Below are 57,671 nucleotides of genomic sequence, written 5' to 3'. Positions count from 1 at the left end.
AACTGGCAGACCTATGAATATAGTATATCATGAATCCCCCCCCCCCCCCCTGCGATGGGTAGGGTGTGGATAACTTTAGGTTGAGGATGGCGCGCAGGACGGACCGACCCTCCTGCGAGAAACTTAAATACATCAAAAACACGCGCACGCCAGCTAAAGCCGGCGATTTCTGACTCTATAACAAAACCAGTCCCGCCTAGGCGGGACTGGTTTTAATCAATGCGAGACTTTATTATCTAAAATCTCTTCGTGGAGGACGATGGTTGCGATAGCATTCTCTGCAATATACAGAGCTACCGTCGCGTGGCTCAAATGGGAGTTCCGTGATCTCAGTTCCGCAATCAGAACATTTCCAATTGCCCTGGATCATTCTCCTTTCAAAGCCATTGCCACCATTGCCCCCGTTGTTTCGATCAAACATTATACGAGGAGTAAAGACATTCCTAGATCAAATTAAAATTTGCCTAATCGGACTGTACTTTGACTCAATGGAATTTTTATAATACGACCTATCCGCTCGCGTTATTAACTACGATTGGACAATAAAACTATGATAGTATTTTTGAGAGAATAAGTCAAACGCAGCAACGCCGCAATGAAACAATTGAACAATGGAGCAATGAACTATACAACTAAATTGTTTCATAGTTTCATTGCTCTTTTGCTTCTTGTTAATTATATTGTTCAATAGGTTGATCTTAAAGAATTAACTATCACCACAACATCAATCACCTCTTGCAAAATAGCGCCTGTTACTGGTGGTATATATCCAAAAAACGCTAACACCATACCTATAGTTGACAGCCCAATACCTCCTACGATGCTTTGCAACGCGACTCCATACGAACTACGAGCTATTTCAAACGCCTCACTCACACGGCCGGCTTCATGAGAAAGAATTGCTACATCAGCAGCTTCAATTGAGGCGCTGTTTTCTGTTCCAGAAAACACAATACCCGCGTCAGCGATCGCAAGGGCAGGCGCGTCATTAAGCCCGTCGCCGACCAGCGCAACTTTCTGCCCCCTCCCTTGGTGCTCGCGAACAATGCGAGATTTTTCTTCCGGCGAACACTCGGCGTAAATTGGTATATTAAATCTTCCAAACAGTCTGTCAGCATTTTCCTTTTTATCGCCGGTAAGCATGGCTACATAATAACCGCGATCCCGAAAATAAGAGAAAAGTTCAGCGGCATCATCTTTAAGCGCGTCGTCAAATATAAATGTGGCGGCATGATTATCGTCGGAGAAAAAATCAATTGTAATTCCTCCGGCGTTTAATTTAGACGATTTTTTCAAACTATACCTCTTATTGTCAATCTCCCCTGAAATCCCTTTACCTATTGATTCGTCAACGTTTAGCGCAATAAGCGCCCTGAGTTCGCGTCGTTCTCTTTCTTGTATGAACGATCGGGCAAGCGGGTGTATGGAATGAAATTCAATCGCAGAAGCAAGCTCAATGACGATGTTTTCGTCTAACGCACTGTCGTGGATAATAATCTTTTGCAGTTTTGGCTCTCCTAGCGTGAGTGTACCGGTTTTATCAAAAAACACAGTTCGCACACTTCGCAACAGCTCAATAATAATCGGTTTTTTAAAAATAATCTCTCTGCGCGCTCCTTTATTAAGCCCCCCAAGAAAACTCACGGGCGCAGCAATCAACAATGGGCATGGAGTTGCAATAACAAGCACGGCGAGCACGCGCGTCCAGTCGTTAAAAAACAGCAGCGCGCCTCCTGCGAATACTAATGTAATTAAAGTAAAGATAACATTAAATCTTTCGGCTAGGCGCACTAAATTTGCGGGCTGTTTTTTGCTCTCCTCTACAATTTGCACAATGCGCTGATATGTGGAGTGAGCAAAGTCACCCACCACCTTCATTTCCAAAGTATTGCCAACATTAATAAAACCGCTTTTTAAAAAATCATTTTTCCCATACGCTTTCGGCTCTATCTCGCCCGTAAGATTAGCTTCATTAATTACTGCTTCATGTGAAACCAAAAAACCGTCCAGCGGGATAAGCTCATTTTTCCGCACAAGAATAATCTCGCCATCATTCACATCTTGAATATTCTTTGGAGCAACTTTTTCGTCTGCGCCCTTAATTAAACAGGTTTTAGGAATCTGATCAATCAATGCCTTTAATGTTTTCTGCGCCTGAGCGTAGCCATAATCTTCTAAAGCCGAGCCGAAAGCATACATAAAGCCGATGATGGCGCCCGCCAAAAATTCCGATAGCGCAAGTGAAGTTGCCATCGCAAGCAGCGCTACATAATCGAGCGCAAAATGGCCTTCGCGAATTTTATAGAACGATTCTAGAACAAGCTTAGCGAGCCCAATAACCAAAGCTGCTAGTAATAATTGCGATAGCTGCAAAAAAAATCCTGCCGCAGTTATTGCTAGAAGAATCGAGGGAAGAAAAAATTCTGTATGTCGGATGAATTGACGAAAGTATTGGAGCATAAAGCCAATCATATGGCTTACGTATTTGGCCTATAAAACGGCGCTGTTACATAAAACGTGCCCTTCATTGAGCCTTGAATATAAAACATCTACATATTATATTATATCTCGAGCGAAACTAATTTGATATTATTGCGCCTGTGCATATCTGCCGCCGCGCAGAGTTTGATGGAATTCAGTGAAAAGAATAAGCCCCGCTTAGCGGGGCTTTGCAGCTTATACCGGCGATGCGCGATGGCATGCCGAAATGAATCCCTCGGTGACGCGATATTTCCCGTCGTCCATCAAAATGATGAATTCATCAGGAACTAATCTGTTGAGAGTAAAATGACCGAGTCCTCTGTTAGCACGATAGAATGAATCGATTTGCTTAAATGAGAACGGTTCCCAGCTTCCTTGATTCTGGCAAAACCACACAACCCACCATGCGGAAGATTCTGTTTCATAATGCCCAAATGTATTGAAAAAATTAACTCGCGCGCATACTCGCGCATCAATGTCTGACGGACAGATCGAGCCTTCGTATGCCTCGGGAAATTTACGGCTCATTGTGACCATAGCATCAGCGCTTGCACTTGCAAGTATATTAGTCACATTGCCTCCCTATTTTTTCTATTAATCACTATACTACATATTCTGTATTCGTGCAACACACCCCCTCCCAGATACATGCTACCCTTCCGGACGGACCGACCCTCCTGCAGGAGGGTCGGTCCGTCCTTTTGAAATTGCGACAGATTCTATACAATACGCTAATATGGTATCATGTACTACATGACAAACTTTTTTTCTCGTTCGAATTGGATAGCAATATTCCTTCTTACAGTTATGGCTGCGGCAGCGCTTTTTGCAAGTTATGGCGATTCCATCACCACCGACGAAGCGCCCCACATTACCGCGGGGTACAGTTACCTCACGCGTCATGACTACCGCATCAATCCCGAGCATCCGCCACTCATTAAAGACATCGCCGCTCTTCCGCTTCTTTTCCTAAATTTAAATTTTCCTGACCAAAGCCCAAGCTGGACGACAAATGTCAACGACCAGTGGAGTTTAGCTCCACAATTCCTTTTTGAATCTGGTAATAACCCCGACCAGATTATTTGGTGGGGACGCATGGGGCCAATCCTTGTAATGCTTTTGCTTGGTATCGGCATATTTCTTTGGACTAAAAAATTATTTGGAGAAAAAACCGCGCTATTTACGTTATTTATTTACGCGTTTTCACCAGAACTCATCGCGCATGGCCGTCTAGTTACAACCGACGTTCCGGCCGCGGCAGCATTTTTTGCCGGCACGTGGGCATATCTTCATTTTCTTGAACGCCAAACTTGGAAAAACTTTTTCCTTGCCTCGTTTGTAATTGCCATTGCACAGCTAACAAAATTCTCACTCATTCTGCTGTGGCCGCTCTTCATAGCCGCAACAATTTTGTGGGTTATTTTCAAAGACCCACCCCTGGAGATTATCTCATTACAGATAATAAAACGCTTACTCCGCTATGCCGCCGTGTTCACCGGAATTGTCGTGATGTCGTATATTTTTCTCTATCCGGTATACCAATTCCATGTACTGAATTATCCCGTGGAAAAACAAATACAGGACATCAATACAATCCTTGATGGGCCGCGCTTGCAAAACATAAACCACGCGCTCGTATGGATGGCCGACAAGCCAGTACTGCGCGCTTATTCTCAGTATCTTCTCGGGCTAGCAATGGTAGTGCTTCGCGTTGGCGGCGGCAACACCACGTATTTCCTGGGCCAAGTTGCCAATGTTGCATGGTGGTATTACTTCCCTGTCGTTTACCTCCTTAAGATTCCTACGGCATTTCTTATCCTACTCGGATTTTCTGTTCTTCTTTTCATTAAATCTCTTTGGCGCAATTCTACTATTCTCAATCGCGCGTATGCTTTAGAGGGGAGAATCCATGGCTGTTGGACAATGCTTAAAGAGTTCATGTATAATAACTTCACCGAGTTCATTATGGTGTTGTTCATCTTGCTTTACTGGATGACCAGTATGACAGGCAACCTCAACATCGGCGTCCGTCACATCATTCCAACATTTCCATTCATTATAATTCTTGTGGCAGGACAGATTCATCGTTGGATTCACGAGCCAATAACGATCGTGCCAACTCATCCTCTTGCCGCTGTGGCACAAACAGTTGCCGCGTATATTAAAAAATGGTTCCGCGTGTTCTTAATTGCTGTATTGCTTTTCTGGTATGGAATGACGAGCATTGCCGTCGCGCCACATTACCTTGCATATTTTAATGAAATTGCCGGCGGGCCCGCGAATGGCTATAAATATGTAACTGATTCAAACCTTGATTGGGGACAAAACCTCAAACGACTAGCTGAATTCGTAGAACAAAATAATATCAATAAAATAAAGGTTGATTATTTTGGCGGCAGCAGCCCAACTTACTACTTGGGCAATCATTACGAGCAAATGAACGCCAGTCTTGGTCCGCAGAAAGGTTGGATAGCAGTATCCGCCACATTCCTTCAGCAAGGCAGGGCCGTACCAGCCAAGGGCTGGAAAGAATCTACAACATTCTACAAATGGCTCGATGCATATAAGCCAGTAACAGTAATTGGATATTCTATATTTGTTTATCACATCGAATAGTGCAAAAAGCCCCGCCAAGCGGGGCTTTTTGCTAGGGTTGAGTGACTGGCGCTACCGGCTCTTGGTCTTTGAATTTATAAAATACTTTATTCTTCACGCGCATATCAATATATGAGAGTAGCGGAATCTGTTTATCGCCGACCTCTTCCGACAAAATGCGCGCTAATACCCGCGCCTGGTACTGCGGACTTTCCTGTGTGGAAAAATACGCGTCCCACGTGCTTTGCGAAGAGCCATTGAACGTAATATCAACTTCCTCGTTGCTTTTTATTCTGATACGCGCGGGTATAATTTTTGCTTGGCTTAAGCTCCCTCTCAAATCCTGCAAAAAAACATACATTTTTGCGTCCAGCACCTGTGTTCCTAAATCTGGCACCGTTGCCGCTCGGCCGTCTTCAACTAAAAAGAAAAGCATGCCTTGCGTTGACGATGGCGCGGATTCAAAAATAACTCCCTCGGAGTCTATAAACGCGCAGCCGACTTGCTGGTCGACGCACCATATTCCCGCGATTTGCCGCTCCTTAACTGTAATTGTAGCGATATGTGGAAATGATCGCGATACCGAAACTGAAGCAAGTCGCGGAAATGCTTTTTCCTCGGCCTGAATTATCGATGCTGCAGGAAACATCGCGTACGAATTAAGCGGCAATACTAAAAACTTTTTACCATTCGCCGCATTTTGCGCTATTTGCAAAACCTGCTCGCTTTCGACAAATTGCGAGCCGTTAACACTGATTGTTGTAATGCGCGCCCATTTGGAAAAAAATAGCGCATAGATTGCGAATCCACCAATGGTAAGCAATAAAAAGACGCCCATACCAACGGCATGGGAAAATGAGGGCTTTGGCAAAATGGAAAAGGTGTGCGATTTAAACCCTTTCTCTTTTTCTTCGCCAATAAAATGGTTGCGCTTTTTACGCTGGAAAAACGTTAGGTGCATGAAAAAAGTCAAATTGTGAGTCGAAATAACGTCTCAAAAATAGTTTGTCATCTCGAAGTCGTAGCAACGACGAGAGATCTCTCCGCCCCGCTGCTGCAGGGCGTTCGAGATGACAAACACGAACGATATTTACCTTACTATTTACTCTTCGGCATCACCTCCGCCCCAAAATAAGGCACCAAAGCATCGGGAATGCGCACACTCCCGTCTTCCTGTTGAAAGTTTTCTATAATAGCAATAAGAATGCGGCCGATGGCAAATGCCGTGTCATTAAGCATGTGCACGAGCACCGTATCCCCTTCTTCGTTTTTTGTTTTTATGCCGAGGCGGCGCGCCTGAAAATCAGTTGTGTTGCTTGCCGAATGTGTTTCGCGGTATCTGCCCTCGCTTGGAATCCATGTTTCAATATCAAACTGTTCAGCTTTAGAAAGGCCTAGGTCGCCGGTACAGATATGAATTACGCGATATGGCAATCCAAGCTCTTGCATCATTGCTTCATTCAAACTCAAAAGAAACTTATGCTCCTCGCGTGATTTTTCCGGCGCGGAAAAACTGATCATTTCTACTTTATCGAATTGGTGTACGCGCAAGATGCCCTTGGTGTCTTTACCATACGATCCCGCTTCTCTGCGGAAACAAGTGGAAAATCCGGCATAGCGAAGCGGCAAATATTCACGCGGCAATGTTTCGCCCGCGTGCATTGGCCCGATTGATTGCTCAGACGTACCCACTAAATACATTTGATCTTGCTCCAAGAAATATACATCATCTTTAGTCGCGCCGTGCAAAAAACCCATCGCGTCCATGTACTCCGGCTTAATAAACACCGGCGGCAGGCATGGAATAAATCCGTGCTCTGCAAGCTTATTCATGGTGTAAGTGACTATGGCAAACTCAAGTAATGGTAAGTCGCGGCGAAGATACGAGAACCTTGTGCCAGCTATTTTTGAAGCGCGCTCCACATCTATCCAGTCATGCGTTTGCGCCAGGGTCATGTAATCTTTGGGTTCAAAAGAAAATTTAGGTCTATCTCCTACTTCGCGCAATACTTCATTAAAGCTCTCGTCGCGCCCGACTGGCACATCATCAAAAGGAATGTTTGGCACTTCCATCATCATGCTTTTAAACTCCAGTTCAATTTCTGCTAAATGCCCCTCTACGTCGTGTAAATCGCGCTTTAAATGCTGCATCTCTTCTATTTTTTCCGAGCGGATATTTTCATCTTTTTCTTGAGCGATTTGATCTGAAACAAGATTTTGCTTGGCGCGAAAATCATCTACTTGCCCAATAAATTTTCGACGCTTTTCATCAACCTCAAGCAATTTATCAATATCAACATCGCTGTTCTTATTCTGAACAGCTTTTTTTACAATATCTGGATTTTCACGAATGAAACGAATGTCAAGCATGAATTTAATCAACGAATAACGAATCTCTAGCGAATAAACGAATTAGCCATTGAAGCGTAAAATTTTATTGAGCAAAACAAAGCAAGAACCTCTCCACATTACATCCTTGCCGACTGTTAGTAGTGACCCAATTTTGAGCCGTAAACACCTCACTACCGTTACCAAAATAACCATCTTGGTTAGCACCGGTCCATGAATTGCAATTATAACTACTAGGCATTTTAAGGTCATAAACCCCCAACGGCGCCACGTTTGTATAAAATAATGCTGGAGAGCCAATTCCGGTCCAATAAGTTATCGGCGACGTTTCGACTAAAAATTGCCCGAGGGACGCAAACGGAGCACTAGAGCTTCCTATGCCTGAAAGACCGTATTTTAGTTCGTCCCATGAGCCGGTTGACGCGCTTAGAGCATCGGGAGTTTTCAATATATTGATAATTTTATAATATCCAAGTCCGATTCCCCTTGGGGCCCCTATTACTATGGTATTTGTTGTGGCTATTGGTTTTTGGCATGCAGAAGTGTCGCATAAATAAGCTTTATAGGTAAGGCCGCTCGGCACGCCATCTGTTTTTTCATTAGCACAGATAGTATTTGCGCCGGTCAAACCGCCCAAATTTCCATCGTGCGAATTTTTTGAAAAATAAACATAAATATATTTATAATAATCTGCCGGGGACATTACCCCTCCTCCCGCCGCCATCAAGTCGGCGGCTTGAAGATCTTGAAGTTTATTGGCGTTGAGGTTGGGCGAAATAGTCCCATCGCCATTTATAGTAACAGTGCCTGCCTGAATTTTTTTATCTTGTGGATTAAAGGCGATTTGTGAATTGCCGCTTGAATCAAAAAGTTTTAGAAACCAATTCCCTATATCTCCGGCATGTAAACCTACTTTTTCTTGACCGGAAGAGTTTGTTACTTTAAGGTCTCCGTCTGTTGTTATTCCTTGTCCCGCTCCAGCTCCAAGAACCATGTCATCTCCTTTGATAGTTGTATTTTTTGATACTAAATCTCCTTGTAATGTTAATGTTCCGCCTGCTTTAGTTTGATCTGATATTCCTGTATTTAACGGAGATGGCATATTACCCCCCGGAGCGGGAGATGTTGGCACTGACCAAGCTAACACTGTATATCCTACTAATAGTAATCCTAGGGTAGCACCTGCGATGGTGGAGAGGGAGAAATTTTTCATAATTACATTGCTCAATGGCTTCATTGTTCAATGTTCCATTGATATTAAGTTGATTAATTCTACTATGGTTATTATAGCATAAATATAGAATATCAAAGGTAAAATGATAAATGCCCATTTGGACTTTGTAATTTGAATTTTGAAATTTCTAAAGACGGTACATCACGTCCTTCCTTTCCACGATTATATCCCACTTATTGCGCTTGGCTACTTTATAAAGTCCGGAGCTAGGATTAAATGCGATTGGCTTTTGCACCATTTTTAAAAACGTTATGTCAGACTCCGAATCGCCAACTCCCACCGAACCCTTCAATGTCAAATGCTCTTTCTCAATAGCTCTTTGAAAAATCTTGCCCTTGTCGCGCATCAATGCCTCATCTTCAATACTGCCAGTAAAATATCCTTTATCGTTTACTTCGTAGAAGAATGCATACACTTTTTGAAAGCCCCACTCGCGGCAGAATGGCTCAACTATATGATACGGGGAATGGGAAATAGCCAGCAAGAAGTGCGTATCCCTTAACTTCTCCACGAGATCGCGAGTATAACGATACACGCGATTCTTATGAAAAAGCATTACGAGATTCGCCACCTCTAGCGCGTCATCAAGCTTTACGCCTTTAATATGCTTAAAATATGCCTCAATAATCTTTTTTGTGTAATCGTTGTATGATCCCCGACGTTCAAGCCACATGCGATGCTCTTCTTCGAAAATTCGCCGCGCGCTAGCAGGAAAAACGCCTTGCTCGATAAACTCTTCCAGCAATTCAATCATAAGGCTGGAGCGGAAGATTGTGCCGTCAATATCAAACACTGCTACTTTTTTAGGAGAGGATTTCATAAGTTCATTACTCAATGGCTTCATTGTTGCATTGTCTCATTGTTCCATTATACCACTACTTCAACAACTTTTTTCCTACCCCTTTCACCATGTATAAGTGACACACGCGATGGGGCTACATGAAAATGCTTTGCTATAAGCTTAACCACGGCCTCGTTGGCCTTGCCTTCTCGCGCAGGCGCATGGACGCGTACTAAAAGAGTGCCGTCTTTTTCTTCAATGCTATTTTGCTTGCTATTTGGCTTTACTTCAACATAATACTTCATAACAAAACTTATTCCAGCAGCTGAATTGGTACAAGAAATACAAGAGGATGTATTTCTACGCACGCTTGACAGATTGTTAGTACAAAGCTATAATGATTTTTGTACTTTTGTACTTTTGCGGTAGGGGGTATTGACTCTATGGACGTAGTCAAACAAGAGGCAGTGTTGGAGGAATCGAGTATACTCGCTATTTTGGTAAAAGGGTTCCCGAGTCCTTTCAAGCCAACTCGTATGCGCGATCCGAGACGCGAAAAGCTACTGGAGGCTAGATCCAACGGACATCGGCATCACAGGCAGCAAAATAACTGCCCTAGTTTGACCGGTCATTTTGGACATGGTAGATGGGGAAGCAGTAAGCTTCAAAATTTTATCCAACAACAGGTAAATCGACGAATTCGCCGTATACCTGCCGTAAACGACGAAGGCGATGGGCTTGTCCCATGCAACAAGAGGACTGTTGACTGGAACGCCACCTAACCAAATGCCCTCCAACACATTGTGTCGGGGGGCATTTTATTTATTCGCTTATCGTAATTTTCTTCATTACGTCGTCCTGCTGGGTCGCGCGCACCACATTCATCCCTTCTATCACTTCTCCAAACACCGTATGCTTGCCATTAAGATGGGGCTGATTTTGCTGAGTAACAATGAAGAATTGACTGCCGTTGGTATCAGGGCCAGAGTTTGCCATGGCTAACATTCCCACATTTACAGGCAGTGAGGCAAGAGAAAAATTGTATTTATATCCTTGCGCCTCTAATTGAGCAATCGCATCATCAGACATTCCAAGCACCTTAGGATTTATTTCATCTTCAAATTTATATCCTGGGCCTCCAGTACCTACTGGGCCTGCGTGCGTCTTAGAATAAGGATCGCCGCCTTGAATCATAAAATCAGAAATCACTCGATGAAAAGTAATGCCATCATAGAAACCTTCCTTAGCTAGCTTTATAAAGTTTGCCACTGTTTTTGGCGCAACATCCGGATAAAGTTTTAATACGATATTGCCGCGCGCTGTTTCAATTGTTGCTATCATAAATTTTTCTTTAGGGTTAGTTGTATTTGCTGCAGTCTGCGCTGGTGCAGCTGCTTGCCCTGCCTGCCCCGAATTAGATTGAGGGGAGCTTGCCTGCCCTGAGTTCGTCGAAGGAGTTGAACCAGTCGAAGGTGGGACCTGCGCTACCGGCGATGATGTATTAGGCTGAGATGAAGGATAAAATCTAACCACCAATAGCCCCCCGACACCGATGACTACAAGAACTGAAAATATAATATAATATCGCATACGAAAAATAATTAATTTTCAATGAATTATTTATAGCGTAGATTTTAAAAAAGTGAAAGAGCAATACCGCAGTATGCAATTTTGAATTTCGAAATTCTAAAAATTCAAAATTCTAGTTATTATTCCCCGTATACATCCTATATTCCCTATCAATCTTTTTGCGTATGCTGAACAGCACAAATCCCATGCATAGCACTAGTATCGCCCCCGCTCGCACCGCAAACTGTGTTCCAAAATGCTCCGACACAAGACCTATTTCAAAACTACCCACTGGCGACAAGCCAATAAACATTAGGGTGTAAATGCTCATTACCCGTCCGCGAATACGATCTTCCACAAGATGCTGAATGGTTGTGTTGATCATGGAAAATTGCATGACCAGACCGAAGCCAGCAAAAAACAAAAATACAAACGCAAGCGGCATATAATTAGTAAAACTAAAAAGAATCAACGCGCAACTAAAAACAGTATTTCCAAACATTATGAAACGAAACGGATTTGCTTTTTTTGAAAATATAGAAACTACAAACGCGCCCAGAAGCGCTCCGATGCCAGAAATTGAATAAAAATAACCTAGCTCCAGCGCGCTCTTGTGAAATATATCCGCCACTATCACGGGCATTACGGTTGTATAAGACCACCCAAAAACAGATGTGCCGGCGGCAAATATCAAAAGAATGCGAATAACAGAATGACGGCCTGCATAGGTTATGCCCTCACGGATAGCATGCAATGGATGAGGATGAACTTTTGGCAACTCAATTTTTACACGCATCAACAAAAGCGCGATAATCACTGCCACATAACTTACGCCATTTAAAATAAATGCGCCCGCGGTCCCCACCAGCGCCACCAACACGCCCGACACAGCCGGGCCTATTGCGCGGGCCGCGTTAAATATGCCTGAATTAAGCGCGATTGCTGATGCCAAATTCTCCTTCCCTACCATCTCAACCACAAATGATTGGCGCGCTGGCATATCTATTGCGCTCGTAACACCTAGCAAGAAGGATAGCACTGCCACTTCCCAAATATTTACAATTTGAAACCATGCCAGTATTCCAAGAGCAAACGCTAAAATCATAGCGAACGACTGAGTAAAAAGAAGAATGTATTTTTTATTATATCTGTCAACGATAACACCCCCAAACAACGCCAACATCAAGATGGGCAAGCTTCCGATAGCCGTAATTGTTCCTACCCAAAACGCAGAATGCGTAAGCTGAAACACCAACCACCCTTGCGCGACTGTTTGCAGCCATGTACCAATAAGAGAAATCAGTTGGCCGACAAAATACATGCGGTAGCTGCGCGATTTAAACGCCGGGAATGCGCGAAAAAAACGGCCTCCCCAACCGGGTGCCTCGCCCATGCTTATCTCTGGACTTTCCTCAATTATATATTCGGTTATTTTATTGTCTGACATAACTCTAAAGAAAAATAAAAACAGCTTTATATAGGGCTGTTAGAGCGTATAATGAATATACCGCGCCAATTCAAATTTCATCTATCTTTATGATACTATCATATACCATTAAATCTAGGTTGTCAAACAGAAGCGCTTATTCGATAATATTAGCTATTTTCTATTATATCATTTTCACTTCTAGCTCGCACGCTGGGACTACTATCATCATAAATGAAATAGCCTGGGCCGGATCTACTGCCTCTGCCAATGACGAGTGGATGGAGTTATATAACCCCACCGATAATACGGTTAATATTGATGGCTGGCACCTTCAGTCCGCTGACGGTTCACCTAGCATTACTTTGCGGGGTATAGTCCCCGCTGGTGGATACTTCTTGCTCGAGCGCACTGATGACCAAAGCGTGCCTAATATTGCCGCCGGCCAAATCTACAGCGGCGCGCTTAGTAATAACGGAGAAAAATTGATGCTCGCAGATACAACGGGAGCCGTACAAGATGTAATAGACGGATCTTATGGCTGGCTCGCGGGCGATGCTAAAACAAAACAGACCATGGAACGCAATTTGGATTTAGCTGGCTGGCACGCCGGACCAATTAATGGCACGCCGCTTGCAAAAAATACTGCCGCGACTTTGGCAACAATGCCTGCTCAAAAAAATAATGTGTCAGCTTCGTTAAATATCGCCTCAAACAAAACCATAAACGATGGTTCTTCCACCCCAAAAACCAATCTTCAACAACAGGATTTACTTGCCGGCATAGGAACGACCGATCCTCAACAATTTAGCAACGAACTTAAAAATAAACTTGAAAAACCCTCGCTTGACTCAACGCTTATCGTTATAGGCGTAATAATAATCTTTATAATAATATTTGTCTCTGTCTTTATATACAGAAATAAACGAACGCGAGAAGCAATAGAATAGGCGCCCTGTATTGGCAGGACGCCCTTAAAATTATTTCTTTTCCCCCTGAGGAGGAATTTTTTTATCCCATACTTTTCTGTTCTTAAGCATCATAGCCAAACTTGCAGCAATTATTGCCGCAGAACCTATAACTACAATAGTTTGAGTTGGATCTTTTGGCACCCATCGCGTGATCATTAAATCCTTACCATCTTTTCTCCACAGCTTCCAACGAGAAGTTTTCTTAATTGCCTCTTCCGCTTCCTTCGCGGTAGGAAAATCTTTAAGATCAAGAGGAACCTGACGATGGCTGGGAAGGTTACGACGCACTATCCTAACCATTTCCTCCCACGTAACTGACGCAAGATGAATCGCGCTATGATTATCCACATGCAAATTTTCTGAATCGTTCGTTGCTTTCTTATCCGTCATTTCAACCCTCCCTTGCTGGTTGATTATTCATTCGAAGTATTCGTGTTGTATATCATTTTTTACGCGCTGCGGTCAACTCGTGCTATAAGTATTAATGAACCTCCGACCAGTAAGCTGGTCGGAATTAACAAGTTAAATCATTTCTACCTTCTGTGGCTTGTGACTAGTGAAAATATAAAGAGCCGCGGGACGATTTGCCTCTCCTTCTCGTTTTTTAGCAAGCTCTCTTATCATCCTAGCTGATGCAATTTTTCTGCGAAAATTACGTTTATCAAGCTTTCTGCCTAAAATTAACTCGTAAACGTCTTGCAGTTCACCGAGCGTAAACTCTCTTGGCATCAAGCTATAGACAATATTTGTATATTCAAGCTTAGACTTTAAACGTTCTATTGCATAAGAGATAATCTCTTTGTGGTCGTATGCTATAGCTGGTAAATGTCTCGCGGGGAACCACGCGATGTCCTGATATTCCGCTGTTGTAAAGATTTTCACTTTGGCATCGGGCGGAATAAGCGCGGAATAAGCAACGGAAACCACGCGACCGAACGGATCACGATTTACTTTACCGAATGTGTATAGCTGCTCCATATACACATTTTTTAATCCTGTTTTTTCAACAAGATGCCTCGCCGCCGATTCATCCACTGATTCGTTTGGACCAACAAGCCCACCTGGCGCAGCCCAGCGGCCAGTAAATGGCGACTTCTTCATCTTAATTAATAAAACTTTCAGCTCGTTATTCTGAATCGTAAATATCACCACATCGGTGGCAATGACCGCAAATTGATATTTTTTAATAGTAGCCATAATCAGTAATGCCTACGATATTGGCCCCGGTTAGCCGGTACACGCATCGGCTAACCTTTTTAGTAGCGCCTACGGGATTAGCCCCCGGTGAGCCGATACAACATCGGCTCACCTTAGAACCCCTCGGTTCTAACATCCCGCCACTGCGGGATTGTTTCCGCCACGGGGAAACAAATGTTTCCCCGACCCCCTTCGATGGGTTCGAATCCCGTATGCGCTACTTAAATTAAAGGAAAAACACCATATTATTTTAGTAGCGCCTACGGGATTCGAACCCATGTTACATGGATGAGAACCATGCGTCCTGGACCAGACTAGACGAAGGCGCCTCTCCTTCGCTCTGATTATCCATCAGAGCTTCGGCAGAGCAAGCAAAAAAGCGAGCTGATTGCTATTCTGCCAGAAAATACCAATTATTTCAAGGTTATGAAAAATATGGCGCAACCTCTGTTAGCTCCTCCACTATTGTCTCCATGCGCGATTCTGGCGAACCCATAACTATAACCAAGTCCCCTGTTCTTATAGCCGGCTGAATATCGCGCGCGGCTTCCTGTGAATTTTCAAAGCGATGGACCTTGTCCGTGCCAATTAAATCGCTAATCACTTGTTCCGCAAAACGCACTTGCTCGCCGACTAAATAAACCTTGCTTGCAACCTTGCCTACATATTCGCCCATGGCCTCGTGAACTTTGATACGCTCTTCTCCTTTTCCGAAATGCACAAGATCGCTTAAGGCAACAACGACGCGTAAATCATCTCGATCATTTTTTAAAGAAGCTGATATATCCATCAACTCTCGTACAAAAAATGGTGTCGCGTGCGTACTAGCGTCTAACAGAACGCTTCCTTTAATACCGTGCTGTAACGCTCCCGTGCCCATGGGTGCTTTATAATTATTCATCGCCCCTATCGCCTCTACTATATTCATATCAAAGCGCGAAGCTATCCCGATAGCCGCAAGCGCGCCGTAAATATGCCTACGGCCAAAAGCGCCAGGAATTCGAAATGGGACAATAGATCCTTCCATGCGCACCTTAGCGTGCATACCGCCTATTATCTCGGCACGCTCTTCATTATTTTCGCCGTACAAATGATAGCGCGTTTCTTGAGCGCTAATGTCAGCTCTTTCACTCATGCCGTAAGTATATCTTTTGATATTTGTTTTATCGTCAAACGAACGAACTGTTTCGTCATCATAATTTAATACCAAAAATGTCCATGCTGGCAATGTTTTCAGTTCTTCCAAATATATTTTTACACTTCCCTCTCCGGCAAAATCGTCAACGAAAGAGGGTATATCGCCAATAGGTGTAATTACAACCGCATATACGCCCAGTATATTTTTAAGATTCTGGTAGTGCTGGCCATTGGGCTCGCAAGAAATAACAAGGACTTCCGGAAATACTTTTTTACGCGTAATGATCAACGCACCGATAGCTCTCAGAAACCCTTCGCCAAACTCATGCCATATCGCATTCTCTACATCTTCCGCCGCCGCTTCGGCAACAACATATTTTTTTCTCAAAACCGTTGCGGTCATCGCGCGCGCCTCTTCGCGTGCCTGACGACCAAAAACCACAACCAATTTTGGCTGATATTTTTTAAGCAATAATGATAAGAGGATATGCATATTATTAGAAACACGGAATAGTAAAATTACTGTTTGAAATTTTACTATCTCAAATCTCAAATGGCAAATCTCAAATCTAAATCGTAAAGCTTCAGCCCGAGGCTGATCCGCCTCTGGCGGAAAAATACCGTAGTTCGTAGTTTTAAGATTTGAGTTGTAGCTTTGAGATTTAAGATTTGCGATTTGAGATATTGTTGTTAGTTACTCGGTACCTGATAATAGTGAAGGATATACGATGCAATATCCTTGAACACCGGCGCCAGTGAATCCGACGCAAAATTTATTCCTTTAGGATTTTTCATCGTAATAATGGCAACAAAAGCGGGTTTATCAGCCGGAGCATACCCTGCGAAGGAATGAAATCTTTTATCTGAATAGCCGGGAGCATTCTCATTCGGGATTTGCGCGGTGCCTGTTTTTGCCGCTATTTTATAGCCTGGTACGTTCGCCTTTTTGTCGTATCCGTTTTCCGCAACACTCACAAGCATTCCCGTAACCTCTTGGGCAGTGCGAGCAGATATCGGAGTGCCGAGCTTCTCGGGTTTAATTTCTTCTATCGTTCCGTCTGCGCGGTGTATTGCTTTAACCACATGCGGCTTCATTATTCCACCGTTATTTGCCAGCGAAGAAAACGCTGTTAGAAAATTCATGGGTGACATTGCGATACCTTGCCCAAATGATGCTGTCGCAAAATTAATATCACGGTCAGTTGTAATCACATCGCCCAAATGCCCGGGCAACTCTCCCGGCAGGTCAATGCCTGTCTTCTCATTTAATCCAAACGCGAGCAAATATTTACGAAATAGATCCTTACCCAGTTGCTGAGAAGCAAAAACCGCGCCAGTATTGAGTGATTTTTCAAGCACTTGAGTCATTGTTTGCACGCCGTGATTCTTATTATCAAAATTACGGATCGTATAACCGCCCGTTTTTATTTCTCCCGTGTCAGTGTATGTTGTGCTTGCCTTAATGGCGCCAGCGTCAATAGCCGCTGCCATTGTGAGCGGTTTCATAATTGATCCCGGCTCATAAACTTTTTGTGTTGCTTGATTTAAATATATATCCAAGCTGTCAACCTGACTATATGTATTAAGGTCAAATGCAGGCACGCCCGCCATGGCTTTTATCTCGCCGGTCTTAGGATCCATTATAATAACACTTCCCGCATCAGCACTCCATTTGCTAATTACTTCATGTAATTTTTTCTCCACAAAATATTGAATGTTATAATCTATAGTCAACTCTATATCCGAACCCTGTTCGTTTTTAAAAGCGCCTTGCGATCCGCGAAGTTGCCCGTCATAATAACCTTCTATGCCATACTGACCCACGCGCTGGTCGCCCTTATATCCAAGAAATCCAAGCACATGAGAAGCAAGTTGTCCTCCGGGGTATCTGCGCACGGGTTCGATTGTAACAAATATTCCTCTGATATTTTCTTCTCTCACCCGTTGAGCAATTTCATCGCTCACTTGACGCGCGAGCGGCAAATACGAACCGCTGCTATCTGATAGCTTTTGCTGCAACGCATTTCGTTCTAAGCCAAGTATGGGCGCTAATATCTCCGCGACATCACCATCGTTTGTAATCATGTTAGGAGAAGCGTACACCATCGGTTTGTTTTCATTTATTGCCGCGTAAAAATATGGTAAATTTTTTTTATCAGCAAGCGAGTTCGGCGGGCTCGTCGCAAGAAGATCTTGTAAATAGATTCGCCCTCTCTCTGGGGCTTTCTCGTTAAAAGAAGCATGTTGGCCCTGCGCTAAAGCAGCATAATAAGTATTATGCACAACCTGGAGATAAAAAAGCCGAACAGCAATACCGCTGCCGGCTACAACAAATAGCCCAAAAAGAAAATAAATTCTCCAGTGCGTGGAAAGCTTTAGGTTCATGTGATAGAATTTGTCACCACGGCAAGGCGATGTTACAAATTCATCGTCCCGTATACAGCCGAGCTGTATACGGGACGATCCTATTTTAATTCAAAATTATCTTTGTGCTGCTAGCTTCTGCTTCTGCGCGCTAGCGCCCGCAAGTTGCAAATATTTTACTAAAGTAACATCGGTAAACCCCGCGCTGCTTCCTGCCACATTAATTGCCTCGAGAGAACTAATAATATCAAGGTTCCTTCGTAGCTCATTCTGCTGCTGTTCCAGCTTTGTTGTTTGTTGCGCAAGATCTTTCAATACATATCGTCCGCCCAAAGTGTTATTAATAAGAAAAACATACCCTGCGATAAAAAACACTATTCCAATAAGTATGATTTTATGAGACCGCGTCAAAAAATCACCGGCGGATAATCTTCTGTGAAAAGAAAATTGGCTGTGCAATTGTTTCTCTGCTGCTGTCATGTGATAGAATTTGCATCGCAAAGCGATGTTACTAATTCATCGCGCGTAATACAGCTACGGCTGTATTATGAGCTATGAATTTTATTTATTAAATATTTAATTTAGATTACCTCGCATACTCTAAGTTTTGCGCTTCGCGACCGCGGATTTACAATGCGCTCCTGCAAACTTGGAACGAGCGGTTTTTTTGTAATAATTCCACATCTTCCCTCTTTGGCCCAATCTCGAAACTTATTTTTTACAATTCTGTCCTCCAGAGAATGAAATGAAATTGCTGCGATACGTGCCCCGTTGCTACAAACATTCAATGCCCCATCAAGCCCTTGCTCTAGATTTTGCAATTCATGATTCACTTCAATGCGTAATGCCTGAAAAACTCTGGTGGCAAAATGAATCTTACCTATCTTGGGCCGTACGACTTTTTCTTTGCGCTCCGGCATGGTTTCTGCGATTCTATCAACCAAATCTTTCGTTGTCAGAATAGGACGCATTTTGCGCGTATCAACAATGTGCCTAGCAATTTTCCTGGCGTATCTTTCTTCGCCATATTCGCGGAAAACTTTTTCTAAATCCTCCGCGCTGTATCGCGCCAGAATATCTGCGGCTGTCATAAGCGATGAGTCATTTCTATCAAGCCGCATATCAAGCGGCTCATCTTTCTGAAAACTTAATCCCCTGCCTTCTCCCTCAATCTGCATGCTGGAAAATCCTAAGTCAAAAAGTATGCAGTCTGCTTTTGGAAATCCCGAGCGTGATACCAGCTCCTCGATATCAGCAAAATTTCCATGTGAAAAAACAAATCTATCTGCAATTTCTGCGTGCGCCGATCGTATTTTCGCTTCAAGCTGTTTAAGGCTTTCGGCGTCCCAATCAATCGCAAGAATTTTTCCTTTCTCGCCAATTTTTTCAGCGAGAGCTATCGCATGCCCTCCTCCGCCCGCAGTGCAATCGATTGCGTTATCGCCTTCACGCGGATTCAATAACTTTATTACTTCATTCAACAAAACTGGTATGTGTTCCATAAAACAAATTCTAAGCACTAGCTTTTGTTACCAATTTTGAATTTATAATTTCGAATTTTGAATGACTGAAATTAGAAAAACTATCTATAAATCTTGAATAATGAAAATGGGTTAGGGTTTATAAATTAAATAATTCTAATTTTATTCTCAGCCTGAGGCTGATTCGCCTCAGGCGGAAAAATTATATCTTGAAATTCGAAATTAGTTTGTTGCTCTAAACTCCCAACCCTCCCAATCTCTCCGCGATATTCCCCACCTCTTTTTCTGTCCTCTCCTTGTATTCCGCCCATTTCTTTTCATCCCAAATTTCCAAATGATTATATAAACCAGTCACGACCACCTGCTTATCTAGCTCCGCGTATTGCTTCAGATAATCGGGCACCAAAATACGCCCCAGCCCATCGATGTCCGCCTGCATCGCGCCGGCAAGCATCAAACGTAAAAAACCACGAGTATCACTTTGCCCAAATGGTAATTTGCCAAGCTTCTGCGCCAAGGTATTCCATTCCTTTTGCGGATATATGAATAAACAGTTATCTAAACCACGCGTAATGACCGCCTTCTTGCCGAGCTCCGCCCTAAACTTCGCTGGGATCGCCAAACGTTTTTTATCATCAACTGTATGCGCGTATTCACCGATGAACATAGAAGATAATGGCTTTAGCGAACATAAGGGTCGCCGAACAAGGCGCTCCTTAATATCTATCTCCCATTTTATACCACTACACTTATACATGCAACCATAGTTATCCACACAAACATAATAAAACCCCATATATAATATATGGGGTTGAATAAGTTAATTTATACCTTCTATGCCTAGTATGGAGCCCAAATCGCTGTCTACAGCGCCACAATCTTCCGTACCAACAGGCACAGCCCAGTGATCGTTATCTAATATCAGCGCCGCATCGACTTGAAAAATATTTCCATTTTGCGAAATATTATATCTTACAATCGCCGCTTGCAGATCTGGTCTAATAATCTCGCCCTCAAACTTCATTAAAGGAAAGACGGTGCGAGATGTTTTGATAGCGTCAATAAATTGCTCCTCAGAACATGACGTTCTATACTCGGAATCGGTTAAACGATATGCAACTTTATATTCTCCTTGGTTAATCGCAACGACAAATCCAGAGAATGTTTCCCGGGCAGTTAGAGTGCCAATAATCAGACTTGGTAAATATTGAGCTGCTAGCGAATTAACCTCTAGGCGCATGTCGAAAATTTCATATTCTGCATAAGCCAACCGATCCTGCAAATCAAAATTTACTTTTGTGAGTATATCGCTGTCTCGCTGGAGCAACGCTTGCGCTGATAAAGATCGGCTTAATTGAGAACGTGAATCATAAACAAAATAAAAGGACAAAAACAACAAACTCGCTATTAGGAATAACAAAAAAAACAGAATGGACAAAGCTTTTTTATTGATCACATATCCTCCTTCTGGATGACGTTCTACATGAATGTGCGGGCCATGAATTTCGCGAACCATTGGCTTCCTCCTCTTTATATTGTCGTACGTTTGTTTAAGAACAACTATTTTTTACCACATATTAAAATACCGCGCAATAGAGTTAGCGCGACGTGCTGTCTAAAACAAAACCATTCCGCAACTACGCGGAATGGTTTTGTTTTGGTGGCTTGCCACGAGCGAATGATGAGCGAAGCGAAGAACGAGTCGAGTGGACGATGCTGGAATCGAGCCAAACTGTAAAGACACACCAAGATCTGACTTTCGGAAAATTGACCGATTTTTTCGTTGGGCGGCACGGAGTGCCGCCCAAGCATTTCCCCCCGACAAATCCTCTCTGCTCGGCGCGGTGAGCCGCGCCTCGCGGTTGGCCAAGACGAGGTTCGCCTCCCGTGCGATTTTAATTCTGTCTCGGATTTGCTTTGCCCAATAATTGTATGAGCATGAACAATAACAAATTTTTTCTCTACGCCCGCAAGTCCACCGATGTGGAGGACAAGCAGGTTTTATCTATTGAAGCGCAGATCACAGAATTGCGCGCCTTTGCCAAGCAAGAGAGTTTGCATATCGCCGAGGAGTTTATCGAAAAGCAATCTGCCAAAGTTACCGGTCGTCCCATTTTCAACAAGATGATTTCGCGCATTGAAAACGGCGATGCAAACGGAATTCTTGCTTGGCACCCCGACAGATTGGCGCGCAATTCTGTTGACGGTGGAAAGATTATCTACCTGCTTGACGGCGGTGGACTTGCGGACCTGAAATTTCCGCAATTTTGGTGCGAAAATACCTCGCAAGGAAAGTTCATGCTCAATATCGCCTTTGGGCAAAGCAAATACTATGTGGATTCGCTTGCCGAGAATACCAAACGAGGATTGCGTCAAAAAGTGAGGCGCGGAGAGTATCCCTGCCTTGCGCCAATCGGATATATCAACGATGTGCGGACAAAAACTGTGGTCGTGGACAAGAAACGCGCCTCACTCATTCGCAAGGCATTTGAGCTGTACGCCAAGAATGGAAGCAGACTTGAAGACATTTCAAACTTTTTGGCGCAATCCGGTATCCATTCTCGGAACGGCAAGCGACTCCACCGAGACAGAATTACTTTTATCCTTTCCAATCCGTTCTACTACGGCCATTTTCGCTATGGCGGCGAAATTCACGAGGGTAAGCACCAGCCAGTCGTCTCAAAGAAAATTTTTGACAAGGCGCAGGAAATTTTGAAGCAAAGAGGTAGACCGCACCACAAGCAGAAAAATGAACCGCAAGCGTTTTGTGGACTTCTTTCCTGCGCCTCATGCGGAATGATGATAACTGGCGAATACAAGGTGAAAAAGCAAAAGAACGGCAATGTCCACGAGTATGTCTATTACCACTGCACCAAGAAATCAAAATTGAAGTGTCCCGAACCTTGTATTCGCCAAGAGGAACTGGATCGCCAGTTATCATCTCTTATTCAAAAATTTTCTTTGAGACCGAATTGGGCGGCGGAAATGCAGAAAATGTTAGAAAAAGAAAAATCAGAAGCCGCCCAATCCTCCACCGCTTTTGTTCAGGAAAGCCAAGAGAGAATCCGCGCCATACAAACTAAGCTCCAGCGACTTCTCGATGGCTACTTGGAACAGGATATTGAACGCGAAATTTACCGCACCGAAAAAGCAAAACTACTTTCCGAAAAGAAGTCGCTGGAGGAACAAATGGCGCGGATTGAACAAAAGCGGACTGGCTGGCTCGAACCTATGGCGGAATGGATAAAAGAGGCAGGAAACCTGCCTGAAATCGCACGGGAGAGCAACCTTTTTGCGAAAAAGGTTGCCGCCAAAGAAATCTTTGGCTCGAACCTCGTCTTGGCCAACCGCGAGGCGCGGCTCACCGCGCCGAGCGGAGAGGATTTGTCGGGGGGAAATGCTTGGGCGGCACTCCGTGCCGCCAACGAAAAAGTCGGTCAATTTTCCGAAAGTCAGATCTTGGTGGGCATTGCAGGTATCGAACCTGCGACCTCTTCGATGTGAACGAAGCGCTCTACCACTGAGCTAAATGCCCGCGCAAACTATGAATACAGAATCACGAATACTGAATGATGAATGTCGAAACTAGTCGTTCATGATTCATAATTCACTATTCATGATTCAAGTCTCGCTACACTTGTTCCTTAAACCTATTAATAATCTTCTCGTGAGGATTTTCAAAAATATCCAGCAGAAAACGATCAAACATTTTCGTGCGATAAAAGTATTCGTCGCTTGAAAGCACTGAATAAAGCAACTCTGTGCCGACATCCGCTTCCAGGGCGCGGATAAAATTAGCAACTTTTTTTTCGCTCATGTCATCTCCGACAATAAATATATCGGTATGCAGATTTTCACGTTCCGGCTTAAGAAAAATACCTGAAAGCACCGCCATCTTTACGCGACCCAGCCGCTTAATCCTCTCCGCAATCCGCTTTTTAGAAGCAGGAGAAGATTTAAGCACTAAATTACGCAATTCGTTATAAAAAACGAAAGACGGATTAAGCGAAAAAAATTTTTCTCTTGACGTAATCTCTATTTTAATTTTCTTTCCTTTTTTACCTTTTCCGGTCGTTTTCACAACCGATTTGGCATTTTTCTTCTTACGAGCGACGACATGCAAAAAACCAATCTCGCGTAAATTATCCAATGCGTGATGCACGCCCGGCCCCTCAAGCTGAATACGATCTTTTATTTCATTTAACGTAAATACCGAATTTTCATTGCGCATGAAAAGTTTAAGCAAGCGTACCTTCACAGCTGAGTCAAACAGTTTTTCTAAAATTTCTTCGGGCATACAAGTGTATATTATAGCTTATAGCGGAAAGCATATAAACGTCAACGCCCCCGCGGTTGCGGGGGCGTTGACGTTTATATATTACTTAAGCTCTACCTTTGCGCCCGCCTCTTCAAGTTTTTTCTTCATTGCCTCTGCCTCTTCTTTAGGCACATCGGTCTTTACTGTCTGAGGAGCGCCATCAACCAGGTCCTTTGCTTCTTTCAAGCCAAGTTGGGTAAGCTCACGCACCGCCTTAATCACACCAATCTTGTTACTGCCAGCTTCCTTTAATTCAACATTAAATGATGTTTTCTCTTCCACCGCCTCTGCTGCTGCGGCTGGTGCGGCACCACCCATCATCATTGGCGCTGCCGAAGATACACCAAATTTCTTCTCCAGAACTTTGACAAGCTCCGCGAGCTCTAGTACACTCATTTTCTCTACTGTCTCTACGAAGTCCTTGAACTTTGCGGGAACTTCTACTTCCATTTCGTCTGACATATTATTTTACAAGTTTTTAGCGTCTTATAATAAAGCTGCTAAAACTGAATAATTAATATTATGATTTTTTCTCATGTATCGCGTGCATAACCTGCACAAAATTTCGCAAGTTGCCACTCAACACCTGTACAAATCCCGAAACTGGCGCGTTGATTCCGCCAACAAATTGCGATAGCAACTGGATGCGTGAAGGAATAGATGCAAGTTGTTTTACCATTACGGCATTTAGCGCTTCCATACCCATAATTCCCCCGCGGAATTCCGGGCGCTCTTTGCCCTTTGCTGCGGCATCGAGGGTTTTTACTACACCAACCTCGTCATCATACCCGAACACTGCGGCGATCTCTCCTCCAAGCATTGCCGTATCAACAGTGATTCCTTTTTCTTGAGACGCGCGCTTGATGAGAGTTTTCTTCACCACCTGCATTGCGCCACCGTTTTGGCGAATCTGATTTCGCAGCTCTGAAACGTCTTTGACGTTCATACCTTGAAAATTAACAAAAACAACAATTTTACTTTTTTTTAAAGAGTCGACAAATTTTGTAAGCGATTCTTCTTTTTTTTTGCGTGATACTGCCATATATTTACATTTATAGAGCAAACTGCGAGGTATCCAAAAAGGTAATCCTTCGACTCGCAAGCTCGCTCAGGATATTTTTACTTTCTAGCAAAGCTAGAAAGTAAAAATAAAAACGGCTTATTAAGCCGCCGAGAACGTAAAAAGCAAAGCTTCACGTTCCAAGGTTCAACACAAACACCTCGTCGCCAATGACCTTGCGTTAAATGCGAAGCCATAAGGTATTTGATTCGTTGCCTCGAGAGGTCTTATCGCGTGTAAACACGCTCGCCCCTTGTCTGCGGCTATATGTGTACATAGTATAGCAAAGACCAAATCGTGTCAATGACATGCACCTACCTCAAATACTTCGCCTTATTCGCGTTATGCTCCTCTAATGTTTTTGAAAAAATCGTTCTGCCGTCGGAAGTGGAAAGATAGTACCAATAATCGTTTTTTTGCGGATTCTGCGCCGCTTGAATGCTTTTTAGACCAGGATTCGTGATTGGGCCCGGCGGTAAACCCTTATGCACATATGTATTATATGGCGAATCAATCTTCTTATCCTTGTCCGTTATCTCCCCAGTTTTCTTACCAGTGATATATGCTAACGACGCATCAACCTGCAGAGGCATGCCGGCTTTCAGACGATTGTTGAGCACCCCGGAAACAGCACGCATATCTTCGTACGTTTGCACCTCTTTTTCGAGAATAGATGCCAGAGTGACAATATCGTTAAGATTAGCATTTTGGCTAATTGCGGGTATTGCTTTATCTTGAAAATTCTCCAGCATCTTTGCGACCATTCGTGTAACTGTCGCATCGGGCGCAAAATCGTATGTGTCAGGGAATAAATAACCTTCTAAATTTTGACTTGGCGAAAGCTGTAATAAAAACGGATAATCAAATTTATTACGTGCGTCCTTAATTGTCATATCTACAAATGCAACAAACTCGCCCTGCTTCACTTGCAAGCCTGCTGCAATAAAACGCCTTTCCATATCGGCTGATGAAAAACCTTCGGGAATTGTCACGCGAATATCCTGCGTCGCGCCTTGCTCCATCGCGCTCACAATATCGGCAATACGCATCGATGGACTAAAGCTATATGTTCCAGCTTTTAGCTGCGAGGTCGCATTTTCCCGCCACGCATAGTATAAAAAATACAACGGATTTTGAATAATGCCTTCTTGCTGTAATTTATCCGCCATGGTACTTGCTCCCATTCCTCGCGTGATTTCAATAGTACGCAATTTTGTATCTTGCGCGTTAGCCACTTGGCTTACACCGTATTCCAAATACAAAAACGCGGCAACCGCTAAAGCCGCGGCTCCCACAAATAAAATTATAAAAAATTTGAATATAGTTTTCATTAAGCTTTTTTCCTGATGTTGTAGGCTTTGTTATATGTGAAAAGATGGTCCAGCCGCTGCGGGACCATCTTTAAGACTAATGACGCAACAAGCCTGAATTCCTCATTTTTATGCAAATCTTTTTTGCCTGGCTTGCTAGGTCGCGCATGCTTTTATCTCTAGGATCGGTATATTTGCTCTCGATTAGATCTATGACTCTCTGAGGATCTCCGTCGCTGAACATCCACATCCATGTTTCTATACGCTTCCTAAACTGCGGTACGGCTGGCTTGCCTGTTTTAGAATCAAAGAAAGTATTCTGACTTTCTCTTTCTCTGTAAGGGCAAAATGTATGCCAGGCAAGAAAAGCAACTAAAATTGCTTCGTGCGGCAACAGGCGGCCAAAAATTCTGGTGTAATCCGAATGATGCTCCCATAATCTGTATTCTTCCTTATCAAAAAGATATATCCCATTTATACCTAAAATGCCCGCATTCTTTGCATACTTGCAAAGCTTGTCCGCATGCTCCATCAGCTCGAGATCTTCATCGTTTTTTCTAGGAGAAACAAACCCCTCCCAAAGAGACTTTCGCGCAGAAGCGCTGGTTGCATCTCTGCCAAAAAGAACAGTCCAGCTTGAAATGTCGTTGGAATGACGAACTTGGGTATTGGCTGCTATGCTAATCGTATCCCAGCAAAAATATAAGAGTATAAATACTTCGTGAGGACGAAGATTAGTGAAAAGCGCGTGGTACGGATCGTGCAATTCCCTAGCTGCGATTGCGACTAGATTGTCTGGCTCATTATTTCCGCCGCGTGAACGCGGACGAAAATGATGCTTGGATGTTTTGGGCTTCTTAGAAGCTTGTTCGTCAGAAGCGTCCACGTAGCCTCCCTTCGGTCCGCCGTAGCTCGTAGTGGTAACGAAGATGCGAAGGCGACCTTCGGTCCGCCGTAGCTTCGGCGTAGGCGACCTTTCGTATGATTACTTTTGTTCAGGAACTAGGTCAAACTTCTCACCCAACCATAGCACAAATTACAAAAAATGTAATTCACTGAAGAGTACATTTTAATAAAAAGACCCGCCCTGCAGTCGCGGGGCGGGATACAATATTAAATACTAAACCGATCATAAAGCGCTGTAACTACTATAGAATTACTATCGAGACGTTCTTCGTCTTCTTCCCTAGGGCCTTCAAATATAGTTTCTGTAGCAATAATCCTCTGATCTTGAGAATACACCTTGAGAATGCCAACGCCCGTATCAACTGTCTTTAATTTACCATCCTCAAAGTCGGTGCCGGAAACAAGCGTCCCTACTTGCAACGCTACCCTTTGACCAAGATCGCGCTCCCACTGCAATACTTCCTCTGCAGTATGGAAGTTAGCAAGCACCGCGATATGAAAGCCCTTACGCGCGCCGAGAGTATGCTGGGCGCGAAGAGAGGTGGTTTGCGCGCGCGCCATTTCTGGATGGTTGATACTCATTTTAAGCCCGGAATGCAAAACGTGTTCATCAGAATAAATAATATGAGCCCTAACTATTCCGCCAACCCCTTTAGTGAAAAAATTGCGCTTGCTAAGATATTCTTCTATACGTTCAATTAGATATGCTGTCAGACGGGTACGAAATGTTGTAAGAGGATCGATGCCAAAGTCCAACGTCCATTTATCGTGATTGCCACGCCAGAAACGAAAATCGAGCAAAGACTTTTCTACAGCAGCCATAACGCTCTGCTCATCCGCCGAGCTATTCTTACGCCTACGTGTTAGGTCAAACCGTGCTTTAAATACTTTAAACATTACCGCGCCAACCAAACTTGCTGCCAATTCCTCTTGCTTGGTATAGTTCATGCCTACAAAAACTTCTCCGCGCAGATGTAGATCGTGTTTTAATCCCGCTATATAGTCCCCCGCGCCAACCAACGTGGTAATCCCATGTTGCAAGATAATCTTGGGTAGATCGTGAACAAAATATTGATATTGAGTACTATTATATCCTGCGTGCAAACAGCCGAATGCTAGAATCGCGTCAACTTTCAATTTCTTAGAATCGATAACAGGATATGCCAACTTTGTTTGTAGCCAGCTTATAGCAATATCATACTTCTTTGATGCATCGTCGTAAACTATAAGGGGATCGAATCCGCCATTCCTATATTCTGTAAGAGCTTGCTCAATAAGTTCACGATTTTTGCGCAGGGCATCTTCCAGCATGCCGATAGTTTGAGGATACTTCTTCAACTCCTCCAAAATAGCTATTTGTAAAGCAGAAGCTACCTGCGGATTTACGATAAGCGTGCGCTCATTAGCAACGTAGTCCTTTAAACTAAATGTTCGCACGAAAGGATTGTCGCTATCAGAATAGAACTCAACTACACGAACACCAACTTGGTTTTCTGAAGTTGTTACTTCTTGAAGACGATGAAGCCCTGGCGTGGATACTCTAGGCCGAGAAAGCTCTCCGCGTGGGCGAATGAGACTGACGCACGCGCAGTCGCTAATCCACAACTCCGGCAGATCTTGAGTCGTTTGAAGCGAGATATCTTCAATAAGCCTGTCAGGACGCGTAGAAAAATACTTTGAACGCCACGCGGCTTTAGTGGGAAGCACAACCCAAAAATCTTTATCTTTTCCATCTTCGCGCAAAATGCCTTTCAGCCGCACGCGTTGATCGCCATGACCCCAATAGGAGATATCGGGGCGCGAACGGCTCAAACGCTGCGCGATTTCAGGCCCATTCTCACCATCATAGTTAATCGCAGGAGAAGTAATAATATAGATTCTGGTTTTCTTTCCCTCAGAATTCGTAAATTCTGGAATTAGATCGGCCAGTCCTAGTGCAATGGCATCGAGTGTTTCTTCGCGTATCCGTGAACGAATTTCGGTTATAGTCTCTACAGTCTCTTTATCTTCCCTCGGAACACTCTTATTATTTGCAATTAAATTTTTTCGTTGCTGTAATGCTTTTGCAATATTTTCTTTTAGTAACTGCCTATAACTATGATTTGATATTAACCCGCCAGCAATAACAACAAAGTCAATACCGGGGGCAATGCAAAATGTACTCGCGGCAAGATCGAGTAATCCTTTACGGAAACCCTTGCTTGGATAATCGATGCGCGAAATAAACCCTACGCGAATAACTTTTCGTTTCCCGTCCTTTGCGTGTTTGCCAATTTTACTGTAAACAACGGGCTTGGCATTGCCTTGATTCACCTTTCGCCTCCCCACAAACAGATTATATTAAGTTTGGAAAGTGCCTATTCTTTATATCTTTATAGCATCGGCTTGTATACTTGCGCAACGCACCAGAGTCGTTGCAAAAAAATCCCTCACAGCTGTGAGGGATTTTTTTGCAATTATTCTGCCATATATTTAACATTGATAGTAATTTTCTCCTCATTTTTAGGAATGCTACGCACCCAAAATGGCCAAAATTTCACTTCCGTTTTATCAACCCCTTGCAAACTTGCAAGATATAATCGCGCTCCTTCTTCATTAAGCCCAGCGAGATCGTCGCGTAAAGTATCCAATACTACCACATAACCTATTGGTTGTTTTACATTAAGCGATATCACGAACTTACCGCTGATAAAATCTCGTTTACCGAAAGTATATGTAATATTTTTATCGGAAAGAATTTTAAGATTACTCGTATTTTCAATACTATTCGCAAAATAAGAGTCGATAATCTGATTAACATCCTCTTGCTTAAATACGAGCGCCATTGCCGTGGATGTTACCTTGCCGTTAAGTGAATCTGTTTGATCGCCTGGCTTATGGTCAAAAGTAAATATGGCGGGAAGCTCGCTCAACGCATCGGGCGCAAGAAAATACCCTTGCGGAATACTACCACGAAGCTTATCTGAGGCACGTCCGTCCACCGCCTTGAGGAGCGTATCTTTGGCATTAAAAATATCGCTATCGGTAATAATACGCGCAATACCCTTAAACCCTCCGCTCATCTGAGTATCGGACTTGCCATAGAAAGCGATAAATTTAGGAGTACCCTTAAACCCCGGGATAGAAAAAGTAGAAGGACCAATATTATACTGTTCGCCAGCTTCTGCCGCGTGAACGCTTACAATCGTGGAGCTTGCGACAATCTTTCCTCCGTCTATCTGCGCGCCTGCTATTACCACAGTCTCATCCGTACGAAAAAGCAGGCCATCGTTTGAAACAAAGCGTGTGCCGCTAACAAGCGTTTGCGGCGCGGAGCTAAACTCATTGTAAACTCTAATTTTTCCGCTTGCGTATTGTTCGATATTCTGCTGGCCGGATGCGGAAAATATTTGCGTTGCATGCTGTGTTTCCTGAAGAATCTGTCCTCCTATTAAACTATTTTTTTCATCCACGCCGGAAAAAGTAGTTTCAACTCTAAGGGGAATGATCGCTTCTCTGGTATCTATATGCGGATATATAGTTATATCAGCTGAGGGTAGGGTAAGAGAAGCGACAAAACCACCAATAAGCACAGTGAAAATAACAAAAATTGCAAAAACGTAAGAGAAAATATCGCGGCTGCGCAATTGCGGAAGAAAAGAAAAAAATGAAAACCATTTTCTCTTCTTTGGTTGCCATGCATTAACGTAACGCGAAGTTTCCAAAAAAACTTGCTCCTGTTTTACCTCCGGATGACCCGCAAACCTCTTCAGCAAAGATAGAGTTGAAAATGAGGACAAAGATAAAGATTGAGCACCCTGCTTCTCTTTTTGTCCAAGCCCATCTTCTTGCACTGGTATATGTATTGTTTCCCGCTCCGCTGACTGACTACGCTTGCGAAGAAACGAATGCATATCTCCTTTGGTTAAACCTCGATATGATGAGCCATCACGACTGCGCGCTAATTTTTGTGGGGTTCGCGTTGCCAACGACCCCCTGCCTCCCGGGAGAATGATGTCAGCTACCCTTGCCGGAACAAGCCTAACAACCCCCTCCTCTTTCCCCTCATCTTCTTCCGGTTCTTTCGCGCCAAACTTCTCGCTTAAATGGTGCACCTTCATTCCTGATTTTGCAGCAAGACCTTGCACGCGTATATCTAAAGAAACAATCACGACCTCTTTACGAACGGTTTCTGCTTCTCGCTGTAAAAGTTGAAAATTTAATATGTGACTGGCAAAACGCGCGTCCTCCGGAATAACAAGAAAAATTTTCTTGGCAGGCGAACGTAAAATCATATCAACAACAACAGCGAGATCGCTGTCTTTGTCTACGTAGAGAGTTGTTTCGCTTGATTGAGGCATTTGATTAAAAAATGCAAAGATTAAAATTACGTATCGTAAATCTCAAATGGCAAATCTCAAATCTACACCTCAAATCTTAAATCTTTCAATCCCTCGCTGTGTTCGGGATGACAAGATAGATTGTCAGTTTTAAGATTTGATATTCAGTTTTACGATTTGAGATTTGAATTTTGAGATTGTTTTACTCTTGTATTAACTTCACCATGCGCTTAATTGTTTTGTAGAGCACGTCGTCTTTGCGTTCTGATTCTGTTGCTATAAACTGCGCTAGGGAAAATACTTGCGCCCATCGCGCGTCATATGAAAATTGCGAATTCACGCTCACCAGTGGAAAAAAACTTTGTTCAATATAATTAATACGCAACGGCTGCAGAAAAGAAAGTTCTTCGCGCCACTCTTTTTTTGCCATCATTTTTTGCACGTGACTAAACATGCTTCCTCCTCCCGTGAGATACAGCACGGGGGGCAATAAACTTGATTGTGAAAAATCATGCAAAATGATTTCGAGCCCTCGTAGAAATGTTTCTGTTTCATTAGCAAAAATTTTCATAAGCTTGCGCGAAACGGCAAGACTTATATCCTCCCTATCATATCGCATTTTAATATGCTCTGCTTCCCAATAACCAACTTCTAGCTCTCGCGCAATTTTTTTAGTAAACGCCGCGCCGCCAATCTCCACGTTTCCCACTTGTTCAATACGTCCTTTGCGCACGACGCTTACCGTACTGCATGAACCACCAACATCAAGAAATATGGCATTATAGTCTGGCGCCACTTTACGCAGAAAATTCTGATGCAGGGCAAAGGGTTCGTATACAAAACCGTCCAGAATCAAATTGCTGTTTGTAAAAAGATCGCTTATTTTTTTCAAATATTGCCGGGCGACATAAGAATTAAAAATACTAAAACTAATTTCTCTTCCGCGAAAATTGAGAGGATTTACAACCCGATAACCGTCAATTTTTACTTCCTGCGCAGCAGCGTTGATAATATATACTTCAATCTCCGACAGTCCGGTCTCGCGCGCGAAATCTTTTCGTAGTGACTCGTACGCGCGCTGTTCAACATTCTGCAATAAATGCTTTAACTCGGGAACGTCGATTTCAGAATGCGGATTTTCTCGTGCGTAAAATTGGGAAAAATTTTTACCAAACACAGAGCTTCCGGAGAGACCGACGAATATGTGGTTGGGCGTAATTCCCGATATACGTTTTAGCTCGGCAAAAACTTTCTGTCTTGCATCTTTTATGTCACCAAAACCATCCGGGCCATAATGCTCCTCGCATGCCGCGCGCACTACTGCTTTCCCATCGCCTATTTCAACCAGTAACGCCTTGATACTAAAAGTACCAAGATCAAAAACAGTAATGAATTCTTTCTTTCCCGGCCAAAAAAATGTTGTTAGAGATGCAAAAGATATCATCACTTATATTATATCACGCGCGCCGTTAGAAACAAACGGGGATAATCTTGGCAAATTAAATACTCCGCAGAACCGCGGAGTATTTAATTTGCCGTGCTTATTATCAACCTTCCACAATCGCCCTAATACGCCGCACTCCGGCGCTCACTGCTTCCTGTTTAGTAATTTTAAATACTCCCACCTCTCCCGTATGAGTTACGTGCGGACCTCCGCACAGTTCTTTAGTAAATACTTCGCCGGTTGCATGGTCCTGCGCGGAATACACTTTTACTACAGCTGGATATTTTTCTTTATTTGAATACAGCGCGCCACTTGCTTTCGCTTTTTCAAACGGCATATTAGTAAAGCCCATTGGCACATCTCGCTTAACTATTTCGTTAACCCAGCCTTCAACCTGCTTTATTTCTTCATCTGTCAATTTTCTGTCAAAATTAAAATCAAAACGCAATCGCTCCACAGTAATATCAGAGCCATCTTGATGTATGCTATCGCCGAGCACTTTGCGCAGACCGGCTTGCAAAAGATGAGTTGCCGTATGAAGCCGAGTAACCTTTTTAAGCTCTTCCTCGTCTCTCGCCCTCAACTCGCCTGTGTCCAATATAAGCCCGTGCCCGCCAAATTTTGCTTCTTGGCCAGCGCGAGAAATCTCTTGATGCTTCTTAAATCGCACGTCAAAATCTTGCCTGTTTAATTGTTCTGCTTTTATACCGCCTAACTCTTTAATAATTTCATATGGCAAACCAAATGTTTCATAAAGACGAAACGCCGCCTCGGTACCAATAACTGTGGTTTTTTCCAACTCCCTCAATCCGCGCGCTACACTTTTTTCAAATTTTTCTTTCTCCTTTATTGTCTCTTCGTATATTACGTTCCAATCAAGCTCGGGGTAAAACTGCTGATACATAGACGTAACCTTTTCAAGAACTGACAGCGTGTCAAAAGGGTTCGCTTGGCGATAAATATATTCGTAAACCATCACGCGGCGCATAAGCCGACGAAGCACATATCCCGCCTCTTTGTTTGAAGGGCGCACACCGTCGGACAACAAAAAAGCCGTGCCCCTGCAATGGTCTGCGATGATGCGCTTTTTGCGCGTGTCCAGCCGCTCGGGCAGCATGTCCATTAACGGCGCGAACAAATCTGTATCAAAAATCGTTGCCTTTTGTTGAACCGTCATAGTCAGCCGTTCGAGCCCCATGCCGGTATCAACTCCAAGAACCTCCAATTTTTCTAAGGTATGGTCGCCAAATCCGCTCATTAAATCCTCTCTACTTCCCGCGCAAAGATATTCATTAAATACCACGTTCCAAATTTCCACGCTCTCGCCTTTGGCATTTTTGATGTAAATTTCCGTGGTTGGACCGCACGGACCGCGACTGCCGGTCGGCCCCCAAAAATTATCTTCCATGCCCGCCTCACGCACCTCAATTGCAGGGTTGAGCAAGCGCCAAATCTCCGCTGATTCAAAATCGCGAGGTATGCTTTCATTTCCTTGAAAAATTGTCACGTATTCAACGCGTAGGCCCATTTCTTTTGCAATGAACTCGTATACATACTTAATTGCTTCTTTCTTAAAGTATCCACCGAATGAAAAATTACCCATCATTTCAAAAAATGTCAGGTGGGTATCATCGCCCACTTCGTCAATGTCTGAAGTGCGGAAACATTTTTGTATGGAAGTCGCGTTTTTTTTGCCAAGCGGAACGCCTTTGAGCGCAGGATGCGGCGAAACCATTGGGTCAGCCTCGCCAGTATAATAAGGCTTGAATTGCTGCATGCCCGCGGTTGTCAAAAGCACCGAAGGATCATCCGGCAAAAGTGAAGACGACGGCACTACCGCGTGCCCGTGCGCGGCGAAATAGTCTAAAAACTTTTTACGAATTTCGGAAGAAGACATGACAGTAAATGTCAAAATCCAAATTACAAATTACAAATGAATGCCAAAAACGAAAATCCAAAATTTTTGACATTTAATATTTGTAATCTAAAATTGATTTGTAATTTGACATTTGAAATTTGTAATTATTCAATGCTAATTTTAAACTTCTAAATCTAAATATCCTTCTGCGCCACAATAATCACACTTTACCACATATCGTTCCTCCGCCCAAGCATTCCTCGCCTTGATAGAATACCGCCGACTGGCCCGGAGTGACAGCGCGTTGCGGCGAATCAAAAACCGCGCGCGCTTTGTCGCCTTCTTTGTATAATGTCATTCCTTGATCCGGCTGGCGATAACGCAGTTTTCCGTTCACATGCAAAGGAAATTTTGGCGCGTCTCCTATCCAATGCAAATCTTCCACCATACACTCACCCTCTTTTAGTTTATCGTCATATTCAAAAGCTACGAGCAAAGTATTTGTCTTGTAATCTTTTGCCGTAACATAGTAAGCCAGGCCTCCGCCAATGCCAATCCCCTTGCGCTGACCAATTGTGTAAAGATGCAGGCCATCATGCGTGCCGATTGTCTCTCCTTTATGATTTATAATCGGCCCGGGGCTGTCAGGAATATAGTGCTTCAAGAAATCCCGCACTTTTATTTCGCCGATAAAACAAATTCCCTGGCTATCAGGCCGCTCGGAATTAGGCAAGCCAAACTCACGCGCCATTTCGCGCACCTGTGGCTTTTCATATTCGCCGATAGGAAAAATTGTCCGCGCCAATTTTTCACTACTCACGCGATATAGAAAATACGATTGGTCTTTATTGCCGTCGCTAGCTTTCATCAGCGAATAACGACTCCGCTGCGAATTTACGAATCTACTAACTTGCGGTTCGTCTAGTCGTTTATTCGTATTTGATTTGCTATTCGTTGATATTCGGGCGTAGTGTCCTGTCGCCATAAAGTCAGCGCCCATCTCCCCCATTACTTTTTCAAAAAAAATGCCGAATTTAATTTCTTTATTGCACATCACGTCAGGATTTGGCGTGCGCCCAGCCGCGTATTCACGCACGAAATAATCAACGACACGCGTTTTGTATTCATCAATAAAATTAAAGCTGTAAAAAGGTATGCCAAGATGCCCGGCCACTCGCCGCGCGTTGTACTCGTCATCAACCGCAGTGCATTGCCCAAGCGTAAGTTCGTCGTTCTCATTCCAGCATTTCATAAACACTCCAATAACATCGCGGCCAACGGCTGGTCCGCCTCTGGCGGAAAAACCCCCGTATTTAAGCAGAGCCGCGGATACGCTAGAGTCCACGCCGCCTGACATGGCTACCACTACCTTTCGATGGAGTTCATCATGAGGGTACTCGAAGGATTTTTTTAACTCGTACGACATAGCCAATACTATACAATATAAATAATACGCCAGCAACTAAAAACTGGGGCTACTCGGTAGCCCCAGTTTTTAGTTGCTGGCGAGCTTGTTACTGCTTCCAACTCGTGCTATACATAGCTAATCATATTGGAATGAAAGTATAGTTCTTTAACAAGGCATCCTTCGTTTCAGCCAGAGGCTAATTCGCTTAAAAAAATATATCATTTTATATTTCTTGCTCTGGCGGAAAAACTACGGCATACCAAAGGAGGAGACATGAGCACAAAAATGACAGGGCTTCCGCTTAGAACTCTATTGGACAGAGATCTCTACACCGCCTACGGTTTTGAAAGAATCGCGTTCGTGGAGGGATACAGAAATTTTGAGCTAGACGAGGTATCAATTCGTGGGCGTTTTTCGCGCAATATTTCGCTCGCGCACCCGTTTGTATCCTCGCCTATGGGAACTGTAACAGGACTTGCCATCGCGGTGCGCGCGGCGCTTAATGGTGGCATAGGAGTCCTACCCTCTACTTTCACGCCCGAAGAACAACGAGAACTTGTACTTTACATCAAGAGCCTGGTGATACAGCCAGCTATTACACCCATTCCATTCACGCTTTCTCTAAATGACAAGATTGCTCGCGCGCTTGATACGGACTATTCAAATCTTCCTCTAACGCGTGACGGCTCGCCGCAAAGTGAATTTATAGGAACCTATGAGCGAGAAGATAGCGACATGCGCCTGGCAAACGATCAGTTACGCACAAGAATGGTTAGGCGTGACGCCTCTGGTGTATCTTTAGCTGATATACCCATGCAAGACGGCCTGCTTGACACCGCATTTCTTCATAACCTCATGGTAAAGAGAGGCCGCAGGTCGCTGGTAGTTTACAATGAGAAGTTGTGGCCAATGTATCTTGTAACCCTCAAAGATCTGGAGTCAAACCATTCATACAGAGATGCCACGCTTGACCGTGAGGGTCGCTTAGCTGTTACCTGCGCTGTAACAAAATATGATTACGAACACCCTGAAACCTTACGCGTGCTAATTGAAGCTGGAGCGGACGCGCTCGTAATAGATACGGCACGATCTTCGGAGAAAAAAGTAGAACTCACCATCCAAGTAATAAAACAATTACGGAATGAACTGAACCGCCCCTGTGATATCATCGCGGGGAATTGCGCGTCGCGCCAAGGCGCGCGCCGTCTGCTTGAGCTTGGCGTTGATGGCCTACGAGTTGGCCAAGGTATTGGTTCTATCTGCATTACTCCAATGGCAAACGGCGTCTGGATGCCGCAGCTAACAGCGGTGTATGAATGCGCGGATGAAGCTCGTGAATATGGCGTTCCTGTATGCGCTGACGGCGGGCTTGAAACAAACTCGGACACACTTGCCGTAATTGCCGCCGGAGCGCAGTGTGTTATGTTCGGCAGTCGTTTCGCGGGGACCCACGAGTCGCCAGCGAAAATTGTTGGTGATGATTGGCGCAAGAAACGCCACATCGGCATGGGCTCGCATGAGGCGTGGGCGGAAAGCAACCGCGCGATTATGCATCATAGCGGCACTGCCATAGCGCGGCCGCTTGTGGAAGAAGGCGCGCCGATTATTGTGCGTGTTAGCGGACACGTCGATCGCCTGTTCGCAGAAATGTCCGAGGGACTGCTTCGTTCGCTTCACGCAATTGGCATACGAAATATTCCTCAGTCGCACAACGCGCTCTGGAATTATAAAGGTCCGTACGTCATACTCGTTGACCCCAGCGCTTTCCGCGTTCGCGGCTTGCATGGCGGAATCTAAACATACGGGGTAATACGCTAATGGCGTATTACCCTTTTATTTTTCTTATCTTCTAATATTAGTTATTTTGAATTTAGCTTAACATACACGGCCGTGTATCTTAAGCTAAATTCAAAAATTGCGCAGCCATGACACAAGCTCATCCATCAAATCAGGATTAGTAAAAAATAGATTCGTCCCATGACCACCCTTTTCATAAAGCTCCACACGCTTTTTAGCAGCGCCTTGGTCGGATAGTTGGCCAACTGCGTAAGCCGAGATGGCATCATCTTTAGCAGCAATCAAAAAAAGTGATTGCGTGGCTTGCAGGACTTGTACTAAAGGTACCGTTTCAATCCCGCCAAAATCAAGCCCGGGCGAAAGCGCGAATGCCGCGCGCGCTTCTGGATGTTCGGCTAAATATTGAATAGCAAGATTTGCTCCTATTGAAGCGCCACCCATAAAAATATCGCCCATAGACACTTCTTTTTCAATAAAGAACTCGCGGCACGCCTCAACGTCTAATTTCTTGGCCTGATGATCTTCTAGTGAAAATTTTTTGTAATCAAGAATAAACCCTTCGCCGTCTTGCCCCTTTTTGATTGATTCGCCATGCCCGCGCTCGTCTATCGCAAGAACTTGAAAACCGGCTTGCTGCAATTTTTTAGCAAACTCGTCCCACGATTCTTTGGTTGCCGGCATCATGTGTAGTAAAATTACCGCCGGCGCTTTTACATTGCTGGCGGGATAATAATTGCCGACTATCATTACTTGGTCAGTGGTTATGAGGGTTAATTTTTCGGGCATAAATTTTATCTCAAATCTCAAATGGCAAATCTTAAATCTAAATCGCAAATCTTAAATCTTTGTTGTAGTTTTTAGATTTGGGTTTTAGTTTTGCGATTTGAGATTTGCGTTTTGAGATTTTTACTATCCATCATTTCTCGAGAACATCCAAACGCCACGCAAAATTAACTTGAGCGCTCGTGGGTATGAAAAAATAGAAGAATAATAACGAAAATCAATCGCCACGCGAAAAACCCACGCAAATAATCCGCTCAGTGTATAGCCGAATACATTAGCGACCGCGTATTTTCCTCCTATTGGCGCTACATACACCGGCGCAAAAAAATCGTACGGCTTCAATGGCTTGCACGTTATTGTACGCAAAATATTTTCTGCGGCAACTTTTCCTTCTTCAATAGCTACAAATGCCGTGCCTGATGCCGGCATATTTCTTTTCTTATCAAAAAATAAAGAATTATCACCTATGGCAAAAAAATCCTCATGGCCCTGCGCGCGCAAATAATCATCGACTACTATTCTATGACGGTTATCTTGGCGCAAGTCCGCCCCGATAACCACCGCAGGTGTCTGCACGCCCGCACTCCACAAGATAATATCCGCCCCAACTTCTTCTCCATTATCTAGAACCACGCTTGATGGGGTTACGCGCGCTATATGCATGTTTGTACGAATGTTTATGTTAAAAACTTTAAGGCGATTTTCTACCGTGTCTATAAATGATTTACTGAATCCTGCAAGGATTCCGCTCTGCGCTTCCATTAAAGTTAAGGCTACATCTGACGACGCAATGCCATACTGGCGACACGTTTTTCTGATGAATCCGGCCATCTCTGCGATAACCTCGACGCCCGAAGGGCCTCCTCCTACTACAATGATATGTTTTTTTTTATTCGCCATATCTCCAATCATCATGCGCAATTTCTCTCTGATCTTTAATCCATCTTCAAAAGATTTAAGTGGATAGCTATTGGACTCTGCTCCTTCAATACCAAAAAAGAATGCTTCCGTCCCCAGCGCGCTGACACAAAACTCATAAGGAATAACATTGCCGTCTTTTGTTTCTATTTTCTTACTTACAACATCTATCTTTATTATTTCATCATGAACCACCTGAATATTAGTGTTGCGAAATACCTCCCGCAGGGGAACGCACACGTCTTCCGCGAGCGCGCTGTCCAAATCGCGGTTTTCAACGCCTGACTTTGGCTCTATTTGCGAGTAGGCGGTCGCAACCTCATAAAGAATGGGGCTGAAGGTATGGAAAGTACGCCTATCAATTACAACCACCTGCCAGCCACTGCTCGGCAATCTATTATTTGCTTCAAGAGCGGCGCGGATGCCGCCGAAACCGGAACCAAGAACTACGATGTTTTTCATAGAAGAAAGAAAATAAATATCAAACTCAAATCTCAAATGGCAAAACTCAAAACTGAATCTAAAATCTACGTTGTATTTCTTGCTTTGGCTGAAAAATTTAAGTTTTAATTTTGCGATTTGAGATTTGAATTTTAAGATTACTTCCATCATACCAACAAAAAACTCCTCTTACAAAAGGAGTTTTTGAAAATATCGAACTTATTCTTTTCTATTGCGCGTATGGCACTATGAATAATAGATAGTGGAATGTATATAGAGCGCCGCCATAAATCACATGCCCCGCGAGTGATGCCACCCAAACATGCTCATGTTGCTTAAATCCCCAAAGTCCACGGCCGCTGATTGGCATTAAAACAGCCATCATCACCAACCATGATAAAATCGCGAACCCTATGCAATTCAACAAGGTAAATTCATAAAACAAAATTTTATTGTACACCAATAACCCGAAAATAAGTCCTAAAACCGAACCTATCAATAAATGACTTGTCATTCCAATTCTACGATGCCACTGCTCTGCCGCACCTGGCAAAATCATTGAACCCAACATTACCGGAATATTAAGATGGATACCCAATAAATTACGCAGAAAAAATACACTCAAAGTCATCACAACCGTTGCAAAAAAACCACTTATTAGATACTCAAACAAAAATGGAGTTAGGGGCATAAACTAAAAATTACAAAGTCCAAATCAATTTTATTTATCTCAAATCTCAAATGGCCCGCCCGCATCGATACGCGAAGCGTTTCGGGCAGGCAAAACTCAAAACTGAATCTAAAATCTCTCAGCCAAAGGCTGATCCCCGCCAGAGGCGGACAGGCGCCTCTGGCGGAAAAACTTCTAATCTGACGAACGGAGATTTAAGATTTGAGTTGCAGATTTGCGATTTTAGATTTGCGTTTTAAGATATCTTTATTTACTCAACTGCGCTTCAATTGCATCAGCATATATCTGAAAACCTTGCGCTCCACTGATGAGCTTTCCACCAATAAATACAGTTGGGGTTCCTGTTACGCCAGCATCGCGACCTGCTTTTATATCCGCGGTAACGCGATCCTGATATTTACTGAAATCAACACAGGAATCAAACGAAGAAGAATCGAGCCCTAAGTCTTGCGCAAACTTTTTCAAATTATCTTTAATAAATGCGCCCTCATTCTCTCCGTTTTGATGAGAATAAAGATAATCATGATATTCCCAAAACTTTCCTTGATCTTGCGCGCAATAAGCCGCATTAGCCGAATCTTGCGATTCCAATCCAAGAAAAGCAAAATTACGATATACGAATTTAACTTTTCCAGTGTCAATATATTGCGATTTAATCTGGGAATATGTGTTTTTGGCGAATAATCCGCAAAACGGACACTGAAAATCCGCAAACTCCACAACAATAACTGGCGCGTCCGTGGAACCTATGACTGGAGATCCATCTACTACTAATGTAGCCATATCAACCGTTTCACCACCGACAGACGCCTGCTTTCCATCGCTGCCAAAATATACGAATGAAACTAACATTAATAAGCTCAAAATACCCAAAGCGAAAGGAATATGCCATTTTTTTTCTGAATCGTTCATAATTTATATGATTATTATATGTATTGCGCGTGATATAAAATTAATTAAGTAAAAATGTTGATCAATTTCACATCGCGCATATGTGTTATTTTATTTATACTTCAAAAATCAATCTGCGTAAATATTCTATTCATCTTCCTCTGCTGGATAATCCTCTTCATCGTCGTCTGCGGATTGGGCATCCGCTTCTTCCTCCGGCTTTATTGTACCATCTTCTGGCTCTATTTCCGTTGTTTCCCCTCCTGATATACCTTCTTCCATTGGAGAATCTTCAGCTATTTCTTCGGTGGTATCTTCTCTAAACTCACGAAGTAGATCGCGCACGGCCTCTAAATCAGGTTCTTTTTTATTACCCGTAAGTTCTGCCGCGGAAAGCTGAACGTATATTGGCGGGTTCGTCTCTGACATCTTTGACTTTGCCAAGTCAAAGTCTTGCGCAGAGGCTGACTTTGCCACATTTCTACCTGCTATCAATTTTTGCCTGCACTTCTTGCAATACACCGGACGTTTGCCATCGGGCTGAAATGGAATTTTGGTCGGCTTACCGCAATTATCGCATACAGCATCAAAAAGTTCTATATTCCCCTCTCTCAGCGATCCTGATTCTGCGGAACGGGCTCTCGATGGACCATCGTCTCTTGAAGCTGACTTAGAATCCATGCCCGCGATATCTTCGTGCCAAGAAGTGATATATTTTTCCACTTCCGCGCGTGGATTAGTAAAATGCGCGCGAGAAAAGGTGACTACTTCGTCACGGCGAGAAGCCTCTGCAAACTCCAGCGGGGGCAATGTCGCGGCAGAAAATCCGCGCGAAGCAAGACCATCAATCATAAGTTTCAAGATAACATTATATTTACCGAGATTAACAAAATCCTCCACGAGAAAATCCGGTGAAAATTCTTTCTCCAACAACTCACCGTCAATCGCGCCAACGCGAAATGCCACAATCGTACCCACGTTGCCAAAAACAGCATCGCTAACCTCCTCTTCCATTTGTGTTACATATTGATGTGCCAAAATAAGAGAGAGATGATATTTACGTGCCTCGGAAAGCACGTCGGCAAACGCTTTTGACTGAAAATTCTGAAACTCATCCACATAAAAGAAAAAGTCTTCGCGCTGTTCTTCTGGAATATCCACGCGTGACATAGCGGCAAGATAGACTTTAGTCATAAGCATGGAGCCAAGCAATCTGCCGTTATCTTCGCCGATTCTTCCCTTTGAAAGATTAGCGATAAATATTTTACGATCATCCATTACAGAGCGGATGTCCACAGTAGATTTTACTTGACCGATGATATTGCGAATGAGTGGCGCTGAAACGAACTGTCCGACTTTATTTTGAATAGATGCCGTTGCTTCTGATTCAAGCCGTTGGGTATATTTTGAATACTCGTCTACCCAAAATGTTTTTACCACAGGATCGCTAATGTGATCTATCACCCGCTTGCGGAATGATGGATTGGAAAACATGCGGTTGATGCCAAGCATGGTTGCATCAGGATATTCTAGCAACGCTAAAATGGCATTATTCAAAATATATTCCATGCGAGCAGACCACACATCTGGCCATAACTTCTTAAACACACCCATCAAACCAGATGCGACAAGATGCCTTTGGTCAAAATTAACATTTTCAAGAACGTTAAAACCCATTGGATATTCATAATCCGCAGGATTAAAATATACAACATCATTGACGCGATCTTGCGGAATAAAATCAAGCACGGCTTCCGCAAGCTCGCCGTGAGGGTCTACGATACCAACGCCATTACCATTAAGGATATCTTGAATTGCCATGGTTTTAAGCATCTCGCTTTTACCCATGCCAGTTTTGCCGATCACATACATATGACGGCGGCGATCGTCCGTTTTAATGCCAAAACGGCTTTTCTGTCCGCGATAATTTAGTTGCGCGAAATAATTTATGTCAGGCATGATAGCGAATTCAAAACTTAAAAATCAAAATGCAAAATTGTGGTGCATAGCCTCGTTTAGTTTTTCTTTTTGAAATGGCTGGGCTTGGGTCTGGGTTTCAAAAAGAAAAACTAAACGAGGCTATGCTATATATTAAAACGGTAGTCCCGCAGGCGGCTCTCCTCTCTTGCTTTCCACGCGCGGGAATGAAGGAGCGTGAATAACTCGTCCCGGAAAATGAAACAACGTCGCAAGCTCCTCTGTATTCATAACATACGGCTCTGATCCAAAAAAATCATTGAACATCCTCCCTTTATATAATCTAAACTGGCGAATTCTGCGCCGTTGATTTCGCATTTCACGAAATAAAATAATATGATTACTTGGCTTGGTGTCGCTTATCAAGCGAAGTCCATTTAAATTTTGATCGGTAAATTGCTTAAATGCCCCTTGCACGGCTCCGATAACCGTCCCATCGTATACATCCCTTCGACCGATATAAAGCGTACGCACCATAGCATTGAATCCCGGCTTGCTCATTTTGTTTGCTACTGCCGCGACTATATCCTGCTCATATCGAGAAAGGCGCAATGCGCCAAACTGATTTTCTTCGGCTTTAGCCGCATCCCATACCGGCACTTCGCCGTGCGTAACTATACGAATGCCCTTCCAAGTCATTTCTGCTATATGTTCAAAAAAACTTTTTTCCGATGTTGGACCCGTTCCCCTGCCAAGCAACTTATCTAAAACTTCTTTTGCTTGCGGCGTCCATTCACTAGAAAGAATCGGCTGTATTATAATTTGCACCCACACATGCTCGCCCTCGCCCAGCTTTGAAATAACTTCCGCAAATGTGGAAAGCGGATCGATTCTACGCTCCTCTTCCATATCCTCAAAATATTCGTATGTGCGAATTGGGTATGCCTGATTGTTATCAAATTTCATTTCCGTACCCCATAACTCCCATTCTTTATTGGGCAAATCAGGCGGAACTCTATTTACATAATCCTCCACTTCAAAAATTTCCGCGTCAGGATATTCTGCGTAAATATGCGCTTCAACAAAATTACGATATTTTCGCTGGCAGCGTATATAGAAATGCATCCTGCCGTTTTCGCCAGTGAATTCCAAATTGAAACGAGGCTGACGTTTACCCCAGATCCAATAATCACGTGTCTTAAGAGTTCCCCACGATCCATGCAAACCAGCAAGCATCACTTCCATTGCTTTTGGTGTTTTAAGAACATCGGGCGGCGGCTTAATCTCAAGCATGATTGTTGGTATTTTACTAGCCCATAAATAAAAACGCCAATACAGCCAAATCTCCCAAAAGAGTGGCCATAAAAGCAGTGGTGTTATAAACCACCAAGTGTCACGAATCATGACGAGTATCAACCTGACAAATGTACCGATGATGTCCATGAATGAAACCCGTGCCCGAGGAGAGCCCAAGACGAGGGTTACGGTCCTAATTGATAAATTACTATCAATTTTTAATTTAGAATTTCGAATCAACATTCAAAATTCTAATTTTATTCAAAATTAAAAATTCGAAATTCGAAATTCTAATTTGTTTATAGTCCGATTACGCTACGGTATATCTCCCATCGGAAGTACGGCGGAAATACTTTTTATTCTGCATATTCAGTAAAATCGTATTTTCCTGCACCATGCGCTGCTTAAGAACACTCGCCGTAAGCTCTTCTTTGGTCATGGGACCAGACTCCTTCAAAGTGCTGACCATTACATCGCGCACTATTCCCGGCTTATACCCCCATTTTACCAGGCCGTATGTGCCACGTCCAACAAGTACAAATCGCCCATCTTTAATAAGCTCGTTGTGTACGGTTTGTGGATGAGCGTGGCGGCTATTAAGATTTTTGAAATATGCGAGAGAATCTATAAGCTTTGCAATTTCACGAAAATGAAGTGGTGTTTTTGCGCTTTCCTCCAACACAAGATACGCCTTGTCGCGCATGCCGCGTGGGCTAATTTCCGGCCAATGCGCAAGACCATATTTTTCAAAAGGTCCCTTCTTAATGTTTTTTGCAACTGCTATATGGCGAGCGATTACATCAGCCGAAAAATCCGGGGCTGTTTTTGCCGCTTCTTTTTTTGCTATTTCTAAAAGATTTCCCCATGCCATCGGAATCCTCTCTTGATGCAAATAAGAAGCTACACGCAAAAGAATACTTTGCAATTGATCGGCAGACATCTTGTTGGTCGCCCACATAGGATGAAAATCGTCGGTTTCTGCAATAGAAGTAAAAGCATCGCTTAAATTCAAAGCAAGACGAAGATGCGCGCTCTGCGCGGAAGGAACTAAATCCCGCAAAAGTTCTTGCTCTTGCGCCATGCCTCCTCTTTCGTCAATGAATGCGGCAATCTTCTCAAAGTAAGGTTCTAGAATCTGATAGTCGTAGCATGTAGTCAATTTTACCAATGAAGCCTCTTCAATTTGGCGTACGCGCTCACGCGTTACCCTATAGCGCCTACCAATAGACTCGAGAGTCTCGTGGCCTTCTTTGCCAATACCAAAACGAGAGGCAATAATGTCTCTATTTCGTTCGGGCAGAGACCGCATAATGCGTTCAACTACCGGCTTTATTTGAATTTTTTGAGATGGGATCATACTTATTGATTACTTTATATATATCATAGACAAATTTTATTGTCAATCATGTTAGCGAATTACTCGCCTACGAACAAAATCATGCCAAGTAACTAACAATGGACTGGCAATCCAAATAGACGAATACGTTCCTACAACAACACCAATTACAAGAGTCAGGATGAAATAGCGGATAGATTCTCCACCAAAAATAAGCACTGCGCATAATGCGACGAAAGCTGTCAGTGAAGTGTTGATTGAACGCACAACCGTTTCGCGCATACTCGTATCTACAATTTCAGCAAAAGAAAACTGGGCACGCTGGCGAGCAAGATTCTCACGTATTCTGTCAAATACAACTATCGTATCATTTACCGAATACCCCAGTACAGTCAATAGAGCGGCAATAAAGGGAACACCAATTTCAATTGAGAAAAAATAACCTAAAATAGAAAAAATACCTACTGTGATAATAACATCGTGGAAGAGAGTAATAATTGTTATGATGCCATACTTAGACGACCCTAAAGGATATGAAACTTTGCGAAATGCCCACGTTACATAAAGAGCAATCATAAAAATCACCAGTCCCATTGCGTACATTGAACGCTGTTGCGTTTCTTTACCGATAGCAGGACCAATAGAATCAAATTGAGATTCTGCGATAGTGGCATCAGAACCCTCTTGCGGCGCTTGCTCCGAATCGGATTGAGGGGAGCTTGCTTGCCCTGAGTTTATCGAAGGGGTCGAACCCGGCTGTTGAATTTCCTTTAGATGAGAAAGAATGGCTTGGTGGGTTGTTTCATCCACAGATTTAAAACGCATAATTACGCTCTTTTCGCCGCTATTGCGAATGGAGATATCACCCAAATTCAAATCGGAGAGTTTCTGTATAATTTCTTGGTGGGATGGCCGACCCACGGAAAACTGCACTTCCATAGAACTTCCTCCAATAAAATCAGTACCGAATCGCAAGCCGAAAAGAAGCAGGCTTGCGATGCCTATTACAGTAACGGCTAGTGATAGTGCGTAGAAGTATTTGTGATATTTAAGCATAGAAGCCAATCGAAGTTAAAAGTTAAAATTCAAAAGTTAAAAGTGAGGTATCGCCTCCGGCGATCATATTTTAATGAATTTTCTTTTAGAAAATTCATATCATAGTTTTGACTTTTGCATTTTGAATTTTGAATTTATTTACCTTGTCCATATCCTTCGATATTTCTCCAGTCGTCCTCCCACAAACCAGCGAAGGAAATGGCGCGTCACGACCATCGCGCAAAACATGCTAACCAAAATACCGATACCGAGTGTCAGGGCAAATCCTTTCACAAAACTAGTGGAAAACCAAAACAAAATGGCGCAGGTAATAAGTGTGGAGATATTGCCATCGCGAATGGACGTCCATGCGCGTTCAAATGCACGGTCGAGCACGTGAGAAAAACTCAAATCCGGCGCGCGGCGAAATTCATCGCGCAGACGCTCAAATACTAGTACGTTAGCATCTACTGCCATGCCAAGAGAAAGAATAAATCCTCCGATACCTGGTAATGTCATAGTTACGGGCAAGAGCTTAAAGACAGTAAGAGTTATCAAAGCGTAAAATACTAAAGAAATTACGCTGACAACGCCAGACAGACGATACATTAGAATCATAAAGACCGCGACAAAAACCGCACCCCAAATAGCCGCGGTCATGCTTTTTTTAACCGAGTCACTGCCCAGAGTCGCGCCAATTGTCTGCTGTGATACGAGATTTATAGGCACCGGCAGTGCGCCCGCATTTAAGTTGCGCACGAGTGTTTTTACTTCGTCAACGGTAAAAATGCCAGTAATTTGCGCCTTGCCACCAGCAATTTTTTGCTGCACATTGGGAATACTTAAAGGTATTTTATCAATATAAATAGCAAGGGGTTTCCCAATATTCTTCTCGGTAATGTTTTCAAAAAGTTTCGCGCCTTCGTCATTAAAAACTAACCCCACATACGGCTGATTGGTATTGGGATCAAACTCTATTTCTGCTTGTTTAAGATACTGACCATTTAGCAACGTCTCTGAAAAACACGGATCTATCTTGTACATTTCTTGAAATGCGTAGATAAACTCAACATTTCGGCACAATGCGGCGCGGTTATCCATAGCTTCTTTCTGGAGAAATTCTTTAGAAGAGAAAATCTGCTTAACTTCCTCGTCTGTGCGCTCTTCTTTGAAAACAAGCGTGGGTGTAGCGCCAATTGATTTAATTGCTTCGTTGGTATTGTACACACCGGCCAGCTCAACAATAAGACGGTGTTTATCACCGGTTTTTTTTACCTGCACAAGCGGCTCGCGCACGCCAAGAGAGTTGACTCTTCGCTCAATAATATCGCGAATGCCAGCCATTGCTTCCGCGGGATCTTTGCCCTTCAACGCATCAGTATCAGCTTCATACACAAGATGCGTGCCGCCCTGCAAATCCAGGCCGAGGGAGAATGGCACCTCGTAAAAATGGTTTACGTATATTTTATTGCCGATTGCAGACAAAACTCCTTTCGTATCAATCTTTGCAATGGCAGCTGGTAGATGCGCGCGCGACTTCAAGCTGTCAATCTTGGGATTAATCCGATCTGCTGATTGATTCCAATATTTTGGATACAAAAAATTACCCAGGAGAAATGCTACGAAAAAAACCGCCACTAATACAAGTCGGGTGCGTGTCCTTCCTTTAGAACCAGCGACAAAGCGAAAAGGCCGTACAACGGTGCGTACGACCAGCCACAAAACATAAATAATGCTTTTACCTATTGCAAACAACAGTACGCCAAGAAGCTCAAGGGGCAGAAGAATGGCTTTGCTATAAAAAGTTTTAATTAAAGAAAGCTTGCGATTCATTTCCTTATACATGCCCTTTAGCTTACTAGAAAAATTGGCTTTTCGTCAAGTGTTTCGTATGCGTACAAACTATGCCGCTCTTCAGAGCTCTGAATTTAACATAAAGCCCCCCGCGGCTGCAAGGGGCTTTTACGCTACTCTTCAAATAAACTGCACGCAAAAAGACATTCAATTGTTGCTCTTTCCTCCGGATATTCTTCCATCAGCGCCTCAAAAACTGTGCTGTCTGTCTGACTGCGCTGCCCGCGGGTGCGAAACGCATCATAAAAATCTACCAACGCCAGAATTTGCGCGCATCGTTCAATCAGCATGGTTTCCGCCGCGCTGTATTTGGTATCAAGCATCGGCAAAGGATCTGGATAGCGATTGCGCTGAAAATAATGATGGCGCAACAGAATTTCCGCAGAAAAAGGATATCGATCCTTCAAAAATTGGTAGCCGTAGAGTGGATGCCCTTTAACCAGTTGAAAATCATCGCTGGAAAAAGCGATACCGCTCTTAGCTAAGACTTTACGAGGAACGGAAAGCTTGCCAAAATCATGCAGAAGACCGGCGTAAAACAACGCGGCTGGCGAAAGATTAAGCTCAACCCCTACTTCGTAGGCGAGCGTTGCAACGCGCAGGCAATGATAGACAGTCGCCGAGTCGTGCTCTCTTAACTCTTCCACTAATCTATCGAGTTGCAACGCGTGTTCCGCGTTCACGCTAAGTTCTTGCAGTACCTCGACAAAATCTCGCTGCGATTTACTGGCCATACTAATACCTCCTTATGTTTGCATGCCACTTAAAGAACAGGCTTGAACGTCTGTAATATATCAATTATATGAAAAAAATCAAATAGATGTATGAGGCCATCCACTTTCGTAGGAGCCGCACTGTTTGCGCGCCTGTGTATTTTACTTGGCAGGCGTGACCGCCGCGGGACTGTTGGCAGGCTAATCTTTGCTGGCTATCTAATTCATAAAAAGGGCTTTTCTTTTTTGGAAAGAAAAGCCCTTTTACTATTTTATTTGTCAATGGTCCCCGCAAGTGCAACTTTCATGGCATCCGGAATGACATGTCGGCGCATGACATCGTTAACTTCGTCAACAGTCAAAACCATTATACGATCTTCTATACTTTGTGTTAGACCCGGATGCTTTGCAATGATATCCGGAATAGTTTGCGCGGCAATTCCCTGCAAACTTGACGCTGCAAAAAACCTACGCCCCTTAAGAAACATCTGGGCTTCACGAATTTCCTCTTCTGTAACGCCTTTCTCAACAAAAATACGTAGTACGTCGGCAACTTCATCCCTAACCTTCCAAATGTTAGATGGATTGCAATGCGCAATAATTCTCCAATAGCCCGGAAATTCCTCCGAGTAATTGATTGTGGCGCCTATTGAATAGGAATACCCCTTCTTTTCTCTCACCTGATTAAAAAGACGGCTTTGCATGCCCGCGCCAAGAATAGCTATGGCCATTTTAAGGGCGGGGAAATCTGCGTGAGCTGACGTAATGCTGATCGCCTGCCCCGCCCAGTACACCGCGCTTGATTTCTGCGGCAGATAGACAATACGTTCATCTGCTTGAAGTGGCAGTACGTCGTGTAAATAAGTTTGATTGGCAAAGAATGAAAAAGCCCCTACTTCCCGTTCAAATAATGCTTGTGCTGTCTGTATGCTTGGCGCGTCAACGTCTCCGGCCAACACCAAGTGAATTCTACTTGGTGCATACCACGTTTTCCAAAACGCCACTATTTCATTTCTTGTCGCATTATTTACAAAGTCAATATACCGCTCCAAATACTGCTCCGCGGGGAAAGCGTAAAGAGGATGGTTTTTGGTGTATAGCATGCTCATTACTTCCCACTTAGCCAGCAATTCCGGACTGTCTGCGCCCCTCATCACACCGGCCAGATTTTCTTTCTTTGCAATGGCTAATTCCTCCGCGGAAAACAAAGGAGAGAAAAGCGCGTCGCGGCATACAGCTAGCAAAAAATCTATAAATCGCGAAGGCGATGAACCATTGAAGAAAACATTAAGTGGACCACAATCTGCCATATCGAATTCCAACCCAAACTTATCACAATATGCCGCGAATGCTTTGCGCGATTGCTGCGCAGTGCCTCGAGTTAGCAAATCGCTCGTTAGCACGGGGATATAAGGATTATAATGAAAATAGTTTCCTGCTTTTATAATCCCATACAATCGAACCAACGGCAGTTCATGAGAATTAATAACCGTAAGGCGCATACCATTTTCAAGAATGATTTCTGATTGGTTCATTTACTGCCTCCTGAAATTGAAGTAGGCACAAACCAACCAACGGTGAGCGTATCGTCGCAAAAATATGTTCGGAAAACACGTAAAATATCCTCCGGCGTAACATTTCTAATAGCCGAAGGAATGCGGAAGTAAAGATCCCATGACCCCGCGCCTTCGCTATTACTTAATTCTTGAACAATTTTTAAGCAGCCATCACGCGAACGCAACGTCCTAGCTTCCGCTGAAATTTTTGCCCGTTCGACGTCTTGCTCTGTAATTCCATTTTCCTGCAATGTTTTCAAAAATCCCCGTATGCGTTTCTCCAAAATATCATGGCCATTTTGTTCAAGCATGTTGACACGTATAAATGTAAATGATGCGTCGTGATAACAATTAACATGCGTGCCCGCCGACTCTACGCGACCTGTCTCGACAAACTCTTGGTCAATAAGTCCAGAATATCCTCCCGACAAGACATAGGAAAGAGCGCAAAGCGCGGGAATATCTTCATGCGATGCGGGCGGAGTGCGCCATGCCAAAAGAATAGAACCCATGTCTTCTGACATATGATTCAATATTACGCGCCTCTCACCTTTTTGCGCCGGCTCCATTGTATACACGGTGGGTATGGCGCGAGTAGATCGCGGAATCTTTGCAAAATATTTTTTAATTCTTTCCAGCACGTAAATTTCGGGGATACTGCCGACAACAATAATCATCGCGTTATTCGGATGGTAAAATTCGTCATAGAACTGACGAATACGGTTTGTGGACACGCCTTCCACGTCCGCCCTATAACCTATAATAGGGTGGTGGTAAGGATGCTCTAGAAGCGATATGGAATTAACTAGATGATACAATTGTTCGGCCATATCATTTTCTCGCATTTCCAGTTCGTTGCGCACCACGGACATTTCGTCTTGCCTGTCGCGGTCAGTGAATGTCGCTTTTCGCATACGGTCAGCTTCCATTTGCATCGCAAGATCAAGATATTCTATGGAAACAACTTCGAAAAAACCGGTTCTATCATAACTGGTGTTTGCGTTTATGATTGCTCCCGCGCGAGCAAAAAGCTTATCAATCGGCATAGTGTCTTTAGGAAATTTCACAGAACCTTTAAACAACAAGTGCTCAAGGAAATGCGCTGACCCCGTATAGCCAAGCCCTTCGTTACGCGAGCCGACATTATAATGCACCATAAAAACTGCGCCACGCTGCAATAATGCGTAGGGATAAAGCAAAATTTTAAGGCCGTTTGCTTTTAACACGAATTCTCTCGCGCCGTGAAATTCTCTGACAAATTCAATACCGCCGACTCGCACGATAATTCCTCCTTAATTAAATTGTGAATGTGCGCGATTAATAACTATAGAATAAAAAAGGTGGTGTGTATAGCTTTTAACTAGGGGGCGTGCCGCTGCAGCGGCACGCCCCCTAGTTTCATGCTTATATAAATTTACTCCTTACCATGTCGACTCAAAATTCAAATTCTCATCCCAAATGTCAAAAACTCTTTTAGTAGCGTATACATCTTGAATACAGTAACGAGCGATTTCCAGATATTTTTCTTCGCGGAAAGCTCTGGGCACCATTTTGCCTTCCATTCCCCCGCCCTTAGGGCTCTCCACGCCAAACGCCTGGCTCACGAAGTGCAAGTTTGGCTTTTTGAACATCGCGCCATAAAAAGTAAGCAGATCTGCCAAGTCGTAGTGCTTCGCGCCACGCTGCAAAGATAAATAACGGTTAGCGAGCAAATTCACTGTTGGGCGAATTTTATGCACCGCCGAGCGAATCATCAAATACGGCACGTCAAACCCACGGCCATTGAATGTAACAAAAGAATTATACTCGCGCGCCACGTCCCAAAAACGCTCCAGAATTTCCTTCTCTGAACCCACGCGATACATCACTTTGTTTTCTTCAAAATCTTTAACATCTTTTGCCTTATCGGCGCGAAAATACACGGCGCCTTTTTCAACATTATCAAGCATGCCTATCGCGACAATCTCTCCCAAAAACGGAGAAAATGGCAATCCCTCCTGAATATTATCCAATTCCCTTTCCACCTCTTCGTCTGTTTTGGCAGTGCGCTCCGCCCACTCGCGAAAATATCCCAGAGACGTTTCGTCAAAAGAATCTTTATCTTTTCCAATTGTTTCAATATCGAATGCAAGATAGCGCATAGTTTTATCTTTTAAATATAAAGGATACGAGAAACAGCATAGCCGACGCAAGCACGACCAGCGGACCAGCTTCAAGGCCAGTTGCAAAATGCAGCAACACTCCCGCAAGTGCTCCTACTACGCCAAATAACACAGAAAGAGAGATGTACTGCGAAAAACTTCGTGCCACATTCTGCGCGCTCGCGGCAGGGATAATAACAAGCGCGCCCATCAATAACGCGCCGACAAATTTTACGCCAAGCGCGACGAGGCATGCTACCAGCAATAGATAAATAAAATCTGTGCGCGAAACAGAAATGCCAGACGCCCGCGCAACATCTTCCGAAATAGTCGTGATAATGAAATGAGATTTAAACGCGCGCAGACCTAGTAATATAATTATTGCTATGACAATCGCAAGCAAGCCATCTACGACATGCAGGGATGTGATATCGCCAAACAGCGCTTCCATTAATTCAGCATCTGGGATTATCAAAACGCCTACGGCGAGAGAGCCGGTAAATAAAATCCCAACAAGCGCCTCAAATGGCAGCTTGGTATATCCGCGCAACCACCAAATGCAGATAACTGCTACGGAAAGTGAGGCGAATGCGCCAATAAAAGGATCATACCCCCAAAGCAAAGCAAGGCCCATGCCGGGCAACGCAACGTGCGTTAATGCGTCGCCAACAAGCGCCATGCGCTTTATAAGCATAAAGGCGCCGAGAGCGCCGGCAGTTCCGCCCACGAACAGCGCCACCAATAGCGGCAGAAAATATTGAGATTGTAATAATAGATCAAATGATGTCATAAGTTATTCAACGTCATTACCATTACCGTGACTATGAGCAGAATCTGCTTCCTCCTTGTGCTCATAAACTCCGATCTGCACGCCGTACATTTCTTTCAATACACCCGCATCAAGCACATGTTTTGGCTGTCCTTGGCAAATCATTCTCTTATTCAAACACACGACTTGGTCAGCGTATTGATATACGATATTCAATTCGTGAGATATTACAAGAATTGTAAGACCACGCTCGTCGCGAATATGCCCTATCAATGAGTAAATAGTCTCCTCTGACCCCACGTCAACACCGGAAGTCGGCTCATCAAAAAGAAGCACGTCCGGGCTATCTATAAGAGCCCAGGCAATGCTTACTTTCTGAAACTCTCCGCCGGAAAGCTCGCCTATTCTTCTTTCAAGGATATGATGCTGTACGTGATGTTCGTCGCCGTGCATGCCAACCGCGCGCAGCGCATCTGTAATCTTTTCGCCCCGCGCGCGCTTTAATGCAAAAAATTCTCCGACAGTTAGAGGAAAGCTTGGATCTATAGCAAATTTCTGCGGAACATAACCTACGCGGACTCCCTTCTGCCATTCAATCGTCCCTTGATGCTTAACAATGCCTAGCAACGCCCGAAAAAGCACAGTTTTTCCCGCGCCATTGGGCCCCAATATGGCTGTAATAGTTTTTTTTTGCACGGCAAAAGAAACGCCGTGCAAAACGGCTTGATTGTCAAATGATACTGACAAATTTTCTACGCGCAATACGCTGTCTTTTTCCATAACTAAGCATTTCTGGCTGATTTTAGAGCGCCGGCATACCAAGCAAGCTCATCAAAAATAATCTTGAGGCGATCGGCTTGTGCGGATAAGGCAGATTGATCTTTTATACTACCGTCGTCATTAAACAGGCTTCCTACATTAGCAAAATAAGCCGCGCTACGGATTGGCACTAGCGAAAGCTCGATTGAGTAAAGCCGCAAAAGTTCAATCACGCGGCATCCGCCCATCATACCGCTCGATGTGCCACAAAAAGCAACTGGCTTGTGTTTGTACTCGTTATACACCTGGTCCATCATCATCTTCAATTCTCCGGGATAGCTGTGATTGTATTCAGGAGTAACTACAATGAGACCATCTGCTTTATCTACAATTTCACTGAGCTGCTTGGATTTATCAGTTGCTTGAGTATTATCAGTGGCGCAAAGAATATAATCGCGGACATCAATTATTTCTGATTCAAAGCCATGCTTTTTAGCTTGGTCAAGTACAAAATGAGCTACTTTTTCAGAACGTCTGCCTTCGCGGGCTGTACCTAAAATTATTGGAATAATTAAATCGTTGGGCATAATAAAGTTATCGTACTATATTACTGTGGACTTGAAAATGCTGATTGCGTTCTGTGTATCTCTAAGCTCACACGACAAGTTTCAAATAAGGGTTCGGGAATGTTGTCCAAATCGTACCAGGCCCAGGATTCACATTTCTCCGGCTCGAGCAATTCAACCTCTCCGCTCTTCCATTTTGCAACCATAGCAATATGCACATAATGCTTAGGCGCGTATTTGGTAAGGTTCGAAAGATGCTGGAAATGAATATTATCGATTTCTATTCCGCACTCTTCCCTAGTTTCACGCGCCGCGCAATCCTCAAAAGATTCCATGGTGGTTGACAGACTGACATAATTTGCTATATTGATAATATCAATACGAAAAGGTCCCTCTTTGGGTTTTGTCCCATTTGGGGCCCTTTTCATTTATGCTCTAATTTTGATCTCATTTCTTCAATAAATACATGATTTCCTCGTGCCTCGCGTTTTAATAGAATTGAACACCATTTTCTGTTTGGACTAAGAACGTAACCAAGTTTATTGATTTTTCTCAAATACTTAACTAGACATTGAAAATCTCCATCTCCGGTAATAATCACAGCGTTATCATAGCTATTAAGATCAATCATTGCTTGTAGCACCAATTCTGCATCGCAGTTACCTTTTATTCCTCCGTCTTTTTTTGGAAGTGTGGGTTTAAAAATCAACGTATAGCCCATATTCTGGAAGTCTCTATACATATCTTGATTTCCTGCCATATACCCAATAAACATATATGCCCGAATTACACCGTATCTTTCTTTGAGCAGTTTTCTAAATTTTGCAAAATCTAATTTCCACCCAAGCATTCCAATGCCTTTATGTATATTAGTATTATCAATAAATGCAAAGTTATTTGTTAGTTTATGCATAGAATATAAAAACCTTCAGCCCCATGACACTTTTTATATTTCTTCTAGTGTAAAAAGTGCCACAGGGGGTTCAGTGCTGGGGAAGCCACCCGTGCTTTGATTCTCGACTGCTCGTCTGCGAGGAGTCGCAACTGGCCCTATTGCCTGTTGTGCTTTCCCCCTCGTAGACGAGTAGGCGTATTCGCTTTTCAATGATCCTATTGTCATTTTACTCGTCTGTCAGTTTTTGTCAACTTCTTGGGAGTGGATAAACTATCGTGCTCTTTTACGGCCTCCCATACCCAAGTATGGCTTCGTTTGAAGCCATGTAATTCCTTGAGCATCTTCGCAACGGTGCGCGTGTCCAGCCCCTGCTGGTACAGGCGCACCGCTTTGTCTTTCATCTCCTGAACTTGTTTTTGTTTGAATGTTGATAGAGGCATAGTTGTGAATCCTTTCACTACTATTGTATTCCCCTGTCAACTTCTGTCAAGTTACGTACTGTGGATAAGGCACTTTGGTCTTGGATCGGGTTCGCTGCATGTAGAGCCCATGCTTCGAGAAGTGCTCGGCCTGTCGCTGGAACTCATCGACCGTGATGGCTTCTTTGCCCTGGTTTTCGTTCCGGAGGAATGTGACCAGTCCCTGCAGCGCGTCATCGAATCCTGGGTCGCGTTCCCTCTCCCCGGCGAAGTCTTTATTGCTGTCCGTGAGGAAGAGGCGCGCCCGCTGTTCAAGTTCTTTGCCATGCATCATTGTGTAGATGGTCGTGCTTTGCACCGAAGCGTGGCCCAGGATATTCATGACGTCTGCGGTCGATCCGCCGCTCTTGATAATGTGATGTCCACGGTGATGCCGGAAGCTGTGGGCGTTCATGTACGGCATCTTTGCTCTGTTGCAGTACCGTCGCAACATTTCCCCCACCCCCTTGATGGAGAACCTGTCGCCGCACTTCACGCTGGTCACTGATACGAAGAGTGCGCCCGGTTCGTCGAACTTCATGACTTTCGTAAGGTGATCCCGCTTCTTGAGCCAGCGCACCAGGTAGTCGTTGGTATCGTCCGTCCAGAAGATCTCGCGGAATGGTCGGCGGGACTTTGCTTTCTCT

Annotated in this window: 54 protein-coding genes, 2 tRNA genes and 1 pseudogene; 6 read left to right on the top strand and 51 right to left on the bottom strand. The window is 43.7% G+C overall.

Features of this window, described 5'->3' with window-relative positions; genetic code table 11:
• Nucleotides 1-232 precede the first annotated feature (232 nt).
• The 3 genes from HYV65_02200 to HYV65_02190 form a co-directional block, all read right to left on the bottom strand.
• Complete coding sequence (locus HYV65_02200; GenBank protein MBI2463023.1) at nt 233-421, bottom strand: hypothetical protein; 189 nt, start codon at nt 419-421, stop codon at nt 233-235.
• A gap of 263 nt (nt 422-684) precedes the next feature.
• On the bottom strand, nt 685-2,460 hold the full coding sequence (gene cadA, locus HYV65_02195; GenBank protein MBI2463022.1) for a cadmium-translocating P-type ATPase: 1,776 nt from the start codon (nt 2,458-2,460) through the stop codon (nt 685-687).
• A 216-nt stretch (nt 2,461-2,676) separates the two neighbouring features.
• Nucleotides 2,677-3,054 carry a hypothetical protein gene (locus tag HYV65_02190; GenBank protein ID MBI2463021.1) on the bottom strand — a complete coding sequence of 126 codons (378 nt, stop codon included), beginning with the start codon at nt 3,052-3,054 and terminating at the stop codon, nt 2,677-2,679.
• A gap of 234 nt (nt 3,055-3,288) precedes the next feature.
• Between HYV65_02190 and HYV65_02185 the strand changes: the two genes are divergently transcribed.
• Entirely contained in the window at nt 3,289-5,097 is a 1,809-nt protein-coding gene (locus HYV65_02185; protein ID MBI2463020.1) for a glycosyltransferase family 39 protein, read from the top strand.
• Between the two features lie 31 nt (nt 5,098-5,128).
• Here the strand turns inward: HYV65_02185 and HYV65_02180 are convergent, their stop codons facing one another.
• From HYV65_02180 to HYV65_02150, 7 genes are all read right to left on the bottom strand, one after another.
• Complete coding sequence (locus HYV65_02180) at nt 5,129-6,037, bottom strand: FtsQ-type POTRA domain-containing protein (protein ID MBI2463019.1); 909 nt, start codon at nt 6,035-6,037, stop codon at nt 5,129-5,131.
• Nucleotides 6,038-6,174: 137 nt separating this feature from the next.
• Nucleotides 6,175-7,446: a serine--tRNA ligase gene (gene serS, locus HYV65_02175; GenBank protein ID MBI2463018.1), complete on the bottom strand. Its 1,272-nt coding sequence runs from the start codon at nt 7,444-7,446 to the stop codon at nt 6,175-6,177.
• Between the two features lie 64 nt (nt 7,447-7,510).
• Complete coding sequence (locus HYV65_02170) at nt 7,511-8,638, bottom strand: hypothetical protein (protein MBI2463017.1); 1,128 nt, start codon at nt 8,636-8,638, stop codon at nt 7,511-7,513.
• 148 nt (nt 8,639-8,786) lie between these two features.
• Nucleotides 8,787-9,503 (bottom strand): HAD family phosphatase, encoded by a 717-nt coding sequence (locus HYV65_02165; protein ID MBI2463016.1) that lies wholly within the window; start codon nt 9,501-9,503, stop codon nt 8,787-8,789.
• A 23-nt stretch (nt 9,504-9,526) separates the two neighbouring features.
• Nucleotides 9,527-9,745, bottom strand: a complete 219-nt coding sequence (locus HYV65_02160) for a DUF167 domain-containing protein (protein MBI2463015.1) — start codon at nt 9,743-9,745, stop codon at nt 9,527-9,529.
• A 517-nt stretch (nt 9,746-10,262) separates the two neighbouring features.
• Nucleotides 10,263-10,781, bottom strand: a complete 519-nt coding sequence (locus HYV65_02155) for a peptidylprolyl isomerase (protein ID MBI2463014.1) — start codon at nt 10,779-10,781, stop codon at nt 10,263-10,265.
• Nucleotides 10,782-11,142: 361 nt separating this feature from the next.
• On the bottom strand, nt 11,143-12,456 hold the full coding sequence (locus HYV65_02150; GenBank protein MBI2463013.1) for an MFS transporter: 1,314 nt from the start codon (nt 12,454-12,456) through the stop codon (nt 11,143-11,145).
• An 89-nt stretch (nt 12,457-12,545) separates the two neighbouring features.
• Between HYV65_02150 and HYV65_02145 the strand changes: the two genes are divergently transcribed.
• Nucleotides 12,546-13,385 carry a lamin tail domain-containing protein gene (locus HYV65_02145; protein ID MBI2463012.1) on the top strand — a complete coding sequence of 280 codons (840 nt, stop codon included), beginning with the start codon at nt 12,546-12,548 and terminating at the stop codon, nt 13,383-13,385.
• A 30-nt stretch (nt 13,386-13,415) separates the two neighbouring features.
• On the opposite strand, the gene HYV65_02140 is transcribed toward HYV65_02145, so the two are convergent.
• The 9 genes from HYV65_02140 to HYV65_02100 all read right to left on the bottom strand — a co-directional run bounded on the left by HYV65_02140 (nt 13,416) and on the right by HYV65_02100 (nt 21,101).
• A complete protein-coding gene (locus HYV65_02140) occupies nt 13,416-13,796 on the bottom strand; it encodes a hypothetical protein (GenBank protein ID MBI2463011.1) in 381 nt (126 codons plus the stop codon).
• Between the two features lie 132 nt (nt 13,797-13,928).
• Nucleotides 13,929-14,603 (bottom strand): NUDIX hydrolase, encoded by a 675-nt coding sequence (locus tag HYV65_02135; protein MBI2463010.1) that lies wholly within the window; start codon nt 14,601-14,603, stop codon nt 13,929-13,931.
• Between the two features lie 254 nt (nt 14,604-14,857).
• Nucleotides 14,858-14,932: transfer RNA gene (locus tag HYV65_02130), tRNA-Glu, on the bottom strand.
• 95 nt (nt 14,933-15,027) lie between these two features.
• A complete protein-coding gene (locus HYV65_02125) occupies nt 15,028-16,233 on the bottom strand; it encodes a hypothetical protein (GenBank protein MBI2463009.1) in 1,206 nt (401 codons plus the stop codon).
• A 197-nt stretch (nt 16,234-16,430) separates the two neighbouring features.
• Nucleotides 16,431-18,125: a penicillin-binding protein 2 gene (locus HYV65_02120; GenBank protein ID MBI2463008.1), complete on the bottom strand. Its 1,695-nt coding sequence runs from the start codon at nt 18,123-18,125 to the stop codon at nt 16,431-16,433.
• Between the two features lie 96 nt (nt 18,126-18,221).
• Nucleotides 18,222-18,584, bottom strand: coding sequence for a hypothetical protein (locus HYV65_02115; GenBank protein ID MBI2463007.1), 363 nt, complete (start codon nt 18,582-18,584; stop codon nt 18,222-18,224).
• A 101-nt stretch (nt 18,585-18,685) separates the two neighbouring features.
• Nucleotides 18,686-19,606 carry a 16S rRNA (cytosine(1402)-N(4))-methyltransferase RsmH gene (gene rsmH, locus HYV65_02110; GenBank protein ID MBI2463006.1) on the bottom strand — a complete coding sequence of 307 codons (921 nt, stop codon included), beginning with the start codon at nt 19,604-19,606 and terminating at the stop codon, nt 18,686-18,688.
• A gap of 214 nt (nt 19,607-19,820) precedes the next feature.
• Nucleotides 19,821-20,252, bottom strand: coding sequence for a division/cell wall cluster transcriptional repressor MraZ (gene mraZ / locus HYV65_02105; GenBank protein ID MBI2463005.1), 432 nt, complete (start codon nt 20,250-20,252; stop codon nt 19,821-19,823).
• 153 nt (nt 20,253-20,405) lie between these two features.
• Complete coding sequence (locus HYV65_02100; protein ID MBI2463004.1) at nt 20,406-21,101, bottom strand: hypothetical protein; 696 nt, start codon at nt 21,099-21,101, stop codon at nt 20,406-20,408.
• A gap of 92 nt (nt 21,102-21,193) precedes the next feature.
• Here HYV65_02100 and HYV65_02095 point away from each other — a divergent pair, with 92 nt between their 5' ends.
• Nucleotides 21,194-21,433, top strand: coding sequence for a hypothetical protein (locus tag HYV65_02095; protein ID MBI2463003.1), 240 nt, complete (start codon nt 21,194-21,196; stop codon nt 21,431-21,433).
• Nucleotides 21,434-21,586: 153 nt separating this feature from the next.
• Here the strand turns inward: HYV65_02095 and HYV65_02090 are convergent, their stop codons facing one another.
• Nucleotides 21,587-21,907 carry a hypothetical protein gene (locus HYV65_02090; GenBank protein MBI2463002.1) on the bottom strand — a complete coding sequence of 107 codons (321 nt, stop codon included), beginning with the start codon at nt 21,905-21,907 and terminating at the stop codon, nt 21,587-21,589.
• Between HYV65_02090 and HYV65_02085 the strand changes: the two are divergent.
• Nucleotides 21,884-22,309: pseudogene (locus tag HYV65_02085) on the top strand (recombinase family protein). The gene HYV65_02090 and the pseudogene HYV65_02085 overlap by 24 nt on opposite strands.
• A gap of 72 nt (nt 22,310-22,381) precedes the next feature.
• The gene (locus tag HYV65_02080) at nt 22,382-23,089 is read left to right on the top strand and encodes a hypothetical protein (protein MBI2463001.1); all 708 of its coding nucleotides are present in this window, start codon (nt 22,382-22,384) and stop codon (nt 23,087-23,089) included.
• Here the strand turns inward: HYV65_02080 and HYV65_02075 are convergent.
• The 11 genes from HYV65_02075 to mnmA form a co-directional block, all read right to left on the bottom strand.
• Nucleotides 23,046-23,120 (bottom strand) — tRNA-Val (locus tag HYV65_02075). The two genes, HYV65_02080 and HYV65_02075, sit on opposite strands and share 44 nt — an antisense overlap.
• 96 nt (nt 23,121-23,216) lie before the next feature.
• The gene (locus tag HYV65_02070) at nt 23,217-23,882 is read right to left on the bottom strand and encodes a hypothetical protein (protein MBI2463000.1); all 666 of its coding nucleotides are present in this window, start codon (nt 23,880-23,882) and stop codon (nt 23,217-23,219) included.
• Nucleotides 23,883-23,963: 81 nt separating this feature from the next.
• On the bottom strand, nt 23,964-24,365 hold the full coding sequence (gene rplL / locus HYV65_02065) for a 50S ribosomal protein L7/L12 (GenBank protein MBI2462999.1): 402 nt from the start codon (nt 24,363-24,365) through the stop codon (nt 23,964-23,966).
• 58 nt (nt 24,366-24,423) lie between these two features.
• Nucleotides 24,424-24,945: a 50S ribosomal protein L10 gene (locus HYV65_02060; GenBank protein ID MBI2462998.1), complete on the bottom strand. Its 522-nt coding sequence runs from the start codon at nt 24,943-24,945 to the stop codon at nt 24,424-24,426.
• Between the two features lie 332 nt (nt 24,946-25,277).
• The gene (gene mltG, locus HYV65_02055) at nt 25,278-26,294 is read right to left on the bottom strand and encodes an endolytic transglycosylase MltG (protein ID MBI2462997.1); all 1,017 of its coding nucleotides are present in this window, start codon (nt 26,292-26,294) and stop codon (nt 25,278-25,280) included.
• Nucleotides 26,295-26,370: 76 nt separating this feature from the next.
• Nucleotides 26,371-27,159, bottom strand: a complete 789-nt coding sequence (locus HYV65_02050; protein MBI2462996.1) for a hypothetical protein — start codon at nt 27,157-27,159, stop codon at nt 26,371-26,373.
• 227 nt (nt 27,160-27,386) lie between these two features.
• Nucleotides 27,387-29,492: a hypothetical protein gene (locus HYV65_02045; GenBank protein ID MBI2462995.1), complete on the bottom strand. Its 2,106-nt coding sequence runs from the start codon at nt 29,490-29,492 to the stop codon at nt 27,387-27,389.
• 143 nt (nt 29,493-29,635) lie between these two features.
• Nucleotides 29,636-31,519: a hypothetical protein gene (locus HYV65_02040; protein MBI2462994.1), complete on the bottom strand. Its 1,884-nt coding sequence runs from the start codon at nt 31,517-31,519 to the stop codon at nt 29,636-29,638.
• A 181-nt stretch (nt 31,520-31,700) separates the two neighbouring features.
• Nucleotides 31,701-32,942 carry a hypothetical protein gene (locus tag HYV65_02035; protein MBI2462993.1) on the bottom strand — a complete coding sequence of 414 codons (1,242 nt, stop codon included), beginning with the start codon at nt 32,940-32,942 and terminating at the stop codon, nt 31,701-31,703.
• A gap of 103 nt (nt 32,943-33,045) precedes the next feature.
• A complete protein-coding gene (locus HYV65_02030) occupies nt 33,046-34,839 on the bottom strand; it encodes an alanine--tRNA ligase (protein MBI2462992.1) in 1,794 nt (597 codons plus the stop codon).
• Nucleotides 34,840-35,020: 181 nt separating this feature from the next.
• Nucleotides 35,021-36,157: a tRNA 2-thiouridine(34) synthase MnmA gene (mnmA, locus tag HYV65_02025; GenBank protein ID MBI2462991.1), complete on the bottom strand. Its 1,137-nt coding sequence runs from the start codon at nt 36,155-36,157 to the stop codon at nt 35,021-35,023.
• A 324-nt stretch (nt 36,158-36,481) separates the two neighbouring features.
• On the opposite strand from mnmA, the gene HYV65_02020 reads away from it, so the two are divergent.
• Nucleotides 36,482-38,005, top strand: a complete 1,524-nt coding sequence (locus HYV65_02020) for an IMP dehydrogenase (GenBank protein ID MBI2462990.1) — start codon at nt 36,482-36,484, stop codon at nt 38,003-38,005.
• Between the two features lie 111 nt (nt 38,006-38,116).
• Here HYV65_02020 and HYV65_02015 read toward each other — a convergent pair whose 3' ends face one another.
• The 20 genes from HYV65_02015 to HYV65_01920 form a co-directional block, all read right to left on the bottom strand.
• Nucleotides 38,117-38,791: an alpha/beta fold hydrolase gene (locus tag HYV65_02015; GenBank protein MBI2462989.1), complete on the bottom strand. Its 675-nt coding sequence runs from the start codon at nt 38,789-38,791 to the stop codon at nt 38,117-38,119.
• Nucleotides 38,792-38,914: 123 nt separating this feature from the next.
• Entirely contained in the window at nt 38,915-40,168 is a 1,254-nt protein-coding gene (locus HYV65_02010) for an NAD(P)/FAD-dependent oxidoreductase (GenBank protein MBI2462988.1), read from the bottom strand.
• Nucleotides 40,169-40,376: 208 nt separating this feature from the next.
• Nucleotides 40,377-40,838 carry a hypothetical protein gene (locus HYV65_02005; GenBank protein MBI2462987.1) on the bottom strand — a complete coding sequence of 154 codons (462 nt, stop codon included), beginning with the start codon at nt 40,836-40,838 and terminating at the stop codon, nt 40,377-40,379.
• Between the two features lie 246 nt (nt 40,839-41,084).
• Complete coding sequence (locus tag HYV65_02000; protein MBI2462986.1) at nt 41,085-41,750, bottom strand: DsbA family protein; 666 nt, start codon at nt 41,748-41,750, stop codon at nt 41,085-41,087.
• A 126-nt stretch (nt 41,751-41,876) separates the two neighbouring features.
• Nucleotides 41,877-43,688 carry a type IV secretion system DNA-binding domain-containing protein gene (locus HYV65_01995; protein MBI2462985.1) on the bottom strand — a complete coding sequence of 604 codons (1,812 nt, stop codon included), beginning with the start codon at nt 43,686-43,688 and terminating at the stop codon, nt 41,877-41,879.
• Nucleotides 43,689-43,820: 132 nt separating this feature from the next.
• Nucleotides 43,821-45,050: a hypothetical protein gene (locus HYV65_01990; protein MBI2462984.1), complete on the bottom strand. Its 1,230-nt coding sequence runs from the start codon at nt 45,048-45,050 to the stop codon at nt 43,821-43,823.
• Nucleotides 45,051-45,252: 202 nt separating this feature from the next.
• Entirely contained in the window at nt 45,253-46,299 is a 1,047-nt protein-coding gene (locus HYV65_01985) for a hypothetical protein (GenBank protein MBI2462983.1), read from the bottom strand.
• Between the two features lie 51 nt (nt 46,300-46,350).
• Nucleotides 46,351-47,334: a protein translocase subunit SecF gene (secF, locus tag HYV65_01980; GenBank protein MBI2462982.1), complete on the bottom strand. Its 984-nt coding sequence runs from the start codon at nt 47,332-47,334 to the stop codon at nt 46,351-46,353.
• Nucleotides 47,335-47,472: 138 nt separating this feature from the next.
• Nucleotides 47,473-49,146: a protein translocase subunit SecD gene (secD, locus tag HYV65_01975; protein MBI2462981.1), complete on the bottom strand. Its 1,674-nt coding sequence runs from the start codon at nt 49,144-49,146 to the stop codon at nt 47,473-47,475.
• Between the two features lie 134 nt (nt 49,147-49,280).
• Entirely contained in the window at nt 49,281-49,901 is a 621-nt protein-coding gene (locus HYV65_01970) for an HD domain-containing protein (protein MBI2462980.1), read from the bottom strand.
• A gap of 251 nt (nt 49,902-50,152) precedes the next feature.
• Nucleotides 50,153-51,415 carry an insulinase family protein gene (locus tag HYV65_01965; protein ID MBI2462979.1) on the bottom strand — a complete coding sequence of 421 codons (1,263 nt, stop codon included), beginning with the start codon at nt 51,413-51,415 and terminating at the stop codon, nt 50,153-50,155.
• Complete coding sequence (locus HYV65_01960; protein MBI2462978.1) at nt 51,412-52,716, bottom strand: insulinase family protein; 1,305 nt, start codon at nt 52,714-52,716, stop codon at nt 51,412-51,414. Before HYV65_01960 ends, HYV65_01965 begins: the two co-directional genes overlap by 4 nt.
• A 141-nt stretch (nt 52,717-52,857) precedes the next feature.
• Nucleotides 52,858-53,577, bottom strand: coding sequence for a ribonuclease H-like domain-containing protein (locus HYV65_01955; GenBank protein MBI2462977.1), 720 nt, complete (start codon nt 53,575-53,577; stop codon nt 52,858-52,860).
• Nucleotides 53,578-53,581: 4 nt separating this feature from the next.
• Nucleotides 53,582-54,367, bottom strand: coding sequence for a metal ABC transporter permease (locus HYV65_01950; protein ID MBI2462976.1), 786 nt, complete (start codon nt 54,365-54,367; stop codon nt 53,582-53,584).
• Between the two features lie 3 nt (nt 54,368-54,370).
• The gene (locus HYV65_01945; protein MBI2462975.1) at nt 54,371-55,126 is read right to left on the bottom strand and encodes a metal ABC transporter ATP-binding protein; all 756 of its coding nucleotides are present in this window, start codon (nt 55,124-55,126) and stop codon (nt 54,371-54,373) included.
• A 2-nt stretch (nt 55,127-55,128) separates the two neighbouring features.
• Nucleotides 55,129-55,692, bottom strand: a complete 564-nt coding sequence (locus tag HYV65_01940) for an NAD(P)H-dependent oxidoreductase (GenBank protein ID MBI2462974.1) — start codon at nt 55,690-55,692, stop codon at nt 55,129-55,131.
• Nucleotides 55,693-55,712: 20 nt separating this feature from the next.
• Nucleotides 55,713-56,099, bottom strand: a complete 387-nt coding sequence (locus HYV65_01935) for an NUDIX domain-containing protein (GenBank protein ID MBI2462973.1) — start codon at nt 56,097-56,099, stop codon at nt 55,713-55,715.
• The gene (locus tag HYV65_01930) at nt 56,096-56,584 is read right to left on the bottom strand and encodes an NYN domain-containing protein (GenBank protein MBI2462972.1); all 489 of its coding nucleotides are present in this window, start codon (nt 56,582-56,584) and stop codon (nt 56,096-56,098) included. The genes HYV65_01935 and HYV65_01930 overlap by 4 nt, the downstream gene beginning before the upstream one ends.
• A gap of 203 nt (nt 56,585-56,787) precedes the next feature.
• On the bottom strand, nt 56,788-57,006 hold the full coding sequence (locus HYV65_01925) for a hypothetical protein (GenBank protein MBI2462971.1): 219 nt from the start codon (nt 57,004-57,006) through the stop codon (nt 56,788-56,790).
• A 46-nt stretch (nt 57,007-57,052) separates the two neighbouring features.
• The coding region (locus HYV65_01920; GenBank protein MBI2462970.1) for a site-specific integrase at nt 57,053-57,671 on the bottom strand (619 nt) is incomplete at its 5' end.

Source organism: Candidatus Spechtbacteria bacterium (genome assembly GCA_016188605.1).
GTDB lineage: Bacteria > Patescibacteriota > Minisyncoccia > Spechtbacterales > JACPHP01 > JACPHP01.
Note: the sequence above shows the minus strand (reverse complement) of the source record. Positions and strands in the feature narration are given on the sequence as shown.

Bases quoted from the DNA above. Each gene is read 5' to 3' on its own strand.
- HYV65_02200 (MBI2463023.1), bottom strand. From the start codon at position 421: ATGTTTGATCGAAACAACGGGGGCAATGGTGGCAATGGCTTTGAAAGG.
- cadA (MBI2463022.1), bottom strand. From the start codon at position 2,460: ATGCTCCAATACTTTCGTCAATTCATCCGACATACAGAATTTTTTCTT.
- HYV65_02185 (MBI2463020.1), top strand. From the start codon at position 3,289: ATGGCTGCGGCAGCGCTTTTTGCAAGTTATGGCGATTCCATCACCACC.
- HYV65_02180 (MBI2463019.1), bottom strand. From the start codon at position 6,037: ATGCACCTAACGTTTTTCCAGCGTAAAAAGCGCAACCATTTTATTGGC.
- serS (MBI2463018.1), bottom strand. From the start codon at position 7,446: ATGCTTGACATTCGTTTCATTCGTGAAAATCCAGATATTGTAAAAAAA.
- HYV65_02170 (MBI2463017.1), bottom strand. From the start codon at position 8,638: ATGAAAAATTTCTCCCTCTCCACCATCGCAGGTGCTACCCTAGGATTA.
- HYV65_02165 (MBI2463016.1), bottom strand. From the start codon at position 9,503: ATGAAGCCATTGAGTAATGAACTTATGAAATCCTCTCCTAAAAAAGTA.
- HYV65_02160 (MBI2463015.1), bottom strand. From the start codon at position 9,745: ATGAAGTATTATGTTGAAGTAAAGCCAAATAGCAAGCAAAATAGCATT.
- HYV65_02155 (MBI2463014.1), bottom strand. From the start codon at position 10,781: ATGATAGCAACAATTGAAACAGCGCGCGGCAATATCGTATTAAAACTT.
- HYV65_02150 (MBI2463013.1), bottom strand. From the start codon at position 12,456: ATGTCAGACAATAAAATAACCGAATATATAATTGAGGAAAGTCCAGAG.
- HYV65_02145 (MBI2463012.1), top strand. From the start codon at position 12,546: ATGATACTATCATATACCATTAAATCTAGGTTGTCAAACAGAAGCGCT.
- HYV65_02140 (MBI2463011.1), bottom strand. From the start codon at position 13,796: ATGACGGATAAGAAAGCAACGAACGATTCAGAAAATTTGCATGTGGAT.
- HYV65_02135 (MBI2463010.1), bottom strand. From the start codon at position 14,603: ATGGCTACTATTAAAAAATATCAATTTGCGGTCATTGCCACCGATGTG.
- HYV65_02125 (MBI2463009.1), bottom strand. From the start codon at position 16,233: ATGCATATCCTCTTATCATTATTGCTTAAAAAATATCAGCCAAAATTG.
- HYV65_02120 (MBI2463008.1), bottom strand. From the start codon at position 18,125: ATGAACCTAAAGCTTTCCACGCACTGGAGAATTTATTTTCTTTTTGGG.
- HYV65_02115 (MBI2463007.1), bottom strand. From the start codon at position 18,584: ATGACAGCAGCAGAGAAACAATTGCACAGCCAATTTTCTTTTCACAGA.
- rsmH (MBI2463006.1), bottom strand. From the start codon at position 19,606: ATGGAACACATACCAGTTTTGTTGAATGAAGTAATAAAGTTATTGAAT.
- mraZ (MBI2463005.1), bottom strand. From the start codon at position 20,252: ATGTTCATCGGTGAATACGCGCATACAGTTGATGATAAAAAACGTTTG.
- HYV65_02100 (MBI2463004.1), bottom strand. From the start codon at position 21,101: ATGGTTCGCGAAATTCATGGCCCGCACATTCATGTAGAACGTCATCCA.
- HYV65_02080 (MBI2463001.1), top strand. From the start codon at position 22,382: ATGATGATAACTGGCGAATACAAGGTGAAAAAGCAAAAGAACGGCAAT.
- HYV65_02070 (MBI2463000.1), bottom strand. From the start codon at position 23,882: ATGCCCGAAGAAATTTTAGAAAAACTGTTTGACTCAGCTGTGAAGGTA.
- rplL (MBI2462999.1), bottom strand. From the start codon at position 24,365: ATGTCAGACGAAATGGAAGTAGAAGTTCCCGCAAAGTTCAAGGACTTC.
- HYV65_02060 (MBI2462998.1), bottom strand. From the start codon at position 24,945: ATGGCAGTATCACGCAAAAAAAAAGAAGAATCGCTTACAAAATTTGTC.
- mltG (MBI2462997.1), bottom strand. From the start codon at position 26,294: ATGAAAACTATATTCAAATTTTTTATAATTTTATTTGTGGGAGCCGCG.
- HYV65_02040 (MBI2462994.1), bottom strand. From the start codon at position 31,519: ATGCCTCAATCAAGCGAAACAACTCTCTACGTAGACAAAGACAGCGAT.
- HYV65_02035 (MBI2462993.1), bottom strand. From the start codon at position 32,942: ATGATATCTTTTGCATCTCTAACAACATTTTTTTGGCCGGGAAAGAAA.
- HYV65_02030 (MBI2462992.1), bottom strand. From the start codon at position 34,839: ATGTCTTCTTCCGAAATTCGTAAAAAGTTTTTAGACTATTTCGCCGCG.
- mnmA (MBI2462991.1), bottom strand. From the start codon at position 36,157: ATGTCAGGCGGCGTGGACTCTAGCGTATCCGCGGCTCTGCTTAAATAC.
- HYV65_02020 (MBI2462990.1), top strand. From the start codon at position 36,482: ATGAGCACAAAAATGACAGGGCTTCCGCTTAGAACTCTATTGGACAGA.
- HYV65_02015 (MBI2462989.1), bottom strand. From the start codon at position 38,791: ATGCCCGAAAAATTAACCCTCATAACCACTGACCAAGTAATGATAGTC.
- HYV65_02010 (MBI2462988.1), bottom strand. From the start codon at position 40,168: ATGAAAAACATCGTAGTTCTTGGTTCCGGTTTCGGCGGCATCCGCGCC.
- HYV65_02005 (MBI2462987.1), bottom strand. From the start codon at position 40,838: ATGCCCCTAACTCCATTTTTGTTTGAGTATCTAATAAGTGGTTTTTTT.
- HYV65_02000 (MBI2462986.1), bottom strand. From the start codon at position 41,750: ATGAACGATTCAGAAAAAAAATGGCATATTCCTTTCGCTTTGGGTATT.
- HYV65_01995 (MBI2462985.1), bottom strand. From the start codon at position 43,688: ATGCCTGACATAAATTATTTCGCGCAACTAAATTATCGCGGACAGAAA.
- HYV65_01990 (MBI2462984.1), bottom strand. From the start codon at position 45,050: ATGATTCGTGACACTTGGTGGTTTATAACACCACTGCTTTTATGGCCA.
- HYV65_01985 (MBI2462983.1), bottom strand. From the start codon at position 46,299: ATGATCCCATCTCAAAAAATTCAAATAAAGCCGGTAGTTGAACGCATT.
- secF (MBI2462982.1), bottom strand. From the start codon at position 47,334: ATGCTTAAATATCACAAATACTTCTACGCACTATCACTAGCCGTTACT.
- secD (MBI2462981.1), bottom strand. From the start codon at position 49,146: ATGAATCGCAAGCTTTCTTTAATTAAAACTTTTTATAGCAAAGCCATT.
- HYV65_01970 (MBI2462980.1), bottom strand. From the start codon at position 49,901: ATGGCCAGTAAATCGCAGCGAGATTTTGTCGAGGTACTGCAAGAACTT.
- HYV65_01965 (MBI2462979.1), bottom strand. From the start codon at position 51,415: ATGAACCAATCAGAAATCATTCTTGAAAATGGTATGCGCCTTACGGTT.
- HYV65_01955 (MBI2462977.1), bottom strand. From the start codon at position 53,577: ATGCGCTATCTTGCATTCGATATTGAAACAATTGGAAAAGATAAAGAT.
- HYV65_01950 (MBI2462976.1), bottom strand. From the start codon at position 54,367: ATGACATCATTTGATCTATTATTACAATCTCAATATTTTCTGCCGCTA.
- HYV65_01945 (MBI2462975.1), bottom strand. From the start codon at position 55,126: ATGGAAAAAGACAGCGTATTGCGCGTAGAAAATTTGTCAGTATCATTT.
- HYV65_01940 (MBI2462974.1), bottom strand. From the start codon at position 55,692: ATGCCCAACGATTTAATTATTCCAATAATTTTAGGTACAGCCCGCGAA.
- HYV65_01935 (MBI2462973.1), bottom strand. From the start codon at position 56,099: ATGAAAAGGGCCCCAAATGGGACAAAACCCAAAGAGGGACCTTTTCGT.
- HYV65_01930 (MBI2462972.1), bottom strand. From the start codon at position 56,584: ATGCATAAACTAACAAATAACTTTGCATTTATTGATAATACTAATATA.
- HYV65_01925 (MBI2462971.1), bottom strand. From the start codon at position 57,006: ATGCCTCTATCAACATTCAAACAAAAACAAGTTCAGGAGATGAAAGAC.